Origin of the sequence: Rossellomorea aquimaris (assembly GCF_020172085.1) — a bacterium.
GTDB lineage: Bacteria > Bacillota > Bacilli > Bacillales > Bacillaceae_B > Rossellomorea > Rossellomorea aquimaris_E.
Genome location: NZ_JAIVAT010000003.1, coordinates 977,322 through 1,033,700, shown reverse-complemented (window position 1 = coordinate 1,033,700; position 56,379 = coordinate 977,322). Strand labels below are relative to the sequence as shown.

Here is a 56,379-nt window from a genome sequence, read left to right as displayed (position 1 = left end):
AACACTTTACTTTCAACGATTGATTTAGCATGATTCTCTAAGAGCTCATATGCTCCTTCTTCCGTGAATTCCTGTCTGGACATCTCATGAAAATCCTCAGGATGTGAAATAGACAATTCAATTTGAGATTGATAAAGATACGTAGCATTCCCAATCAATTCCATATTATACTTCCCTTCGGCCAATTCGTTTACGATGACACGGACCTTCCCTCCGTTGTTATACACATCGATTTCCTTGCCGAACTCATTCTCTCCAAGTAGGCAGGTAACAAGACTTGAAGCCGACATCGCTGTACCGCATGCATTTGTGAAGCCAACACCTCTTTCAAACGTACGGACATAAATGGATCCTTGCTCTAATGGATATACAAAACTCACATTGACTCCATCAGGAAATAAATTATTTGGGCCATTCACCGTTTCCGCAATGGTCTTTTGCTCATTCGAGAGAATATGCTCTGTGCTTACGACACTGATCAAATGAGGGTTTGGTACTGCGAGGGCTGAAAAAGTCAAACGATCCGAAATCTCAGGAATGCTTTCATTCAACAATGTTTCCCGATCCAAGTTCATTGGTAAAGTATCCAAACCAAAAAGGACAGGGGAGATTTCAACATTATACGTCGGGATGTTTTCAAAAATGGTATCCTGAGTTGACACACGGAGATTTGCTTTCATCGTTTGAATGATGATGGACTCTTTGTCCAGCAGCTCACATACATAACGCCCTACACATCTCAGCCCGTTTCCGCACATCGATGCTTCAGAACCATCTGCATTAAAAACCCTCATTCTCGCATCACAATCATCGCTGGCTAGTACAAACAGAATGCCATCGGCTCCAAGAGCAGACTGACGATCACATAATGCAAGGGCTAGATTTTGTCTTGCTTCATCTGAGAAATCATATCCATTGGTCATTTCATCAATAAGTAAAAAGTCATTTCCAGAACCATGACATTTAATTAGATTCAAGTTCATCGTGAATCCCTCCACGGTAATTTACTAGTAAACTATTCATAATAGTCTTAGCTTGCCACAAACAGGCTCTTTTCGCAATCATCTTCCTTGTAATTTAACAAAAGAAATAATCCGGCTGGATGGCGAAAGCATTTAACAGTTGAATTATCCCCCTCTTTTCGAGACAATGAATGTGGTGATGTTTATGAAAGAAGAATACCATTTTCGTTTTCAAGTCCGGAATGTAGAAGAATCCTCTGATGAATACCAATCAAGGGTTGTGACCACTTTTGCCCGCATCTATAATGACAAAAAAGACCTTGTGCATGAAGGTCTTTTTCGGGTACGTTTTAACAGCATCGGAATCTACCCATTCCCTGCCGATGTAGCCAGGCAAATTTCATCAAAGAATCTGCAACGGCTTCTTCTGATGGAGTTGAAGCGATATATCAAGCCCCAGAGGAAATATTTGACTCCCGGTGAATACAAACCTGTATGGTAAGCTATTTCAACTCCGATACTTCTTGGGTCAGGAGCTCCTCCGTCCATTTACAGGAATGATGATAGCTTTCCATCACTTCCCTCTTATTAAACTTCAAATTTTCCATTATTATTTCTGTCATGGCCCAGTCCGCTTTCTCGACGGAGACGACGAGTTCGAGTATCTGCTTTAAATCGTTCCTTGAACCTGTTAATGCATTACAAATATCATCATTCAATGGCAAGTCCTTCAGGATACGATCAATCGGCATGGATAAAATGGTTTCCATCAATGAAAACATTCCTGTCAGGAAATAACTTGATTTCATTGATGAGCGTTCATGTTTATCTGCCAGGAGTTCGCACATTTTCGCTCTCGTCAAACATAATGTAACCACTTCATTTTCCAGTTGCCTTCTCTTACCGACTTGTTCCCTCACAGCCAGCACATAAATCCACCGCTTGATTTCAAGAAGTCCTAAAAGAACGATCGCCTGTCGTATGGAATGAATCTTATGTTTCGGTCGGTATGCGGGGGAATTGATCAATTTCAACAGTTTATAGGATAAGGAAAGATCCTGCTCAATCAACTGACTGATCTTATCAATGCTCGGTTCCGTCATTTCGAGACTTTGGATAATCGAGTAATAGGAGTGAAAATACGTCGGTACATCATGAGTGGCAATGATCTTCGGTTTACTGAAGAAATAGCCCTGAAAGAAATGATACCCTTTCTCCATCGCTTCTTCATAATGGCTCATGGTTTCCACTTTTTCAGCAAGAAGCCTGTACCCCAATACATTAGAGAGAACTTCAATACTACCGCGTTCAGCTTCGGTTGTATTCAAGAAATCAACCTTTACGTAATCCGCCAATTTCATTAATTCCCTATCATATGGATTCGATTCATTGAATATGAAATCGTCTAATGCAATCTTATATCCCAAGGCTTTTAACTCATGACAAACCTGTACTACCTCGGAATTCGGGGTGACACTTTCGAGGATCTCCACGACGATCTCCCTTGGATTAAAGTATGTCGGGACTCTCAGCTTAAGGAGATTTTCTGTAAAATTAATAAAGCATGGCTTCCCAGCTGATAGGCTTTCAAGCCCGATATTCAAATAACTGTTAATGATGACGTCTGCAGTCGCCTGATCTCCGTCAATATTAGGAAATATATTAATCTCATTATTTCTGTAGAGAAGTTCATACGCCACCGTTTCTTGATGACGGTCAAAAATAGGCTGCCTGGCTACAAATACTTCCATCAAAACCACCTCTGCTTTACTCCTGAACGATCTATAAATAAATAGTAAAAAAGATACATATATCCCTTTTATAGTAACAATAAACACGTAGAAAGTCCAAGTAATTTGACAGTTGTTGTAAAGAATACGAGATGCCCATAGCATCTTGCCTGATTTCCATTGGTTACAGTGATTTTCGAAAAAATTCACAAATAAAATGCCCATCACCATGATTTTCATCATGATGATGGGCAACTCTACTTATAATTTTCATCGCTTTAATGAATCGAATGAACAAAGAAATTCATAAGAAACAGTGCAGCAATAATATATAGAGGAACGGATACTTCACGAGCCTTCCCGGTAGCCAGCTTCAACACTGGATATAGAATAAAGCCGATGGCAATTCCGTCTGCGATGCTGTACGTAAACGGAATCATCGCAATGATAAAAATGGCAGGGAATGCCTCAGTCAGATCACGAAGATCCATATGTCGAATATTCTGGATCATCAAGCCGCCGATGATAATCAGGATCGGGGCGACGGCATGGTCCGGAATCCACTTCAAATAAGGGATGAACAACACCGATCCCAAAAATAAGACTCCTGTCGTCAAGCTCGTCAACCCAGTACGCCCACCTGCCGTCATCGCTGCAGCACTTTCCACCGTTGAGACTGTTGGACTCGTCCCGAAGAATCCGGACGTAAAAGCTGAAAATGCGTTGGCTTGAAACGCTTTGGAATATTTATGCGGTTGATCGATCATATCCGTATGTCCGTGAACGAGACCGATGTTTTCAAATACCAGAACCATCGTTACTGAAAAAACCGCAATCCAAAATGGGATTTCCATAATGGCACTGAACGATATTTGACCAAAAACCTGACTGTATTCACTTAAATGAAATGAGCCTGATTGAATGGAAGGCTCGATCCCAAATATGAATCCAAGCAGTGTCCCAAAGGCGATACTCCATAAAAATTGCCCTTTTACATTGCGTATGAAAAGAAAAATCGTCACCAGGAATGTCAACACCGTGGCCAACACCTTTAGTTCCCCAAAATCACCGATCGTGATAATGGCACTGTCCCCTCTTTGAATGAGACCGCCTTTTTCTAGACCTATGAACATCAAAAACATCCCTAACCCTACGGTAATGGCTTCTTTTAATGTTTTGGGAATGGCTTCCGATAATACTTTTGAAAGCTTTGTAAATGCAATAATCATGAAGAGTATCCCTGAAATCACTACGACAGCTAAAGCTTCCTGCCACGAAAGACCTGATGATTTTACAAGTGTGAACGTAAACATTGCATTAATCCCCATACCTGGAACCAGTAGGATGGGTGCATTTGCCCAAAAGGCCATCACCAAACATCCGACGAAGGAGGCAAGAATGGTTGCCATGACCGCTCCTTCAAATGGAATTCCAGCTTCAGAAAGAATTAAAGCATTCACAGCGATAATGTAGACAATCGTAAAATAACCGATCGCACCTGCCATCATCTCCTGTTTCATCGTGGTACCGTGATCCTTTAACTGAAAAATACTTCCACGTGCTTTCATATTATAATCTTCCTATAAAACTGCCCTCTCCCTACCCGCTCCTCCCCAAATAGGGGGAGCCACAAAATACTATTTTAGCAAAAGGTCTGACGTTTGCCAATATGTATTTTTGTGGAGGATTTTGGTTGCTTTTTTTTTTGAATCGATGGTGGATGTTGGTGTGTGTTGATGATTGCCGCTTTACGGGGAAATCGATTGTGAATGATGGATTAGTTGCTGATCTCTAACGCAAAACCAGCTGAAATGAAAAAGAATCAAGCGGCTTTCATTGATAATCCAGCCGTTATCGTGAATAATCGGAGCTATTTAACCAGTAATCTTGCCGTTTTTGGAAAAATACGCCGTTTTACAAATAATCCCACAAACTCTTCCATGACACGAGCATTTCTCTTCCAAAGCTCCATTAACATGTCCGTCCCTCTCAAAAAAAAAGCCTCCCACAGAGGAGGCTCCTTCAATCCTATCTTATTTGTCTATTTCACGAATCAGGTTCGCCATTTCAATAGCTGATACTGCAGCTTCCCATCCCTTGTTTCCTGCTTTCGTGCCTGCTCTTTCGATGGCCTGTTCGATGGTGTCTGTAGTGAGTACACCGAATATGACTGGAACTTCTTCCTGAAGGCTTAGATTCGCCACTCCTTTTGCCACTTCTCCGCTTACGTATTCAAAATGAGCAGTCGCTCCGCGAATGACTGTCCCAAGTGTAATAACTGCATCGTACTTTCCTGATCGCGCAAGCTTTTTGGCGATCATAGGAATTTCGAATGCACCCGGTACCCAAGTGACGGAAACATTATCTTCGTCAACTCCGTGGCGCTTTAACGCATCTTCCGCCCCACCTAGAAGCTTTGATGTAATAAACTCATTAAAACGGGACACGACAATGGCCACTCTTAATCCTGAACCTACTAAATTACCTTCATAAATTGTCTTCATTGTTTATTCCTCCTGTTTATTATTAAAATTTAAGTAAATGCCCAAGCTTCGCATGCTTTGTTTTTAAATACTTTTCGTTTTCGAATTTAGCCGGAAGTTGAATCGGCACACGGTCTACTATTTCTAATCCGTATCCGTTGATGCCGGCAATTTTCCGTGGATTATTGGTCAGTAACCGAATCTTTTGTATACCTAGATCTCTAAGGATCTGGGCTCCGATTCCATATTCCCTCAGATCAGCTCCAAACCCCAATTTATGATTGGCTTCAACAGTATCATAGCCCTGTTCTTGAAGTTTATAAGCTTTTAATTTGTTAATCAGACCAATGCCACGGCCTTCCTGTCTCATATAGAGAAGTACGCCTTTACCTTCTTCTTCAATTTGAGTCAGTGCTGTAGCAAGCTGCGGTCCACAGTCACAGCGATTGGAACCGAAAACGTCACCTGTCAGGCATTCGGAGTGAACACGGACGAGTACATCTTCATCCTCGGACCATTCCCCTTTTACAAGTGCGATATGTTCTTTCCCTGTAAGGTTTTCTGTGTAAGCAACTGCCTTGAAGTTTCCGAATTCCGTTGGAAGTTCAATTTCCACTTCTCTCGTCACGAGCTTTTCTTTTTTGCGTCTGTACCTGATCAAATCTTCAATCGAAATGATCTTTAGATCCCACTTCGATGCCAGTTTCACTAACTCAGGCACCCTTGCCATCGTGCCGTCTTCATTCATGATTTCACAAATGACGCCGGATGGCTTTGCTCCTGATAGAGCAGCCAAATCGATGGCGGCTTCTGTATGTCCTGCCCGTTTTAGTACACCACCTTTTTTGGCGACGAGGGGAAATACGTGACCTGGACGTTTAAAGTCCTCGGGCATCGATTCAGGGTTCAGCAATTCCTGGATGGTTGCGGATCTCTCGAACGCACTGATCCCGGTTGTTGATGATTTATGATCCACTGATATCGTAAAAGCTGTACCATGAGGATCTGTATTTGAAAGTGTCATCGGCGCCAGCTTGAGTTTCTGTGCGATCTCCTCAGTGATCGGGGCGCAAATCAGTCCTCTTCCCTCTTTCGCCATAAAATTTATGACATCAGGAGTAGCCTTATCCGCAAGGGCAATGAAGTCACCTTCGTTTTCCCGATTTTCATCATCGACCACAATGATGACTTTCCCTGCCTTCAGGTCTTCTATCGCTTCTTCAATCTTATTAAACATGGGGCAACCCCTCCTATTAGTCAGCGAAACCATTTTGTGATAAAAAATCATAACTGATGCTGCTTGAATTACTCTTGGATTGTTCTTTTGCTTCATAGAAACGATGAAAATACTTGGCCATTACGTCACACTCAATATTGACAGAATCGCCCACTTTCTTTTCACCGAGGACTGTGTCTCCTCTCGTTTGAGGGATCAACGAAATCGTAATGGTATGATCGTTCACACCGAAAACGGTAAGGGACGTACCGTCAATTGCGACTGACCCTTTCATGATAAACAAATGACTCTGATGGTCCGGAATGGAAATGTCCATATACCATGCATTTTCGACGACTTCCACTCTCGTAATCGTTCCTACTCCGTCGACATGTCCGTTAACGAAATGCCCTCCGAAACGACCGTTTGCAGCCATCGCACGCTCGAGGTTCACTTTAGAACCACGGGATAAGTTTCGAAGCGTGGTGCCATCGAAGGTTTCAGGCATCACATCTACTTGAAATTGCCGTGTGCTGAATGAGGTGACGGTTAAACAGACACCATTTACACTGATGCTGTCACCAACCTTTACGTCTTCCAGTACACGCTCAGCTCTAATGGTCAATTCCATCGAAGAAGAAGATCGCTTCAACCGTTCAATGGAGCCGATTTCTTCAATAATTCCAGTAAACATCCTTTCCCCTCCTATCCATTAAGAATGCGTATTGGGAAGAGCAACAATCTTAATGTCCTTTCCTATACGTTCAAAGCTTTGAATCTCCATTTCCAGACCTTCTGCCATCGTAGGAAATCCTTCCCCTCCAAAACTCGTAAAGGCAGTGCTTCCACCTATAAGCTTTGGGGACATGTACATGATTAATTCCTGGAAGGCACTTTCCTTTAAAAAAGCAGAATGGATCGTTGAACCGCCTTCTACGTATAGGGAACCGATATTTCTGGCTCCCAGTTCGTTCAGAACGGAATGGATGTTAATTCTCTTCTCTGAAAGGGTGACGATTTCACACCCGGATTGTAAAAAGGGCTGCTTTTGTTCTTCACTGACGGAACTTCCTGTGAAGATTAGTGTTGCACTTTCGTCGTCTTTCACTACATGTGAGTGTAGTGGTGTTCGGAGATAAGTATCTAATATGATTCGAATGGGGTTTTTTCCACCTTGGGGCAAACGGGTGGTAAGGAGTGGGTTATCTTGAATAACGGTATTGACTCCTACTAGTATCGCGTCATGCCGGTGACGATCATAGTGGACATCAGTTCTTGATTCTTCGGAGGTGATCCATTTGCTGTCACCTGAAGCAGTAGCGGTTTTCCCGTCCAATGTTACGGCTGTTTTAAGTGTTACATACGGGGTACCGTGTTGAATAAAGTGGAAGAAATGTTTATTTAGTTCGCGGGCTTCCTCCTCACATTCTCCCACCAACACATCGATGCCTGCATCCCTCAACTGTTGGATTCCCCGCCCTGCCACGAGGGGATTAGGATCACGTGTTGCAATATGAACGCTCTTTACACCACTTGAAATGAGCAGTTGGGAACATGGAGGAGTTTTCCCATAATGGGAACATGGTTCAAGGGTGACATAAACGTCGCTTCCTTTTGCTTTGTCCCCTGCATTCCTCAACGCATTCACTTCCGCATGACCTTCTCCTGCTTTCAGGTGGGCTCCCATCCCGACAATTTCTCCATTGTTGACGACCACTGCCCCTACCATGGGGTTTGGTGACGTCTGGCCCTGGGTGGACGCTGCCATTGAAAGGGCAAGCTTCATATAATGAGAATGGTCCAATTGAATGACCTCCATTCTATTTGTGAATTAATATCCTAAAATAAATAAACCCCAAGTAACGTTTCTACTTGGGGGAAGTTGGCATGACTGAATAAAGCATCCACTCGATGAAATTAAAAGGAAAAATCATCCATGATAAATACATGGATTTACTCACTTCATCAATTGAATACTGCCGTTCCTTCTCCCATCCAGACTTTCACTGTCGGCTTTGGAATTTCACCAAATCCACCGTCTAATAACCATTAGCCGGGTCACGGACTGAGAGCAATTGCTCATCACCGCCGGTAGGGAATTTCACCCTGCCCCGAAGGAAACCTATTCGATTATCATTATTCTATCATAGTTTCAGTGATGAAATCATGTATGAAGATCAAATATTTTAATTTTGTAAAAAATCACCCTGACGGTACTAGGGTTTTTATTAGAATCCATACTAAATGGAGGAAGCCTCTACCTGAATATGAGGCATCCTCCGTTCTTTATGTTAATAACAATCTGCATTCCTCCGCACATGTAAAACACGCTTTGGCACAATCTTTACAATGCTGCTGGTCATGTGCATGGCATTCTGTTCCACACATCTCACAAATGTGCACACAAAGGGTGAGGATTTGATGAACAAACTTACTGCTTCGCTCCATGGCATTAATGGCATAGGAGCAGATTTCTGCACACTCCCTATCGAGTTCTATACACATCATCATCGGTTTTTCTTCCTTTAGGCATGCATGATAGCACACATTGCATGCTTCCTTGCACCGCTCTAAAGCCGATAAGCATGATTTGTAGTCAGCATTCACCTTACCACCTCCATAACTTCCCTTTTAGGATGCCCAAAATCCATCTTATGAATGAGTCAGGAAGTGAGAAAGTAGTCACTATCTACGTACCATAGAAATATCAAGAGCCAATCGAATTCCTCATTGTACGTTTCATAAAATGAAACGTAACTGTGATGGGAGTCGAACAACCGTTGAACACTTTGAGGAAGGTACCCCTTTTGTAGAGACAGGTAATTCTTCTCCTTATAATTTAAGATCCACCTCTTATTACCTTTGTAGATGAGGATGGTGTCTCCCTCCTCACTCTGCCATTCGATAGCGGTCGAACTCTGGTATTTCAAATGAAACATCATCATTGATTTGGGATGCTCCACTTTTAAGATCCTGCTCCATTTTGAGAAAGGTAGCGGCCGTTTATCCCTTCTGTGAAACAGGTATTGCTTAGGATTATTGATCATCGATGTGCGTTGAATGAAATAGTCGGACCATCCGTTGGTTTTCAAGTAATAAGACCCTTCTTTTGTATGGACGCCTACATATGCATGTTCTGAAACGGGCAGCTTTTCATAAAATAGTCGTTTTGCCTTTTTTAATTCCTTCTTCAGACTGTAGCTGAGGTAAAGATTAGAGAACGCAGGGATGAAGATCAGCAGAGGAAAATAATACAATTGTTGAATCACAATCAGCATCCCTACCCCAATGAGGAAATACATGACACTTCGGAAAAGGAACGTATATTGTTCATTTTTGTATATATGATAGAGGTTCATGAAATGCTCGTCCTTTCAAGGAATCTCTATCATATGTATGTACTAAATCCGGAAAAGAGACCATAATCAAGGAAAAGGCGAAGGAATAACGGGACACTCATACTGGATGAGTCGTTCCGTCAACCCTTCGCCTTCTCTTTACGTGGGAATAAGTTCACCTGACCGGTTCCAACCGACTATCTGTTTCAATTTTGATTCTGCATCATGATAGCCCTGCCAGTACAACTCGTCCAGCTTCTGTGGATTTTTTTCAATCCTGCTTACTTTAAGGGGGTGCTGAGGCTGGATGACTAATACTTCTCCCCTTTTTTCTTTTATTTCTATATCTTTTATTGTTTGATTATATCGCATATACCGGTTCATTAACGTTTTGTGCAATTCGGGATATTGAGGGTACTTCCTTCTGATCAAGAACGAAAATCTTGAAGGCTTTTTGTAATATCCTCTATTTCTGGTCAAAATAACGACATTCTTCTTGAACCCGTCTTCCTCTGCTTTTCCAATGGGGACAGGGTCGCTTATCCCTCCATCTAAGAGATGATGAGATGCGAATTCAACGACCGGAGCAACAAAGGGGAGGGAACTTGATGCGCGAATAATGGTAAGAAGCTCTTCTCCATATTCTTTTCTTGAAAAGTAGGTTGGTTTTCCTGTTTGGCAGTCCGTTGTACCGATTACGAATTCTGCTCCATTTGAGTGGAAGGCGTTGTAATCGAAGGGAACAAGTTTATTTGGAATCTCATCAAAGACATAGTCCATTCCAAATAATTCGCCCGTCTTCCAGTAATTCCTCCATGATAAATATTTAGGATCGCGGATGAAATCGACATTCACTTTTTTGTTGCGGCCATTTTGCTTTGATAAATAGGAGGCAGCATTACATGCTCCTGCAGAGACACCGATGACATAGGGGAATTCTATCCCATTTTCCAAGAAAAATTCCAACGCACCAGCCGTATAGATCCCCCTCATTCCACCGCCTTCAAGAACAAGTCCAGTTTCGTTTATCATCATTTCTTATTCACCCGCCTTTGGCTGTAATAAATACTGCTTTACTTCTTGAGGATAAAGGTTGATTCCAGAGAGTTCATCTAGGGATACCCAGCAGGGAAAATAACTTCCTCTTCCCCTTCCAGCATCGTATTCTTCCCCTTTTCCTGAACCGAATAAACCACTATATTCTCCCACAAAATAATACGATTGTGTATGATTATGCTTGAAGGACAACGCGTGTTTCAGCCCAGAAACGATGATTCCCAATTCTTCCTCAGCTTCCCGGATTGCCGTTTCGATTTCGGTTTCACCCATCCCCATACCTCCTCCGGGAATCACGTAATAAACTTCATCATCCCTATTTCTTTTGATGACTGCCAAGTGGTCATCTTCGATCAGTATGATCCCTACACGATGTCTCATTTACCTTCCTCCATAGGAATCAACTTAGCGTTGCACGTCTTTTCATAGAATTCAATGGGGCCAGCTTCTATTAACATTGCATACATATATCCCTTTTCTTTCATGCTTTCTAACGCAGCATAAAGGAGACGCCTTCCCACTCCATCATGTCGGAAATCCGGCAGTACCCCCATCGGACCGAATACTCCCTTTTTGTCCATGAATACATCATAAGCAGCAAAACCAATGAGTCTCCCTTCTACCTCTGCCTTATAGATAGGAATGAGAGGATTATTGGATTGAAAGGCATTCCGTAGAGTATCAGACCAAACCTCTCCGAAATGACTTCCCGACCAGGATAGGAAGTGCTCTTTCTCATATGCTTGAACAGAACTTATTTTAACCTGGTCAGCTTTTCTCAAGGACCAATCTCGAGTCAATAGATGAACGGACAAATTCCTGGCTACGGTAACAGATTGGATAATGCTTTCCTGAGGGACAATCTGAAGCCCCTGCTCCAACTGCGGCTGTTCTGATAGAAGTGAGAAAAATGCCTTTATTATATGCCCTTCATTTAGATAAGTTTGGTTGTATCTCTTCATGATGTTAACCGAAACATTCCATATATTGAGAGTATTTAATGAGACGGGCATAGAATGTGAGTCAATCACAATGCCGGAGGATGGTTCAGGGGAGAGTGTTTTCAATAATCTTTCTAACTGCTCCGAATACGGTTCTAGAAGATCATGCATTTCCCTTAAAGTCCCTTCTTTTACGAGAGCAGCTCCCAAGAATAGGTCAATACTTTGGATGTACGTGTGTTGATTTCTTTCAGCAAGCTCGTGTGCTTGTTTGATTAATTTGTGAACCTTATGTGTTAAACAGGGGACAATCATTGGTCTTCCTCCTTCCTCTATCACCATTCGACATAAAACAATGAATTCCTTTTCCGATTATGCATGAGGTCCGTCCCTCTAAAAAATACGAGCTGACGGCATCGCGTCAGCTCAGTTCTTTTTTCTTAAAGAGGGTCGGGGTGATGAGTAGGATGATCAAGGATAATATCATGGTCAGGATGATGGTTTCTGTAAGAGCTTCATCCCATTGAGATTGCAGGATCAGTTCATGAATATAATGGACCAGCTGTCCAGGCGACCATTTTAACGTTTTGGTCATATACCCTGATAGGAAGGTAATCAACATGGTCGATCCGATTGTATAAAATGCCGTAAGACCCGGCGATTGTGATAAGCTGCTGAAAAAAATCACCAATGTCAAGATAAAAGTCAGCCATAATCCGTAAACGATAAACCCCTTGAAGAATAGACCGACGTTGATTCCATCAAATAATAGATGGATGTAATAGTAACCGGATAGCATCCCAAGGCTGTAGGAAAACCACACCAGAACAAGTGCGGCTGCCCACTTGGAATAAATATAGGATGTGTATGACACGGGTTTCACAAGAACCAATACCGCATTACCACTTTTTCTTTCTCCAGCCACCGTCCCCATGAACCCTAACACGATGACCAGAACACCAAATGTGCTGAATTGACTTATGATCGATAAGAATACTTCACCTGATGACGGTGTAGGGATGGATATGACTGTACCTTCTGGAAGATCCCCCACCGATTGTAAAATCTCCGGCATGTAATAGGCTGTTAACGGTTCCGTCAACCCGAATAAGATGAACACGGCCGGTATCCAGATCACCTTGTAATTACGTATCAGTTCCAATATTTCTTTCCTGAATAAAACCAAGCCGATTTTCATCTATTCATTACCTCCATGAAGACTTCTTCAAGACTTTGTTCACTGGTCTCAAATTTGGTCACTCCCCATCCATTTTCAGAGATCATGGAAAAGATCCTGGACCGGTCCCGTTCCAGATCCGTTACATTAAAGGAAATCTGATTTCCATCCGAAACGATGTTGTGCATCCAGTCTTTCACCTTTAGAAAATGAACAAACTTCTTGCTGTCTTCATTGAAATGCAATTTCATCTTCAGCCTGTGGTGTCTTGCCTTCACTTCCTCGATCGGGCCGTCTTCTATCAGTTCACCTTTATGCAAGAATAGCACTTCATCACATATTTGTTCAGCGTCGTTTAATATATGGGTTGAAAACAAGATCGTCGTTTCTTTTTTTAACGTTTTTAATAATTCCAATACTTCCCTTCTGCCGAAAGGATCCAATGCCGAAACAGGCTCATCAAGGATGAGGAGCTTAGGCTTATGAATAAGGGCTTGAGCAATACCGAGACGCTGCTTCATCCCACCTGAATAGTGACCTACCCTCCGATCCTTCCCTTCCTGTAAGCCTACCATTGAAATAAGTTCATCTGCTCGCTGCCGTGAGTCACCTTTTGACAATCCTGAAATTTCACCGGAGAATACCAGGAATTCGTTTCCCGTCATCCACTCAAAAAACGCTGGATATTGGGGAAGATACCCGATTATTTCACGTATATCGTCAGAAGATGAAGTTGTTCGAATGCTACCGCCTGTTGGTCTTAACAATCCAGCAAGCATATTTAAGGTCGTCGTTTTCCCTGCTCCATTTGGACCTAACAGAGCTGTACAAGCCCCTTCTTTCAACCCGAAGGAAATGTTTTTAACCGCATAATTCCTGTATCTCTTCTCGAGATAAGCCACTTCCAGGACGATCATCGATTTTGCCCTCTTCCAAATACAAAATAGATGACCGGACCGATAATATTGATGAACAGGATGATTAATAACCAAAGCCATTTTGGTCCTTTGGTTGACTTGATGCGGATCAGATCCACCACTGCCACCACTATAAGAATGAATTGTATGATGATGACGGGAGCTAATAGTCCCCAATTGACAGATTGCAATGCTTGTTGTAATTCGCTCATGTTTCTCTTCCTCCTTTTGATTATCATTGATTAGACGCAGGAAGAAGAGAATCGTTCATTTATTTTATTGCTTTTTTAAAAAAACTGATCCCCAACCATTCGGGGACCAGTCCTTAATTTTTTCCATTGTATAAGGAATGGAGTTTATTCACTTCCGTTTTGACGGTCTGTACGAGTGAGGACGGAGATACCACTTTCGCCTGACTGCCAAACGAGAGGATCCAGTTTACGAGACCAATGCTTACCCGGGCTTTGGTTGATAATATAAAATGACCCTCTCCTTCCCTTTGAATACGAACGTCCTTCCCAAATTTATCAATGATCACGTTGATGAGGGAGTTGTGAAACTTGATCCTGATCCACTCCTCGTCCCCTGCAAACATGTGAAAAGTGGACTGAACATACCTCGATACATCAAAGGCTTCATATGAAAAGGTTTCAGAGAGTGCTTCAACATTCCGGAGCCGATCCACCCGGTAGTGACGGATTTCCTCTGCTTCAAAATAATAAGCTATAAGGTAATAAAAATCATTTGCCCAAGCAAGTGCGTATGGTTTCACTTTATAAAGGCTGCCCTCGTGACTGAGGTTGAACTGTTTGTTCACATCGAAGCGACCGTATTGGAAGGTGATCATCCTGCGTTCTGCGATGGCCTCATGGATATCATGAATGGTGCGGCGAATATAGGGGCTTTCACTCTTAATGGAAGAGTCGATTTGGATTTCATTATGTAACATCTTACCTAACCGATGACTCGTCAACTGTTTGATTTTTCCCGTCAACTGAATCGTTTCCTTTTTAGAGATGAATTTGGCAGAGACGACTGCATCGATGAGCATTCTGAGTTCATATAACTCGAACAGCCGATACTGATGACTATAAAATTTGGGCAGTCCTTCCTTTTCTTGATTAATCGTAACATCGAACCCTTGCCGGATAAGGTGATCTAGGTCATCTTTTAACGAATTCTTGTTCAATTTCAGTTCAGATCCATACGTCTGCTTAAAGCGGAGAATGATATCATCCAAGCTTAACTCGTGAACTTCGTCCGTTTCTTCTCTTAAAATACTCATCAGCTTCAAAATTCTTTCTTTATTATCGATTCTCATCTTGGGAGTCGGTTCTCCTTTCAGCATTGATAGTTTTATAAAATTATAAAGTGTAAGAATTTTTTGTCAACTCCCACACTTATTTAATATCCAAATGCTCATTATTATTTCTGATTTTTATAATCATTCCTTTGGCACAAACTCAATGGCAGATCACAATCTGTGGAAGAAACAACACTCTTTACGTAAAGAGTTAAACGAAAAGAACCCATGTAGCGACATGGGTTCTTCAGCCTGTTCATTTTAATAAGCGAAAGACTGTGGGGATATAGTAGTGTTCTCCTTCGTAGGCTTTTACTGCACCCAGGATGGTAAAGACAAGGGCCAGGACCCCAACGAGCGGCGCCAATATAAATCCGATCAGGACAACCATCAGAATGGAGCTTACCAATCCGTAAACAGCATATGAAATCAGGAAGTTAAAATATTCCTTTCCGTGGAAGTCCACAAATTCTGATTCGTCCTTCTTAATGAGCCAGATGACCAAAGGCCCGATGAAAACTGTGAAGAAGCTTAAGATATAAATTAGAGCTGCCATCATTCTTTCGTCTTTTGTCGGCATGCCAATTCCTCCCTGTTCAAACTCTTTAGCAGATACGTCAATTGTATCCTCCTCTATATTTACGTACTTACCCGAATAAAGTTTCATTCAATATCCTCATTTCTCTTGAATCTTTTGGATACTTCTGGACATCCCTCATGAATCACTAACAATCGGAATATATGTATAAGAAAGGAGTTTGTCCCTTTACGTACAGAAAGGTTGTGATAAACATGAGTAAATTGGAAGCTTTCGTTCTGGGAATCATTCAAGGCTTAACAGAGTTTCTTCCAATCTCAAGTACAGGACATCTTTATCTGGGAAGGTTGATGTTCGGACTGGAGGAAGCAGGGCTTTTCCTCGATACAATGCTCCATATCGGAACGCTGGTAGCTGTTCTAGTAGTGTATCAAAAGGAACTCCTTTTCATGATAAGACACCCTTTCAGCAAATTATCATGGATTCTCATCATTGGCACCATTCCCGCTGTGATTGTCGGCTTTTTGTTCGAGGACTTCTTTGACGCCATTTCTAAGACCGGTTCCACGATCGGATGGGAATTCCTTGCTACAGGGTGCATCATGTACTGGGCTGATGGGGTGAAAAACGGCTATAAAAAACTGGAAGACCTTTCATACACAGACGCACTGGTGATCGGAAGCTTTCAAGCTGCGGCCATCTTCCCAGCACTATCTAGATCCGGTTTAACCATAGCTGCAGGATTGTTCCGGAAACTTGACAGGGAAACGGCTGCCTATTTCTCGTTTCTCCTGTCAACACCAGCCATACTTGGGGGAATCGTGCTGCAGGGAAAAGAGATGGTCGGTGGACATATGGAAGCAATCTCTCTTTCAAGTCTGGCCATTGGAACGGTGAGTGCAGCGATATTCGGCTACTTCGCTATTGTCACCATGGTCAATTTTCTGAAAAAGCATTCACTTAAAATATTTTCATATTATGTTTGGGCTTTAGGAATGTTGATTCTTATTCTTCAGTACTCAGGGATCATGTAGGAGGATTCGAGATGAACCATGATTGGATACTAGACGTCCTGACTTTCCTGACCGATTTGGGTTACGCGGGGATTTCCCTCGCTCTCATGATCGAAGTCATCCCAAGTGAGTTGGTGCTCAGCTATGCCGGCTTTATGGTTAGTGCAGGTAAAATCACCTTTATTGGAGCTTTCTTAAGCGGAGTCATCGGGGGCACGGCCGCTCAATTATTTTTATATTGGCTAGGATATTTCGGCGGGAGGCCGTTTTTTGATAAATACGGGAAATACATGCTCATTCATTCTAAACATTTGATTGCTTCCGAGAAATGGTTTGAGAAGCATGGTACCATTGTCATTTTCACAGCACGCTTTATTCCCATCGTCCGACATGCCATCAGTATTCCCGCAGGTATCAGCCGCATGCCCCTCTCTACATTCAGTCTGTATACCTTTGCTGCCATGCTTCCGTGGACATTATTGTTTATGATCATCGGAATGGAACTTGGTACACATTGGGAGCTTATCGAAGTCATAGGAGTACGCTACATTAAACCACTTAGCGTAATCGCCCTATTCACAACGGCTATGTATCTGTTTTTTTCCATGAGAAGAAATAAAAGGGTGGATTAACTTCTTTTTTTATGGGAAATTGTTTAAAATAAGAAGCAAACAAGCCTTACGAAAGGATACAATATGACTTCGATACTATTAAAGAACGTGACCATCTATCCCATTACATCAAAGCCCATTCAAAATGGATCTTTACTGATAAAAGACGGAATAATCAAACAGATCTCACCCCATGACATAGATGGATATCAGCATTCTACCGTTTATGATTGTCAGGGAAAATTTTTATTCCCCGGCTTCATTGACTGTCATACCCATTTAGGCCTTTATGACGAAGGGACCGGGTGGGCAGGGAATGACGCCAACGAGACCATAGAACCTATGACTCCGCATATCCGCGCCTTTGATGGTGTATATCCGTTGGATCCTGGTTTTAAAGATGCCCTTAAATATGGGGTCACCACCGTGAATGTCATGCCGGGAAGCGCCAACGTGATCGGTGGCACTACCTCCGTCATTAAAACACTTGGCTCCAATATACAATCCATGATCATTAAGGAGACATCCGGATTGAAGATCGCATTGGGAGAGAACCCGAAACGGATCCATAGTAATGGTAATAATGATTCGATTACGAGAATGGGGATTATGGGAATGCTCAGGGAAGCATTCTTTTCGGCAAAATATTGTGACCAACCGGAGGAACTGAGAGTGGCACCGCTGGTATCTGCATTAAAGCGGGAAATCCCGGTTCGAATCCACGCACACCGGGCAGACGATATTTTATCCGCCGTTCGATTTGCAGAAGAATTCAACCTGGACCTTAGGATCGAACATTGCACGGAGGGTCATCTCATATCAGATGAATTAAAAGGGAAAAACCTAAAAGTTTCCGTTGGGCCTACCTTTACCAGAAGATCGAAAGTAGAGCTTAAAAACAAGAGCTGGCTCACTTATCAGAAATTGACGGAAGCAGGTGTAGAAGTATCGGTTACGACTGATCACCCCTATACACCGATTCAGTATTTAAATATGTGTGCAGCGATTGCTGTTCGTGAAGGATTAGATGAACAGAAGGCATTGGAAGGGATTACTATAGCCCCTGCCAGAAACCTTGGTGTGGCTGACAGAATCGGTAGTATCGAAGTGGATAAAGATGCTGATTTAGTCCTTTGGAGCCATCACCCCTTCCACTTTATGTCCAAGCCCCTGGTGACATTCGTGAACGGTGAAATCGCATATCAAAACGTGTAGAAATTTGGTAAAAAATTTTATCAAAAATTAGCTTTTTACCTATTTCCTTTTTGAGATATTTCGTATATGATACAGATGGATAATATATTTCCGATTACATTGTTCTTAAAGACTGTCTATTCATATATTGAACGACTGTAATGAAGGGAAGGCAAAAGGTGCGCCACCAGTTTCTTGACTGGTCTTAGTGGGTTCGATTCCCACCCCGAAATTTTTTAGTTACCATTTAAAAATTTCGAGGGTGGGATCGTACGCACGTAGACTGCCCTCTAGGAGGGTCTACTATGATCAAGAAACGTGAATTACATGAGTGTCATGAACTTTATGACCTGATGGTGCACCCGGATGTCTTTCCTTTTGTGCGTCAAAAGGCACATTCTTATGACGAGCTTCTATTCTTAACGAAGCAAACAATTGAAGCAGAAGATCGTGGAGAGTTGATTTCCCGTACAATTGTGGACGAGTGGGGCAACCCCATCGGCACTATCAATCTTTTTGACATTCAGGAAAATGCAGGATTCCTGGGCACATGGCTAGGTAAACCATTCCACGGTAAAGGATATAACCAGCCGGCCAAGGACGCATTCTTTTCCGAGCTATTTTTTGAGCTGGGTATGGAAACCATTTTCATGAGAATCCGTAAAGTGAATACCCGTTCACAAAAGGCCGCTGAAAAGCTCCCTTATGTCGTAAAGGCAAATGATACAAGGAAATCCCTTTATGATCAATTAAACGCTCAAGAAGAGGTTTATGATCTATACGAAATTCCAAAAGATTTATATACATTGTATCTATATCAGCTGCAACAGTCTCCAGAAGAGGATCAGGCTCTAGAAGCTTAATATCCAGTAAAAAAAGTTATCAACAAAAGTCAGTACTTTTGTGTGATAACTTTTTTATTTTGACTGATTAGAATGATGCATGAATCATAAATAATATGGTGAAAATGAATGCCAGCTTTAAATGCCATGCACCATCCTTTCTCTTGAACCGTTTAAATCCCATGTATACTAGAAAACACAGAACAATACTCGAAAGGATGCCTGTGACATTGGTAAAGTCCCAATGAAAGTCTCTAATCACTGCAAGGGTGCCATGTACGATTACAATTGCTGTTCCCAATAGAGCAAGAGGGACATGAAATTTTCTCAATAACCTGCCTACATATTGTACAGGTCGCTTCAATTCAAGATTTCGCCATTTCACCTCTCTCAAACCCTTCCATTTCATCAAAAGGAAGACCGGAAAAATACTCAGAACGGCAAAATAAACCACCCTGGCTATTGACCCGAACTGCTTAAAAAACTCTTTATAATGGTCTTCCTCTATTAACATAAGGTGATCGTAATAAAAGGAAATGAGGGATATTGCCGCTCCTGCTATACAAAAGGTGAAAATGAAATAAACGATGATGCTTCTACGCTCTTTTGGATTGGGAATTGTACTTGATAAAAATGTGGGATGCTGAGTGTTTTTGGTTTTCATTCGTTAACCCCTAGTATCATAATAGTTTGTACTGTTAGTATAAGCCTCAAAAATGAAAATTACATGAAAATCAAATGAAATAGATGGCTTTGTGTCTAAAAAAAAGAGCCGAACGTACAGGACCCGTGATCAGGACCATTACGCCAGCTCTTCTTTCTTACTTCTTCTTATCCACCTTTTCGAAATACAGGTTCCGGATGACGAAGGTTCTATAATTCTCCAGTTTCCTTTTGTCAACGGGATGATGACTGATTCCCATTTTTTTAAGCTCCTGAAGATACCATCCTTTTGAATACTGATAAGCCATTTCACTTCTCCCCTTCAACCATTTATATACTATATGCTAGAAGGGGATCCCCATGACTTCTTATCTGGACATTGTTGACAGTTCTTCATACATATCTTGAATGGTGAACGCCTTTTCACTCTTATCCATATGATTGACCATGGTGTCTCTGTTTGATTTAAGCTTGTTGACGCTCTGTAAAAAGCTTTCTTCATTCAGCTCTTCTTCTTCCAATTTCATCGCGTATCCATGCTTCACGAAGCTATTGGCATTCAGGATTTGATCGCCACGACTCGCTTCCCTCGATAGTGGAATCAATAGCATCGGCTTCTTTAAGGCAAGGAATTCAAAGATCGAATTCGAACCCGCACGGGATATCACGAAATCCGTCATCGCCAGGTAGTGGGGAAGCTCACTCTTTATGAATTCATATTGGCGATAGCCCTTCTGTTTAAGGTCTTCATCGATATTCCCTTTTCCGCAAATATGGATGATTTGAAACTCAGAAAGCAGCTCTTCAAGATTCCCTCTGACTGCTTCATTAATTTTCCTTGCTCCAAGGCTGCCTCCCATGATCATCAGTACAGGCTTATCTTCATAATACCCCGTTAACCTTTTTCCTTCTCGGGCATCACCGGTAAATAATTCCTCCCTGATAATGGCTCCTGCACATATTGATTTATCACTTGGAAGAGATTGAACCGTTTCCGGAAAAGTGGTGAATATCTTTGTTGCAAATGGGACCGCAAGTTTATTTGCAAGTCCGGGTGTTACATCCGATTCATGAATTGCCACTGGAATCCTTGCTATTTTAGCAGCCATTACGACAGGTACAGAAACAAACCCACCTTTTGAAAAAATGATATCAGGCTTTATCTTCCGGATGACAACCAGGGCATCCATTACCCCTTTCATCACACGGAAAGGATCTGAGAAATTTTTCCACGAAAAATATCTCCGAAGCTTCCCGCTTGAAATGCTCTTGTAGGGAATATGGGGAAACTGCTCTGTTATGATTTCTTTCTCGATTCCATCTTCAGAACCTATATACGTTATATCCCAGCCTTCTTTTTCAAAGTGTGGAATCAATGCTGTATTAACCGTGACGTGGCCCGCGGACCCTCCACCCGTGAATAAAATGCGTTTCTTCATATGTAATAAACTCCTAACTCCATAATCTAAAATCCTTCTCTCTAACCATTATACACTTTACCAAAAATACAAGCGGGATAGAACCACGAAAAATTGACAAACAGAAGAGAAATTCCTTCCCATCCCCGTTTAGAATCTTTCTCTGGGCATGATAAGAAATGTTCAGTTCTTATCCCTATTCAAGATATAATTCGCTACATTTCTTCCGCTGATGGTCACCATCGGTGATCCTCCCCCTGGGTGAGTCGTTCCCCCGACGTAGAACAGGTGATCAATGTCTTTGCTGACGTTTGAAGGGCGAAGGAAGGCTTCGGTCATCCGGTGGGAGGCCAGACCATATAGAGAACCTTTATAAGCCGAAAATTTACGTTTAATCGTGTTCGGTGTATAGATTCTTTCTACTTCCAGGGAGTCACGGATGGTTAGACCCTTTTTTTCTAAAGCATCATAAATCTTTTCTTTATATGAATGGACCTCTTCATTGCTCAATTCAATGGCCGGAGCATTGACAAGAATAAACAGGTTACTACCCTTGGTGATGTTTGGATCAGTAGCTGCCGAATGGCTGATATAGATCGTTGGATCGCTCGGAAGCGTTTTGTCTTTAAAAATTTCCTTGAATTCTTTTTGATAATCGCCACCGAAATACACTTGGTGATGATGAATGGAGTCTTGGAAGGTCCTGAGCCCCGCAAGGATCACAAAGGCGGAAATGGAGGGTTCATACGAATCAAGTTTGCTGTCAGGATGACTCGGTCGATTTTCTTCCTGAATGAGGTGCTTTGTCGCGGTAATGAAGTCACCATTTACAATCACGTCATGTGCAGAAATCGTATCATCATCCGTGGTTTTTACACCCACTGCCTTTTTTCCCTTTACAACGATTTCTTTGACTCCCATTCCCAATAGAACTTGTCCACCTAACTCTTTAAAGTAACGGTGAAACCCTTCGGCAATCCGCGGATTCCCTCCTTTGGTATAATACACTCCTTCTTTCATCTCCAGATGACCGATCAATGAAAAGGTGGCTGGGCACTCATACGGTGATGAACCTATGTAAGTAGCATACCGGTTGAAGACCTTCAGCACCTCCTCATCCCGAAAAAACCTTCTATGGAAATGATCCATTTTCTCTAATGGACGGACCTTCATAAAGCGATAAGAAAGAGACGGGGAAAGATAATCTTTCCATGAGCTGAAAACTCGATAAAAGAAGCCTTTCTCAGCTTGTTTATAAAGAACTTCCACTTCTTTTAAATACTTTCTGTAATGAGATGCCCCATATGGATCGATATTTTCAAGTTCTTTCATCATCTCCATGGGATCCGCAGTTTGATAAAGGATCTTCCCATTTGGAAAGATGTTTTTAGTATGTTTTATCAGCCTTTCAAACTCAAAATATCGGGACGAGTCCCCTCCTGCATCATTGATCACAGATTGAAAGACATGAGGCATCGTAATGGTATTCGGTCCAAAATCAAAAGAGTACCCTTCCATTTCAACCGGCATCATTTTCCCCCCGGGGTGAAGATTCTCTTCTATTACCGTAACGTTATACCCTTTACTCTGAAGGGATATTGCAGCAGATAATCCTCCTAAACCCCCTCCTATGATGATGATATTCTTCATGTATAGGTCCTTCCTTTCCATGTATATCCTTGTTTTTTCAACCCTTTCAGCATGGATGCCCACATGATGCTGATGAAGCAGAGGGAGGCGAAAGGAATCAAAAGAAAATGCCACCTCGATTGATTGGATGCCACATCAATGATCAAGGTTTGCATCCAGATTGCCAGTAAAGGTAGAATGCAGGTCCATTCCCCCGCTACGACACCATATAGAGCCAAGGGAAGAGGTAATATAAAAAAGATAAAATAGAATAGAGAAATAAGGACAACGGATAGTGGACTTCTTCCAGTCCCTGTGTATATATTCTTCAGAAACCCTTCCCATACTTCTTTATTCGTATCGTACATATGACAAGACACATCATGACTAATATTGACAAGTGTCACCTTCCATCCCTTTTCTTTCACTTTCCGCGTGATATGAACATCTTCCAAAAGGGAGGATTTAACGGCTTCATGACCACCGCATTCGTCATATGCTTCCTTTTTGAAAAACATAAATGCTCCATGTGCAGCTGTAAATGCTCTTTTGGTTGTATGATTGGACACGGCAATCGGCAGATGGAAATAAACGAGAAAGTGCTGAAAAGGTACCAACATTTTACTGAGTATGCTCGGTATGGGGAATTGTGGGAATCCCGTAACAAGTCCGGAACCATACCGATTCATTTGAAATAACACTTTCTCAACGATCGATGGAGACACCCTTACATCAGCATCAAGATAGAGATAATACGCCCCCTGTGCATGACTGCTCAGCTCTTTACAAGCGTGTACCTTTCCTACCCAACCCTCCGGAAGCGGTTTTCCATCTATGATCCTGAAACGCGAATCACCTATAGTCAAAGTTGTTAGAAGTTCTCTTGTATGATCCGTCGATCCATCATCTAATAGGATAAACTCCACAGGTGAATGAGTGATCTTCTTGATACTTTCAATGAGTCCTTCAACATTCCTTTCCTCGTTCCTCATTGGAACCAGGACGGAAACCAATTCATCTGTAGTCGTGACTCGGGAAAGTTTGGGTAAGAAAAGCAGGTTGATGAACGTAGCGAGTACGAATAGAAATGGTATTACGATAAATAAATTCATTCAATCACCCCTTACTTTTTTCTCCTCCAGAAGTCCAACCACTCACTAACAGTCGGGAATCCTTTTAGAACTAAACTAAATTTCGATAAGTCTTCTTGTATGATGTCTTCTTTCATCTCATCAACTTTTCTTTCTAAAAGGTGCCTCAGAAGTTCTGTCCGTTCTGCCCTTGATGAAGGATCATCAACATTTTCTTCAACGTCGCTGATTCGGATGAACAATTCCGGTCTTTGGTCGTGACGAAACGTATAATAAAACGTGACCATTGTGATGGTTATATCCGGGTTTCGTTCATACAGATATCCCGGCCCACTCATAAAGGAAATGGGTCTCTTTTCGAGATGTTCTTCCTTTCCTTGAGGAAATATCCACACCGTTTTATTCTCTTGTAAGCATCTTTCTGCAAACTTCAGGGATACGACCAAGTCTTTTGGAGAATACGGATTGACTGAAAATGCTCCGAGTTTTTTAAAGAAAGGGTAATCTTCCATCCCTTTCTGACTCATCATGGCATAGCTGTCTTCGTTTATGATCGTTTGATTTAAGTAAAAAACCATCAAACCGTCCCACCAGCTGGAATGGTTTGCAAGCATCAAATGTCCAGAAGGAGGATGCATAGAACTTCGACAGTCGTCTATCCATACCCGATAAAAATGTCTCTTAAGCTGATGTGTAACGTACCAGGCTAACAATTGTTGAAATCTTTTACTTTTCTGGGGCTGAATCATGTTACCTTCTCCAATCGTTTACGAAGCATGAGAGATACTGAATAACATATGGCAGTGACTATAACAGCAACCCAAAGCCCTTCCGTAATCGCCGTCACCATAAACATAAGAATCACAAGCATGTATAGAAGTCTCATTCGACCACTCCACTTTGGAGATGAAATTTCTTGACGGATAATAAAATAGAGGATGACTTGAATGAAAAATGATACAAAAAACCACCCTGCGAAATTTTGCATTGGAATATCATAGTAGGGTCCCCCTTCATCCCAAATCCAATATTGTCTGCCTCTAAAAGCAACGGGATCGATGATCAAATCCATCGTGACAGCTAACAGTGAAGTGACCGTACTATATAGAAATGCGCCAGACACAGTCTTTGGTCTCATCAGAAGAAATTCAAAATGCGCCATACTGGAAAATATAACCATTACCCAAGCGAAGCCGATTGTGACGGGTACACCGAATAATTGAAACCCGAAGTCCTTTTCATAATGATACGATCCGAAAATCAATCCATAATGAACTCCTAACGACTCGGCTAAAATCGTTAGCAGCATGATGAATGAAGAAATGATGATTCCAAGACCCACCCTGAACTTCTTCATCACATAAAGAATAGCCACAAAACCAGCTAAATATAAAAAAACGGCATTGGCCCACTGTAATGAAGGAGGAACCCGATCAAGCGAAACAAGGATGATTCCCACTCCGTACCATATTAAAAATACGCTCCAAGCCCAATCACCCCATTCCTTTTTCATGACTTTCTCCCACCAGTTTCTATGCATTGTGCCTTAAGAGTATTATCGTTCATAAGTAAATTCACCCACTCTTTCCTCTTGAAAATATGGTACAGTATGATAGTGAAAAGTTGATTCGCTACCCGAAGGAATCCAGGAGGAATTCATATTATGAGAGAGACCCATACATTCAAAGATAAAATCAAACAACTATCCATCATATTGTTTCCCATCCTGGTCACCCAGCTTGGGATGTTTGCCATGAATTTCTTCGACACAATCATGTCAGGCAAGTATTCACCCGCCGATCTTGCAGGAGTTGCCATCGGGTCTTCCCTATGGGTCCCAATATTTACAGGACTAAGCGGCATTCTTCTGGCGGTGACCCCCATTGTCGCTCAACTGATTGGTGGTGGAAACAAGAAAAATGTGCCTGACACCGTCCTTCAAGGTGTATATGCTGCGATTGCATTATCCATTATCGTTATGGTGGCCGGAGGAATTGTCCTTAAACCGATCCTCAATGAAATGAATCTTGAGGAAGGAGTAAGAATCGTCGCCAGGGATTATTTAATAGCCCTTTCATTCGGAATGATCCCTCTCTTTATCTATAACGTCTTGCGATCATTTATCGATGCGCTCGGGATGACGAGGGTCACCATGTTCATCACTCTTCTTTCTCTTCCGATAAACGTAATATTCAATTATCTCCTCATCTTCGGTGAAATGGGGTTTCCTGCACTTGGAGGAGTGGGAGCAGGGGTTGCTTCTGCCATCACTTATTGGATCATAGCTTTAATTGCTTTTTGGGTGATCCACACGAAAAGACCATTCAGTCAATATTTTATCTTCCGGACCATTCATAAGCCCGACCTTTCAAAATGGAAAGAGCTATTTGTCATCGGTGTCCCTATCGGTTTATCCATTTTCTTTGAAGTAAGTATTTTTTCAGCCGTTACCTTATTAATGAGCCATTATGATACTGTCGTGATCGCTGCTCACCAGGCTGCCATCAATTTTGCCTCTTTCCTTTATATGATCCCCCTGAGCATTTCTATGGCTTTGACCATCGTGGTTGGATTTGAAGTTGGAGGTAAGAGACTCGGGGATGCAAAGACCTATAGTTGGATGGGTGTAGGCTTCGCACTGCTCCTTGCCGTCTTTTATGGGGTGATTTTACTCGTTTTCCGATCAGATATTGCAAACATTTATTCAGATGATGCCTATGTATTGAAGTTAACGGCACATTTCTTATTATATGCAGTATTTTTCCAACTTTCGGATGCGATCCAGGCACCTGTCCAAGGGGCCCTTAGAGGGTATAAAGATGTCAATATCACCTTTGTGATGGCACTCATATCTTACTGGGTGATCGGCTTACCTTTAGGGTACATCCTTGCAAATTATACGGATTTCGGTCCTTATGGCTATTGGCTTGGACTGACGTCTGGCTTAACGGCAGGCGCCATCACCTTATCAGGGAGGCTACTCTTTATACAGAAAAAATACAAAAAAATTATGCATTCATAGGGTATTGACTGAAAGAGCCACGGCGGTGCCGTGGCTCTTTATTGATGGAACACCTTGCCCAGGACATCCTTGCCACCTGTTACCGGTATGATAGATCCTGTAATGAAATCTGAGTCTTCCTGACAAAGAAACGAAATGATCCTTGCGAGGTCCTCCCCAGAACCCGGTCGGCCAACCGGGGTTTTGGGGTCATGGTGTTCTTTCGCCAAGCTGATCCCCTTTTCCTTCCACTCACCTACGATATCCCCTGGACAGACCATATTTGCCGTTATCCCGTTGTGTGCTTCCTCGATTGAAATGGTTTTAGTGAAGGAAGCAAGTCCAGCTTTAGCCGCTGCGAAAGCAGAACGATAAATCCAACCCGGAGCTGATTCTACCCGATCATATCCAAACGTGATGATCCTGCCCCACTTTTTTTCCCGCATCTTTGGTATCAATAACCTTGATAAGTAAAATACACTATTCAAGTTCCCATTCACGATATAATTCCACTCTTCAGGTGAATAATCGGCAAAGGATTTTCTTTCTTTGACATACGGCCCTGCGTTGTGAATTAATATGTCAACGCTTTCCACCTTATTCCAGATTTCCACTGCCATCCGTTCACATTCTTCCGGAACGGAAACATCCCCCTTTATCGGGATGATGGTGTTGGTATATCGTTTGGCTAAGTCAGATACCAATTCTTCTACGAATTCATCATTACTTCTATAGTTAAGGATAATTGTGTACCCTTGTTTGGAAAACTCTTCGACAGTCTGCCGTCCAATCCCCTTGGATCCCCCTGTTATTAAAACAACTTTATCATTCATCATGTTCACTCCACGTACTCGTTATATTTCAATAGTAAGAAGGATTTTCCCGAATTGCAAATGTAAGCTCTTAAATGATTGGATAAATAGTTGCAAATTGACAGATTCAGGATGACATTTTTTAATTTGGGGAAAATAAAAAAACAGCCTCTCCAAGAGAGACTGTTTCTTTAAACAAATGAGATTATTTACCGATGAATTGTTGAGTCCAGTAGTTACCATTTTCTACATATCCCACACCGATGTGAGTGTAGTTTGAGCTCATGATATTTTTACGGTGACCTTCACTGTTCATCCAAGCTTGTACTACCTCTTCCGGAGTCTTTTGACCCATGGCGATGTTTTCACCTGCAGAGCTGTATTCAATACCAAACTGCTTCATCATGTCGAATGGTGAACCGTACGTAGGGCTTGTGTGAGAGAAGTAGTTGTTCGCTTGCATATCACGAGACTTCTCACGTGCCACTTTGCTTAGTTCTGCATCTACTTTAAGCGCAGGAAGTCCTTGTTTTGCACGCTCTTGGTTTGTTAACTCTACTACTTGCTGTTCGAACTGGCTTAATTGACCAGACTGTTCAGTTGCTTGTTCTGATTGTTGTTGTTGCTCATTTGCAGCTGGAGCAGGTGCTTGTGCTTCTGCCTTTGGAGCTTCTGCTTCTGGAGCAGGAGCTTCTGCTTTTGGTGCTTCTTGCTTAGGTGCATCTGCTTTTGGCGCTTCATTTGCTGGTGCAGGAGCTTCTGCTTTAGCTTCTGGTGCCTGCCCCTTCAATAATTCTTGAACATTGATATTCTTACCATCGATTTGATATTTTGATAGAACATCTTGTACAAATTTATTAAGATCTTCTTGATTTCCATTATATTTAAATGCGTTCGCTTGTTGAACGACCTTATCTTGAGATGGACATGGTGCTGCAGCGTCAGCTTTACCTGCTGCGAATGGAGTTGCTAATAATGTTAATGCTGTTGCTGTTGAAACCATCATTTTCTTATTCATAAAAATGAATTCCTCCTTAGTGAATGTGTTTTTCTGTGCTGCACATTCATCATACCACCCTGTTTTTGTTACATTTACGGGAGAACTTGGAAACTAGAAATCAATTGTTCTATTTTGAAAGACAATTTTTCTATAGTACTATAGTAACCACTGATTCTAGTAGGGAGAAAAGCCATTTTATTTGATTTACTTACATTTCCAATAGGAGAACGAATTGGGTTCAGCGACTAATTATTACCGGTATATGATTCTTGACAGGTTTTAAACAGCTTAGATAATGTAACTAATGTTACAGTCACGTTTCAAAGAATGAAGGATTTCACCCTAAAGAAAGGTATTCATTACATTTTTTGTCAGAAACAATGATCAAGTATCCCTCTACATTGAATCCAAGTCGTTTTAATTGCCTCACGCCTACATTACATTCTATAAGGTTGCTCCCCATCACGAGCAAAGGTCCTTCAGGAATATCACTGAAATATCTTCTAATATACCCACAAGGTAAGGCAACTACATCATCGCAATCTCCTTTGGAAGAGTCTTGATAATCCCTGACGTCGACTACAATATGTTCCGACGTCACTTCTCGAGAGAACCACTGTCTTGTTCTTACCGGAAAATATCGATAGTACATCATATATGAAAACACACTGACTAGTAATAAAATTAGTACTGGCATACTGACATCACCCTTTTAATATGAATACCTACATTATATACCTATATAGGTATACAGAAAAGAAAATTGCTCGAAATCCATTTCAATCTGTCCCTTTTCAACCCCGTACTTTAATTAATTGCTCGGCAACCTCTATATGTATTTCAATTAATCCGACTTTATCATCATTCGATAAGCTTGAGTCAGCAATCCTCTTTGTGGCTGTAAAATATTTATCATTCATGGACTTACGCACCCTTGGATGACTATTCGCATCTTCGAGTTCACGTTTAATGGCTTCTTTCAAAATTTGTTCTGGTGAAGCGTCTCCTTCAGGTAAAATCCGATTTTTCCATATTTGTCTATAGGATTTCAGCAGATTACCGAATACTTCCGACATATTCAAACATCCTTTACATAAAAAGTTTAGTATTTAAGCATACTAGAAAAAAACGAAGAAAGGTGATATCAATGACTACACCCTATCGCTGCCCTAGCTGTAAAACGAATCGCACTCGATTCAATATTATACAACAAGTACCACAGAGTGTGAAACTTGATCCTGCTTCCGGAGAGGTCGTTCAAAGTTATGAGCAAGGTCAACTCGATCCATTTCACCTCGCTTACAACGGACCTGAATTAAAAGTTCAATGTGCAGCCTGCGGACTTGTTGAAGATGAAATGACATTCAAAAAATTTGGAGAAAGCACCATGTAATAAAGTAAAGGGTAAACCTCTGTACATCGAGGTTTACCCTTTTATTATAGTTGGATATTAATGATTGGAAGCTTCTTTAAGTTTCGCTTCTTTTTCTTCTTCTGTGACATCTTTGTTTGACATTCTTAATGGAATCTCCTTCATAAAGAAGGTCAGTACGAATCCAACCAGGAGAATGATGGCTCCGATGAAGAACACATTGGTTAAAGCATAACTTAAAGATTCCCTTACACCATCTAAGATCGATGCATATACTCCTTGGAATTCTTTTGGTAATGTTGATTGAAGTTCTTTTAATTTTCCACCATTCATAATATTCTGAGGATCTTGGAGCTGTTTCATCACTCCACTGGTCTTAGGATCTGTAAGTAAAGGTGAGTCCTTCACTGAAGACATTTTCTCCGTCATCTTGGACGTCATAGAAGAGTTCATCACCGTTCCCATGATGGCTACTCCAATTGTTCCACCAATTTGTCTGAACAATTGTGTAGCAGCTGTGGCCACTCCGAGAAACTTATGCTGTACGGCATTTTGAACCGTGAGTGTGAACACAGGGAAACTGAGTCCAAGACCTGTTCCAACTATTATAATATTGAGTAAGGCTCTCGCATTGGTAGTGTCCGTATCCATGAAAGATAATAGAAGCATCCCTGTACTCATGACGAACAATCCGATAAGGGCAAGAAATTTATATTTCCCCGTCTTTGTTATGATTTGTCCACCGATTGTACTTGCAAACACCATGCTTAATGTCATCGGCATCATGACAAGTCCTGATTTAGTGGCAGATGTACCCATTACACCTTGAATGAAGAACGGCATATACATGATGGCCCCAAACATTCCTGCTCCGAGTATGAAACCAATGATATTTGAAAGGGTAAAGATCTTGTTCTTAAACAATTGAAGCGGAAGCACAGGATTACTTGCTCTTCTTTCCGTAATGATGAATAGTACTAGTGCTACAACCGATAATGTCAGTAATCCAATGATCTGAATAGAAATCCATTCATAATCACTTCCCCCCCAGGTAAAGGCGAGCAATAATGGAATGATCGTTAAGGTTAACATGACGGAACCTAAATAATCCACTTTAAGTCCTTTGTTCGGCTCTTGGGAAGGAAACATTTTATAAATCATTCCGAATGCGATGAACCCAACGGGAAGGAATACCCAGAATACCCAGTGCCAATCGGCGTTATCCACGATCCATCCCCCTAGAGTTGGACCGAATACACTTGCAAGACCAAACACACTGCTCATTAACCCCTGCCATTTCCCTCTCTCACGCGGGGAGAATAAGTCTCCTACAGCGGTAAATGCTGTAGACATGATCATTCCGGCTCCGAATCCTTGGATTCCCCTGAAAATGATTAACTGAATAATAGAAGATGAAAGTCCGTTTAAGAACGAACCAATCATGAAGACACCAATCCCAAGCAGGATAAAAGGCTTCCTTCCATACATATCTGATAATTTCCCCACTAATATAGCGGTAACTGAGCTAGTCAGCATAAAAATGGTAAAGACCCAGCTATAATAATCCATTCCGCCAATTTCAGAAATGATTTTAGGCAATGCCGTTCCAACAATGGTTTGATTCAATGCTGCGAATAACATGGCTGACATAATGGCAATCATGATCAATACTTTTTTTCGATGTTCTAAATGTTCCATAATTCTCTGTCTCCCTTAATATTTATAGTATGAATAATTAACTAACTTAAGTAAATGAGCATAATAGAAGGGATGACCGCTTTTAAGGTCAACCCTTATTATTCGTTCCTGTTCAACACTTCTCTTTAGAAGATCAGGACCTAATCTCATTCGATTACTTGCGTACCGATGAATTCAGCAACTTCTCAAACAATTCAATCAGATGGTTGATCTCGTCTTTGTCAAAGGTTTGAAATAACTGCTGAAAATAGTGTGATTTCTTCTCTTCACACTGTGCTAGCACTTCTACCCCTAGAGATGTGAGAGTCAACTCTACGACTCTGCGATCTTCATTCGACCGCTGTCTAGTAATATAGCCTTTTTCAACTAATGTATCTGTAATGGAGGTGATGTGACTCGCTGAAACTTCCATACGCTTAGAAATTTCAGAGGATTTCAATGCACCATTTTCCCTGATGAGTTGAAGAACGCGAAATTCTCCATTTGAAATGAATTCTCCAAAGATGGTTCGAATATCTGATTTCATCATTCTAAAAACGGATCTAAATAATCCTTCTAGATCGAACAATTCTTTTCCCACTAAAAATCGACCTTTCTTACACTCAATAAATACTTCACTAAGTTAACTATTAAATAATATACATTTTTTTAGAGATTGTCAATGATTTAACTTGTTACTAATATGATGAGGCTGACTCCCCATTTAGACAATATGACGATCGCCAGCGATAAGCCCATTCCACAAAGCAGTCCTGTTAGCAACCGAAGGAAATTCGTACTCCGTCTCCATCCCCACTTTTGAGTGAATCCATCCACTAAGAGTGGGATGATGAAAAGAACGGCCATCAATAGATGAACAAAGGTCAACGCTTGAAAGAACAACAATGTAAAAGAAACTCCCAGGATCATCCCAAAAAGGATCCCCATACACCTGAAACAGAGCGGGAATTGTTTACCTTTCACATTCAGTGACCTCTCCGGCATTCTGTGACAAGGCATAAAGGAAAGTGTGATCCATTCATTCATTTCTTTCCCTCCTACGGACTGCAGTCTGGGGTACAGTCACAGTCAGGTGAATCACAATCGAATTTATTCCCTCGCGGAGCCGGCAAACAGTCAGGTGAATAAATAGCACAATCCCAACAGTCATTTGTTCTTTGTCCCTTCTGTTGTTTCTTCTGATAGGATACAACCGTCCAGATGAATAACACGATACTGAGGACGATCAATCCAGTAAATATAAATAACTGCAACCTGGATTCATATATACCTAAGCCATATATTCCAGTAATAAATAAAATGAGTTCTACACTAAACAGTAGAAACACCATTAGGATTCCCCACTCCTTGGACTACATCATTAGGTCAATCTTCTGTAAAGACTGTTTTATTTCTTCTTTATGTAATTTTTCCCCAATTATGACGAAATTGGTGGGATAATTCATTTCTCCCGGCATGAAGAGAGGCATGCCGTAAGAATACTGAAATAATGTTGGATATCTCCTTCCCTGTAGAGGCACATATCCCTTCATTCTGTAAATGGTATCAGGCTGATTTTTCACCCAATCTTCAAAGGCTTCTCCATTCACTTTTCCTTTGAACGTATATACAACCGCTTGTAAAGTTAAATGATCACCAATTGAGGCTTGGTTGTGGGATACCGATCTTTTATGTGCTTTTAAAGACAGGATATCCTCCATCGAAACTTGGGAGTAATTTGTTAGAAATACTTTGGCACTTGGATTGATTTGTTGTAATTCATATGAGAATGTTCCCTGCTCCATTTCACTAAGCAGGTCCATTTTATTTGCTACAATATACTGTGCATGACGGATTTGTTCTCTCATCAAATGTAAGACTGCCGGACTGAAGTCACCCCTGTTCCGCCATTGGAGTCCGTCCACCACAGTGACAATCCCTCTGAAATCGAATCGATCGGCAAACAGTGGGGACAAGATAGAATCCACCACCTCAACCGGATGGGCTGCCCCCGTCGTTTCAATGACCAGCACATCAAATTCTTCATTCATTAAGAGCTCCTGGAGCTGCGATTCCAACTTTTCTGATATGGTGCAGCAAATACATCCATCAAGAAGCTCCCTTAGTGCAGTATCATCATCAACTGCATCACTGTCAATCGATACACTTCCTAATTCATTCAACAATACTGCCGGTTTTTTATTATGATCCTTTAAGGATTGAAGTAATTCTTTCAGTAATGTCGTTTTCCCACTGCCAAGAAAACCTGATAATATGTATACATCCTTTTTCATGTAATCTTCCTCTCCATTAATTCCTATCCATATTCTATTAGAAAGCAGGCAGGAAAACAACGGAGATCCCACTTGAAAGAATGATCTATTCGAAGAATTATACGATCAGGAGCGTTATCCCACTCTGATCACGCATAGAATGTAGTATGTAACAGAGAGAATGATCGAATCAATGGCAAGATAAATTTGTGATGAATGTAAAAGGTGGGAGTATCATGTATTATGAGAAGATTGTTCCCCTTAAGTTAAGAGATTTCCTAAAGAATCCTTCTCATGAAACATTGAAGGATCTTCTGCTCCATAATACCGGTGAAACCGATTATGTGGACTTTAAATCTGATTGGATCGAGTTCACCAAAATGGCAAAACATATCCTTGCAATATCCAATACAGGAGGCGGATGCATTATCATCGGTGTTATGCAATTTGATGATGGGTCCATTGATTTGAAAGGCTTGACGGACGAGGAATTTTTGGATAAAGCAGATGTTGATAATAAACTGCAACATCTGCTTCCAAAATCTTTACGATATAGAACGGAAGACTTCATATTCCCTGAAGCCACTCACCCGATGATGAGTCATAAACGATTTCAGGTACTTATCATTGATTATGATCCGAGATATGTCCCTTATACTTCTATTGTCACAAGGGGAGAATTGCGATATGGGGCCATTTATGCCCGGCAAGGAACAAAAACCGTTGAAGCCACTCACGAAAAACTGGTTGATGTCATTCTCCGCAAAGTCCAATCAGGGGGATCCGACAGCGATGAGCGAACATTAAAAGAGCACCTTGAGCATATCAAGGTACTCCACCTGGAACATAATCTGGCTGAAGATCAAAAGTATAGGAACTATCTTCACGATTTAATCATAAGAAAAATGAAGAAGATTGAAACATATCTGGACCTTGATTCTTCAGATTTTTATTCATGGTAATGTGGATCTAAAAAAACCATTATGGCTTCACGATTCTTTTGTTCATCCATTTTAAGAACAAGACCAGCGTGCGTCGTAGAGAAATCAGTGAAGCTGCCTTCGACGGGTATGCGGAGGGTCTCCACTTTATCGATGGGATTTAATAAAACAGACATACCATATTTCATGATTTCGCTTATAGGTGTGGAAGTTTCAACGTTATTTAATCCTTCCCTGATAAGAGAAGTGATCGTTGTCATGCCTTCACCCGATTGGATCGTTTTCATGAGATTCTCTTCGGCTAACCGAATGATTTCCTGCTGTCTCTCTACTCGTCCAAAGTCGTTGTTGACATCTCCCCTGAACCTTACATATTGCAGGATTTCTTCCCCTTTCAACACTACTTCCCCGGGTTCTTTCAACCACTTCCAGTGATTGATCATCGGCTGGGTTATGCCAACCTTTACCCCTTCAGGGAACACAAGATCCATCATGCTGATGAAATCATTGAAGTCAATCTTCACGGTATGTTGAATCTTCAAATCGAAATTTTGTTGTATCGTTTCAACCAGCAGTTCTTCTCCACCCCAAGAAAAGGCATGATTGATTTTACTCTTATCATGTCCGGGGATTTCTACGAATGTGTCCCTCATGATGGAAACGAGTTTAACCGTAGATGCTTGAGGAATGTATTGTACCACCATCATGACATCAGCACGTGCAGCTTCGTCCTGTCGCTGATCAGAACCAATCAGAAGGAAGTTGACCGGTTCCATTTTTTCGAGTGGAAAGAAAGATTCGCCCTTTACGCTTAGTAAGTTATCACCCGCCGTGCCTCCCTCTGCAGCAGGAAGACCCTCATCTCTCCAAAACGGTGAACCGCTTATGAAAACAATGGCAGAAAGCACGATTGCAAAGGTCAGTACGATTTTTTTCATTGAATCACCTCATATATACTTTCATTGTTGGTATCGGATGCTTATTCTATACGAGGGATCAAAGACCAAATGAGCTATTAGAAAGGAAATAAAAAAATCCCAGGTGAATTCACCTGGGACCACTTTTCATTGTTATTTATTCAAAATCTCAATGGCTTTTTTCAATTGAGGGTCGTTATCTTTCAACTTCTCCCGAAGATCGGTCATAAGCTTCAAGATGGTTTCCCCGTTTAATGTACCCGTCACTTCTAGATCATTTTTTCCTTGGAACTTTTTAACGGCTGTTGTTGTATCTTCATCATAATAGCCATCTACTTTTCCAGGGTTGATGTCTAATGCCTTCAGCATTTGCTCTGCTGTCTTAACCCCTTCAGATAAATCTTCTTCCTTCATCTCCTTGTCAGGATTGATGTATGGAAGCTGGGCATAATCAGGCATCTTCACTTCTACATCCGGTTTGATGCCCTTCTCATGAATCCAATTACCGTCAGGTGTCAGCCATTTAGCTGTCGTAAACTTCATATTTGATCCATCTTTGAAGGTCTCAGCCGTTTGAACGGTCCCCTTCCCGAATGTCTTTGTTCCGATCAAAGGAATATCATTGGATTCGCTCACCGCTGCCGAAAGGATCTCGGCTGCACTTGCACTTCCTTCATCAACCAGGACGGCTGTCGGAACGTCTACCTTTTGACCTGATTCTGAGACATATTTCTGCACTTTCCCTTTACTATCTTCCACCTGGAATAATGTTTTCCCTTCAGGAACAAATAGATTTGAGATTTTGACTGCCTGATCCAATAAACCACCAGGATTTTGTCTAAGGTCTAAGACAAGCTTCTTCATGCCTTTATCGTTCATTTCATTAAGAGCTTCTGTCAGTTCTTTGTACGTATTTTCGGAGAAACTGGTGATCTGGATTTCAGCCACACCGTTATCCTTCATTTCTGCATAAACCGTTTCAATCGGAATCTCGTCTCTTGTGATGGTGACTTCCATAGGCTTATCCTGACCCGGACGCTGTATGGTCAAGGTTACCTTCGTGCCTTTTTCACCGCGTATTAAAAGGACCGCATCCGTTACAGACATTCCCTGTATGCTTTTGTCATCTACCTTTGTGACGATATCATTCGGTTGCAACCCGGCTTTTTCTGCAGGAGAACCTTTTATCGGAGAAACAATGGATATATAGCCTTCCTTCTCCTGGATTTCTGCACCGATCCCTTCAAATGAAGATGAGATGCTTTCCTCGAATTTCTTCGCTTCTTCTTCATTCATGTAATCAGAAAATGGATCTCCTACACTGTCGATCATACCGTTGATCGCACCGTTGACGAGAGTATCCTCATCAAGATCCTTGTAATAATTTTCGTTTAATTTGTCATAGGCTTCATACAGTTTCTGAAACTCCGAACGCTCCGTAACCCCAACGTTGACCGCTTTTTCGTCACCGAACGCAAGTGCAAACGTTGTGATTCCCGCTGTAAGGAAAACAAGGAAAAAGAGGAGCATGACAAACTTGAATTTTTTCATTTTTATGAAACTTGAATGCGTTTCCTGTTGCGACTGTTCTGTCTTATCTTGTTCCAAAGCTTCCACCACTTTCGTTGCTATGTAACTCCTGTGAATTTCCGTTTAGACTATCATAAATCTTGCCACTGAGCAATCAAATGCTCATAACTACTTTATTTTATCAGCTTTTCCTTGTTAGTGAAAGGAAAATCCACCGTCTTCATTATGATGCGTCAAAATCGTCGTAAAAAACCCTACCGTGCTGACAGCCAATAGAGAATATAGAAATGCCTCGGTCCCGATGATCGGAAAGCCCACCATAAGCACAATGCTATCAAAAGCAAAGATCAACTTGCCCACATTAAAGCCAAAACTTTTCCCGATCAACTGTGCCAATAAGTCTGATCCTCCTGTGGCTGAATTCCCCCTCAGCATTAATCCAATCCCGATCCCAACGAAAGCACCTCCGAAAATGGCACTCATAAGTGGAGGGATATTAATCATCATATGCCATTGATAAAAAAAATCGATCATCAAGGAAGAAAGCCACAGGCCATGGATACTATTATAAAAGAGGGCCCTGTCTTTCATGAAAGCAAGAAAATAGAGGGGCACACTAAGAAGGATAATGGTCAGTCCCGGTTTCAAACCAAACCAGTAATGTGCTATTAAACCGATCCCGATCATGCCGCCATCCAGAAAATGATGGGGGACAAAAAATAGATTGATGCCTATCCCAACGAAAACACTTCCTAAAACGATAATGCCAAACACCCTCATCATACAATCCACCCACCCATTTGAAATTGGACAGCCCTATTACTGTTTTATGTGGGAATCCTCTAAAACAGAACAATTGGAGGAAGGGGCTTCTTTCAACAACAAACCAAAAAAGGTCAGGTAAATAGGCCCTGACCCTTTATTAAGATTAGATTTTCTTTACATTTTTAAAGTATTCTTCAAGAGTCCAATCGTTTTCGTGGATTACTTTTGCCGCATCCATTCCGACATATCTATAATGCCATGGTTCATATTGATATTGGGTAACGGAAACCTTATCCTCCGGGTATCGGAGAATGAAGCCGTATTTATAAGCATTTTCAGCCAGCCACTTTCCTTCTTTCGTTTCGGCAAATTCAATATTCACTTGAAATTGATTGCTTTCACTGGAAATATCCATGGCTAATCCTGATTGATGCTCACTTTGTCCCGGTGGTGCCACGGCCATGACCGCTTTTTCTTCACCGAATTGGGCAATTTCCCTTTCAAGGAGCATTTTTTGGTATTCGTACGATCGGTAACCAGAAATGGCTGTCAGGAAGACCCCTTTTGCCTTTGCATCTGCGAACATTTTCTCCAGCTGCTCTGCTGCTTCTTTACGAAGATGCGCCTTTTCCAGCTCCTGATTTCCGAATACAAATGGCACGTTTGGGCGAACTAAGTCAGCAGGCTTATATTCATCTAAAGCGTATTCCTTGTTTACAAGGGCTAATAGATTGGCTGGATTCTGAATGACCTGCTTACCGTCCACCTCTTTTACGTCATTAAAGTATCGGGATTCTAATTGCAGTTCTTCAGGGACCGTTTCTTCAGGCTGTTCCGGCACTGCTTGTTCATCCTGCCCGTTATCCGGTGCTTGAACGTTTGGTTCCTTTTCCTGTGACTCTTGTTGTTTTTGGCCAAATAAATCTTCTGACCACTCTTGTACTTGCGAGCACCCTGATAACATTACCAAGGAGGCAGCAGTTACGAAGATGATCTTTTTCATACTTTCACCTAGTTTCTCTAAAATGGTTCCATCCCCCATCTTACCACGTCAGAAGGATATTGTAAGCAGGAGAAACTTCACAAAAAAGAAAAACTGCCTAAAAACCCATTTTAGGGTTTTAGGCAGTTTCCTTTCCATTAAGCCGCTTTATTCTTGAATCGCTGCTTCCAAAGCTACTTCGATCATTTCATTGAAAGTGGTTTGACGCTCTTCAGAAGACGTTTCTTCACCTGTCAGGATATGGTCGCTTACAGTCAAAACGGATAGTGCGTTTCGGCCATACTTGGCAGCTAATGTGTAAAGGGCAGATGTTTCCATTTCGATGGCAAGAATTCCATACTGAGCCCATTTTTCATGCTCTGCATTATCATTGTAAAACATATCGGCAGTGAACACGTTTCCAACCTTTAAGTTAAGACCTTTCTGTACTCCCGCATCATATGCCCGTTTAAGCAAATCAAAATTCGCTGTTGGTGCATAGTCGATTCCGTTGAACGTTAATTTGTTCATTTGAGAATCTGTTGAAGACGTCATTGCCAGGATTACGTCACGTACTTTTACATCCTTTTGAATGGCGCCGCATGTACCAACGCGGATTAAATTCTGAACATTATAACTTTGCATTAATTCATTGATATAGATTGAAATGGATGGAACACCCATACCAGTACCTTGTACCGAAATTCTCTTCCCTTTATACGTTCCCGTGTATCCAAACATATTACGGACTTCGTTATAACATGTAACATCTTCTAAGAAGGTTTCTGCAATGTATTTTGCTCTAAGTGGATCTCCAGGTAATAAAACCGTTTCTGCAATTTCATTCTCTTTGGCATTAATATGTATACTCACTGATTTATTCCTCCTAACAATACTGTTGAAACACCATTGTAATCCTTTTTCAATCCATATGCAACGCTAGTAAATGGAAGGATAGAATGGCAAGCGGGTGGCAAAATAATAAGCAGAAGGAGTGATTCACATGGCTAATGAAAAAATGAGTAAGAAACTGAAGCAAGCAGTTCAACACGCAAATGAAACCAACCCTTCTACTCGCTCGGGAACCCAGCCGAACTCTTCAAGAACTGAAAAACGCAAGTCTTAGCAGGGGAGGATACACTGATGGGAAAAAAACACCGAAACAGAATCAATGCCCCAAAGAAAAATAATCATATTCAAAAAGAAGCATTAGATGCTGAGCATAATGCCCATGGAAAAGAGCAAACCGGTGCCAATAGAAAAAATGGTCCCGGACATAATATGTAAGTGAAAATGAAATAGGAAAGAGCTTTGCTTCAGGCAAAACTCTTTCCTATTTAAAATGCCTCTCTTCATTCTTTAATGGATGACGATCCTGTTCACTCTTTTCCAGCCATTTGGCTGAAGACGGTAGTAGAAATGGCCTCTCCGTCCTTCATCTATGAATACAATGTCACGTGTAGCTATATATCTGCCCTCATAATCCTTCGGCATTAAGTCTGGTACGTTAAAGGTTCTGAACGTCTGATACAGGGCTTCTTCATGATTATTTGCTTCTAAGGAGATTCTGTATACCTCTTCGTAACCTTTATCCTCACCATAATTGGGCGTTTGGAAAATGGTCATGTCATAGGTGGACCTCAAGAGCTTTGGACGAATGATTTTTTCAAGTATAGGCATGAGTACCCCTCCATCAATAAGTTGTACTCATACAATTACACAAACAGCTTGTCGAATCCTTCAAAGAATCTTGGGAACCTTTGTCGAATCGGATGATTACGCAAATTTGTCTATGGCATCTTGGAGCAGTGACGGTAATTGAGGGACATCTGATGAACGAATGGACATTCTGATCATGGATTCATCCATCTCGAGAGCTTCCGCCAGAAAACCACCCAAGCCCCTCGCCCTTCTGTCCACTTCCAGAAGCAACTCGACCTGATCTTCGGTTTGATTTAGGAACATGACTTCAAGTTCATCCAACTTACGTTGGTATCGACCCTTCACCGGTACAAATTCAAATTCTTGTATGAAAGGATACCTCCCCCTGTAGCGACGAGGTGCCTCTTCACATTCCACTTTCCGAATCCTGAAGCCGAGTTCCTGTACAGAAGTCAGGATAGCATTCGTCAATTGGTTCGGTACAATCTCAATATAGTCTTTGTCTTTTGGATCGACTGCATTTTTGATATCCACTCCCGTTGCTACCCATACTCTTGTGTTTCCGTATGTTATCGGTGTTTCAAATGGTAATGTAAAAGAAAAGGGAATTTCCTTTTTTTCATTCTCAAGAACAGTGAACGGATTGGATATTTGCACCTTTTGAATAGGGGCATAATCGGTAAATTTCTTGTCATCCGATTCGCGAATATATGTAGTGAAGAGAGTTAAAAAGATGGCGTCGATACTTTGTTCCGTACTGCCTCCCGTAATTTCCACCACCCCGTTCACTATTTCTCCTGCTTCATAGCTTGATTTTTCCAATTTTGTATCAACTGTCGCGGCTCCTATACCTATTGAAGCAAATACTTTATTAAAAAATGACATTTGACCTTCCTCCTTGTTTATTCTGTTTGTAAAGTTTGAATGATCTTCTTCAAATCCTCCATCAGGTGAGAACCGTCCTGATATTCTTCGTCAATCTGCAGAAGTCTCCTTAAAATCGCTTTTGTATCCTGATGGATGGAGAGCTCAACTTCCCAGCTTTCTTCCCTTTTACCCAATGGATCATAAGAAGAATACAGTAAAAATAATAAAAAATGACCAATTGCATAAAAGTCACTTTTCTTCGATTTCCCCCTCATGAAATCTTTATGTACTTCGGGAAAATCTTCTTCAGTACGGATTTCACACGCAAGACCAAAATCGATGACTTGAAGCTCCCCTTTATCCAAAAGGATATTCGGAATTCTCAAATCGCGGTGTACATACCCTTTTTGATGAATGAAATCCACTATTTCCACTAACCTCAAACCTATTCGTAAGGATTCTTCCTCTGAATACCTTTTTCCTTCCTGAAATATCAATTCTTCAAAGGTTTTACCCCGCATTTTTTCCATCAGAAGATAGGGGATCCCCTTATATTCTCCTGCTAAAAGGAAACCAGGGATAGAGGGGTTCGATAATGTTTCAAGCGCATTTCTTTCATTCTGGACATATTGGACGTGATTGGAAAATACCTTTTTGTAAGGGCGTATCCGCTTCAAAATCGCCTCTTCTCCATTTCGGAGTTTGACTGAGTAGGTTGTTCCATAGCTTCCTTTCCCAACCATATGAGTGACTTCGAAGCCATCAACGTTATCACCTGATTTCCACGTGTGTTCGAAAGCATTGATCAGACTACGAAAGAGTGTATGAATCATTTTGGCGTCCTCTCCAGGTCAACTGCTAAAGAAACTGGAAAAAAAGCTTTTGCTCTTATGCTTTTTATAATGGTGATGACCAAAATGTTTATGTTTCGATGATTTATGCTTTTTCCACGCATCACTGGAGCTGTAATAATGAGGTTTTGACGAACCAAGTAATCTTTTAATGATTTTCTTCAACATAAACTACCCTCCCAAGAATCTTTCATCTTTCTTTGTATTCATATATACGAATTATTTTTGATTTAGTTTCAAATCAAAAGAACAATTTTTTTCATTCCAACAGAGAGGCGGGATCATTTGGGTTATTCTCTCTTTCGAAAGATTTTAAACCTGTTCAAACCAGGTAAAAATGTCCATACATCACCGCTTCTCGATCTACAGGCGATCGATCGGCTTTACGGGCAAATGAATGGTGTTCCTGTACCTGATATCTACTTCCCTGATGATATCAGGCTCTATAATGAGATCTGCAACAAGGTGCAAAAATATAATGTCAACAATTTGACCAGAACATCTTCCTATCTTGCACTATTTAAGAAACACCCTGAACTTGAGTGGTCTTTTCTTGCTCACATGGTGTCGAGGAATGCTGGTTATCATATGACAGATATCAGAAGCCATATTCTTTCGCACGTATTGGATAGTCATGAACAACGCTCTCTCTTCACGTTTCTGGAGCGATGCAATTCAGCCATCTTCGAAGACGCTTTTCCCCAGTTATTACTTTATGAACAGTGGAAATTAACCGGTCACTCATCTTTTCACCTCTTAAAAAAATTCAATGTCTCCTTATTCATGCGTACCATGTGGGATGAATATCTTCAATCGGGGGACCAACACATATTGACGATTGCACTCATTATGAATGAGCAGCACATGATTCAAAAGAGAATACTATCTGATCCACACTTGAATATCGGGGTGGAAAAGTGGAAGTTTTTTTTACAAGATCGTTTGGAATTAACTTCTATCCTCTTTCCTTATGGAAGAAATCACCCACGTTCTCTCGCAGGACTATCCGTTTCACAATTTGAGAAAGTGAATAGCAGAATTTTGTTAGGAAAGAAGTTGTATAGTGTACTATTTCATCCAATCGTCTTTCCTACCGCATTTTCCTTCTCGATCCACCATCCACATACCGGCTCAAGAAAAGATTACTGGCCGCATATTTATTCGAAGGAAGGGGGAGAAAAGCGCCTCTACAGTCCCGAGTTAAGGTCAGTATGGGAAAACCTGCCGTCTGAGCGTCTTTCCTCTTCTGACTGGTTTATGGACCAGCGGGTTGAGGTGCTGTCGCCTCTTCTGACAATGACCATGCCCCATCATTTCTCCATGACCAGGAGATGGAAGGCACGGACTTCTATTCTCATAAACCTAAAGAGGGATTAACTCAAAATAATGTGCCTCCATGCTTCAGGAAAGAAGACATGAGAGGCACATAAGAGTTAATCCTTGTTATATGAATGGTCAATCCAGACTATTTGAATATCCAAATCAAATGGTTGAACAGATTCTATACATCATCTTCCCATTCTTCATCAATGATGCATTTGGCAATCAGATACTCGAAAGTGATATCCGCTATTTCTTCAAGCTCATCTTCGGTCGGTACATATCCTCTTTGAATAAGTTCTTTCATGAAGAACTCAGCAATTTCCTCGGTGTCGATAAATACTTCTATCTCCCGCATGTGATCGCCCCCTTTGATTCTCAATTTATGACCATACTCTCCCGGTTATGCCAGAAGAAAAAAAGTTTTCATAACACTTTAAAGACAAGCATAGACTTTATCATCAAAGGCAGAGGAGCGATAATATGTTACATACACTTACTCAGAAAACCAAATCAATGTTAAAGGGGCTTGAAAATGGGGAAGGGATGATTGTTTCAGGTATGCAATGGATCCTTCGTGTCATCCTTGTGTCATTCTTACTGATAAGCGTCCCCGTATTTCTATATATTATGTGGCTCATTCCTTCTCTTTAACTATAGATTGCGAGTTTGTATGATTTTTCAACTGTTCTAACACATAATCCATTTTATTCTTGTATTTATTATCCTGGAATAGGAGATACAATGTTTTGTAGTCATTATAATGATCCAGGAGCTGATCAATCCAGCTTGGCTTAGGATGCGCAGGTGAATGAAGTGATTTCGATTTCCCTTCTTTTTTTTGCGGAAAAACGAACCCATATTTTTTTATAAATGCTTCTGCCTGCTCTTCATCTGCAACTAAGGTAATTTCATCTTCATCTGCCTCCAGCCATTCACCATCCGTGATCCTCATTAATTCATAGATCACATCTTCCCAGGCATCGTCTTTATACCTCCATATTTCTGTTCTGAAGCCAACCACTTTAAAGAGGTCCTCTTCATACCCCTTCACAATGACAAGGTCTCCAAACAAAAATTTATACTCAATATCAATTTGTTCCTGTTCAAAAATATATCCATCATAAGAATCAAGCAGTTCTAGTGCTTTCTCCTTGAATAGCCCTTCACTTTCATTCACTTCATATAGAAACTCTCCGTCAAGCTTTTTGATATCGGTAATCTTCCCGACAGTACCATAGATTGTAACGACTACCGTTTCCCCAACTCTGAATCTAGGCTCTTTTCGTTTCTTCATTCTCCCCTCACCCTTAATCGCCTTTTTTATATGATATGCAATTACAATCGTATCGGTATACACGAAATCCCTGACTACCTAATCTTTAGGGTAAGAAATGTTTTTAAAATGAGGTTTCTAGATGAACAAAATGGGTTTTGAAAAAAAGGACCGACGTTTGTTCCTAACAAATGTCAGTCCTTTAGCTTAAGGTATTAACTTCATTCCTTTTCATCTAACTGATAATGATCCCAGGCTCTATCAAAAATGGACATACTCTCAAGGTAATGCCCATTCATTTCCAGGTACGAACTGATTTCATCGTATTGCCGCGATTGTTTCGGGAAGCCGTGATCATCATAAGCTGAATTGGCAAATCTCGTCATATCATCTTTGGCAGTAGGTTGCCTAAATTTCATTAAATAGTGATAAAAGGATTTTCTCATTTCTTCCACCTGCCCTGTTCCTTTTTTAAAAGGATAGCGGAAGTATACAGATTCGTAAAGTGTTTGAACTAAAAGCGGGCATCCCTACTAAAATCGAAAGTAATTCCTTTTTAGTAACCTTGGTAGGTTCATCAACTCTTCATAAGGAATCACTTTATCAATCAATCTGGTATCTATCAGCATGAGCTGATCTTCAATCTCATTGATGACTGATTCTTCCTGATACTCCATATCACAATGACTACAGCATACGCTCGGGACATTCACAATCTGAATCGCTCTTGAGCCGTCGGGCAGCTCCCAATACACATTTGATAGATGGGCCTGGGTCTTATTTTCTTCACACCATTCGCACGTTTTAAATTTATCCATTTGACGATTCTTCCTTATCATCATTTTGATTCTGATTCATTTTGGAAAGCATCGCTTTATGCTTCTTTTCTTTGAGTTGATCCCTTTTCCCTCTGAAATCTTTAAGGGAGTTGTGATCCGGATTCTCCTGATATTCCTTGCGACGCTCAAGGCGTTTGAGTCCGGCTGGTGTGAGTGATGAATGGGTCTGGTTCATCAACCCTGCGATTCCTATCGTCGGTTCTTTGATTTCTTCATCATGATACACTTCTTTAAAATAGTCGTCTGCCCTTCCAGCAACGTAATCCTCGGGTTCGGGATAAGTGGATATGACTCCTTCGAAATTACGGACAACTACCTTTGAAGCACTTTGGGAAATTAAATAGTTGGGCTGTAAGGAAATTTTCCCGCCTCCACCCGGGGCATCCAGGACGAAGGTAGGTACCGCGTAACCCGATGTGTGGCCCCTCAACCCTTCGATGATTTCCAGCCCCTTGCTGACAGGCGCACGGAAATGCCCGATTCCTTCAGATAAATCACATTGATAAATATAGTATGGACGAACGCGAATCTTAACCAGGTCATGCATAAGCTTTTTCATGATTGGGACACTGTCGTTTATCCCTGCAAGGATCACTGCTTGATTCCCTACAGGTACCCCTGCATTTACAAGCATTTCACAAGCCTTTTTCGATTCCTCGGTAATTTCGATGGATGTATTGAAGTGGGTATTTAACCATACTGGATGATACTTCTTTAGAATATTACATAGGTTCTCGGTGATCCTTTGTGGAAAGACGACGGGCGCTCTCGTTCCAATGCGAATGATTTCGACATGGGGAATGTCCCTTAGGTTCTTTAGAATATACTCAAGAATCTGATCATTGATCAGGAGACCATCACCACCAGAGAGCAAAACATCCCTTACACTTGAAGTTTCCCTGATATATTCTATTGCTGCATCCAATTGCTTTTTGGGGACCCCCATACCAATCTGGCCGGAGAACCTCCTTCTCGTACAATAACGGCAATACATCGAGCATTGATTGGTGACAAGAAACAACACCCTGTCCGGGTACCGGTGTGTCAATCCGGGAACGGGTGAATCTTCATCTTCATGTAATGGATCCTCTAAATCATACTTCGTTTTATGGATTTCTTCTCCAATCGGGACGGATTGCATCCGTATCGGACAACGGGGATCATCCTCATTCATCAGCCATGCATAATAAGGGGTGATATTCAACGGGATGGTCTTGGTTGAGATTCTAACTCCTTCTTCTTCCTCAGGAGTCAAGTTCACCACTTTCTTCAAGTCATCAAGTGTTCTGATCGTATTTGTTAACTGCCATAACCAGTTATTCCATTGTTCTTCTGTGACATCCTTCCAAAGTTCAATATCCTTCCAATCCCTTTTGGGTTTATAGAGATTCATTTTCATCTACTCCACCAACTTTCCAAGAGTTTCTATCCAACGGATTCATATCACGCTTTAGAACAACCGATGCAAGACAATTGGATTCTCGGTCAACTCTACTACGTTTGACTTAAATCCCTTTCCCAAAGGTTCATATCTTCCATTTTGTCAAAGATGATGCAGTTATTCGCAAGCCTCCCCCCGTATGTGTATCCAAGTTGATGGAATGCCGCATTCATGCCAAATGATAGCGCCCTGGCAATGGTATAGGCGCAAAAAATATTCTGATTGATCAATTCATCTTCCAATCTCCTTAACAAATGCTTCATATATCCTCCCTTGCGATGGGAAGGCCTGGTTGCACAGTCTGTTAGTTCAGCATTTTTATAGGTTGATGATATTTCTGCAGAAGCAGCACTGACAATCCTCCCATCCTGCTCGATGTACACAAAGATTGTCCCATTTTTCATGGATTCCTTTACATAGTCAGGATCATGTAATGGCACAGGATAAAGCATAAATACTTCCCTATACAAATCCGCTAATTTCTCTGCGTACTCTTCGGTGGCGACAGAGATGGTCCTGTCTCCAACTAGTTCTTGTCTATCAAGTTGTTGAACCGCTAGGAGAATCTCATCCTCTTTTCTCCAATAGGAGCTATTCCTCCTGTCATCCGTCAGAAAACGACTCAAAAAAAATGCCCTGTCTCCATTAAAGTAACCGTTTACGCCCCCTTCCAGAATAAACCCTCTTTCCATAAACCAGGAAACCTGTTTCGCCTTGGCCTTAACAATAACCTTATCTAACCGATAAGACTCAGCCTCATGCATGACATATTCCAGCAATCCCTCTGGGTTCCCTCTGAACTCATCCACCCGAATCCTTCGATTGTAGTCATCTTTATAAATGGTCGCTTCAAGTTTAGGTTGTTTTATATATTCGTATGTTTGCATCCTTATAAGCCCCTTTTTAACCAACATATGAATGTAAGAGATAAGTTATGAAACAAACAGCCATAAAAAGGGAACAACCCTTATCTATAAGCGAGTTGTTCCTTCTGAAGGTGATATGAATATAGATGGAGTGCTGGATATCTGGCATGGGGCCGAACCATAATGAATTCATGATATTACTCTTTACCCCATTATGATCTGAAATAAGCTATCTATTACACCAATCAATCATAAAGAGAGAAAGAATTTCGGCCGTCTGATAAATCCGCTCAAGTTCAATGTATTCGTTCGCGTCATGTGCTACTTGTGTTGTTCCCGGACCAAATACAACCACTGGGATATCGCCACCTTGAGATAGGATTCCACCGTCCGTTCCCCATGGTGACGCTTCAATGATCGGATTCGCTCCCATTACCACTTTTGCTTGTGCTGACAAGGACTTTACTAATTCATGGTCACTAGGAAGGTTCCCAGGCTGCCAACGACCGCCAAACCATTCCACTTCAACAGGGTGTTCTTTAAACCATGCATCAACCATTTCCATTCTTGACATTTCTGTCAGAAATTCCTGTTCGACATCTTGAAGTGTTTCCCAAGGGCCAACGCCTATCCTTCCTTCTATTACTGCCGTATCAGGGACAGAAGACGGCCATTTTCCACTCTCGATTCTCCCGACGTTCACAGGTAATGGAATCGGGATCGTGCTATATAATGGATCATCCACCTTATCATTACGTTTTTTTTCTAATGTGTGAAGTACCTGGACGACCTTATATGCCTTATCAATTGCATTCACCCCTTCATATCTAGTACCTCCATGAGCAGATTTCCCTTTCACCTTTAGACGAAACCACATGGACCCTTGCTGTTTCGGGAAAATCTTCATATTGGTCGGTTCCGGGATGATGGCTGCATCCGCTTTATACCCTCTTACTAAAGCGGCTAACGTTCCCGTCCCTCCACTCTCCTCCTCAATGACACTCTGAAAGATGACATCCCCTTTCAAGGGAATTCCAAGCTCCTTGATTACATCGATAGCCAGAAGCAAAGCAACGGATCCTCCCTTCATATCCGTTGCCCCACGTCCGTAAAGCTTTCCGTCCTCAATGACTCCGCTATAGGGATCATGGAGCCAATCCTTCCTGTCCCCCTCAGGTACAACGTCAATATGCCCATTTAACAGCAGGCTCTTCCCGCCCCCTGTCCCTTTGAGGACTCCGACTACATTCGGATTTCCTTTAAAATTCTTTCGATCACATCGATAAAACGGGTGATGTTTAACATCATTTTCATTGATTTCCCAAATATCCAGCTCCAGTCCAAGCTTTCTGCACTTTTCAATAATGATAGCCTGTGCCTTCGATTCGTTTTCCCTGACACTATCCTCCTGCACAAGCCTTTGCAGAAGCTTGATCGTTCTCTTCTTTTTTCCCTCTATTATTTCTCTAATGAGACAATGAGTTTCCATTGAATTTCCTCCCCCTACCCCAAATATTTGATCTGAGGGCTTAAAACATAACGTGCATCCGTTGTCTCTTCTATATCCTTCACCGTGTATGGATGGAAGATCTCACTCAGAATCAATTGATTATTTGCAATGGTGAAGACAGCCCGATCGGTGATGATCATCGAGACACAGCGATTCGCTGTTAGTGGAAGGGTACATTCCCTCACGATTTTGCTACCTCCATGTTTGTCCAAATGGGTCATGAGTACAATGACCTTCTTGGCTTTAGAAGCAAGTTCAGTTGCTCCCCCCATCCCCGGAACTTTTTTCCCCGGTATGATCCAATTCGCAAGATCCCCTTTTTCACTTACCTGAAGTGATCCAAGAATCGTCAAATCAATCTTGCCCCGCCGGATCATGGCAAAGGCTATGGAGCTATCTGTATAGCATCCCCCGTTCATCAATGAAACCGGGTATCCTCCTGCATTGCACAAATTCTCATCTTCACATCCTCCAACTGGTGCAGGACCGATTCCGATAATTCCATTTTCAGATTGAAATACGACAGGAAACCCCTGGGGAAGGTGATCTGGGACAAGGGATGGTATACCAATACCCAAATTGACAATCATATTTTCTTTCACTTCCAGCGCAGCCCGCATGGCCATCTTTTTCTTCAGTTCGTTTCCCAGGCCCATTTCCAATCGACTCCTTTAGACAATACAATATGATCAACAAATACACCTGACGTCACAATTTCTTCAGGATCCAGTTCTCCATAAGTCACGATTTCCTCAGCCTCAACAATGGTAATATCAGAAGCCATTGCGATGAGTGGATTCGTATTCCTTGCGCTCTTATCATAGATGAGATTTCCAAATGTATCAGCCTTTTTCGCAAAGACAATGCCCACTTCGGCAACCAGGGCGCTTTCAAATACAAAACGTTCCCCTTCTATTTCAAAGAAAGTCTTACCTTTATTCAAATAGGGGTCATCCACCCCTATATCACTTACGATTCCCTTTAAGCCCACGCCCCCTGCCCTGATTCTCTCTGCCAATATTCCTTGTGGTGAGAATTCAACCTCTAGCTTCCCCTCACTCATCAACCTTCCTGCGATCGGGTTGGATCCAATATGAGAGGCGATCACTTTCTTCACTCTATTTTGTGCCACCAATTGACCGATTCCTATATGGGGGAATCCTGTGTCGTTTCCGATGATCGTCAACTCATTCACCCCCCAATTCAGCAGGTGATTTATAATAGTAGGTGGAGATCCGACGCCTCCAAACCCACCAAACATCAGTGTCATTTCATTTTGGAAAAAATTTCGTATATCTTCAAATTGACTCACTTTATTATGATGGCCGGACATCTACTTCACCTTCCATTTCTCTGCTGCGATTTGAAAGGTGCTTCTCAGCCTTTTCGCCATTTCATCAAGCTCCCTTTTTGTACTGTTCAAAGGAGGTGCTACCATAATGGCAGAACCCTTTCTACCATCAATTCCGGCTGCAGCAGGATATAATAAGATTCCATTGTCCACGCCTGTTTGAACGATAAATGACGTAAATTCTCCACCACGCTCAGTAAATTCAATGCCCAGCATGAGGCCTCTGCCCCTAATATCCTGGATATAAGAAAATTCATTTTGACATTTTTTTAAAAGGTTCTTTAAATACGTCCCTTTCTGTTCGACATCTTCAATGATTTTTTCTGAGTCGATCAGCTTTAAGACGGCCAATGCAGCAGTTGCCGACATGGGATTGCCACTAAAAGTGTGACCACTCATGATCACTTTACTACCATGTAATATCGGTTCCATGATCTTCTCTGATATGAGGGTCGCTGCAATGGGTGCATATCCAGCGCTAAGGCCTTTACCAATCGCCACAATATCAGCATCTACTCCCCATTGTGAAAGGGCAAGGAAAGTCCCTGTCCGGCCACACCCTGTCATCACCTCGTCTGAAATGAACAAAATGTCATGCGCATCACAGATTTCCCTTATCCGTTCATAATATCCCTTCGGTGGCGTGATTGCCCCGCCTGCCGCTCCAATGATCGGTTCTGCGATAAACGCTGCAATATTTTCAGCACCTATTCTTCTAACCATCGTATCCAGCTGGGAAGCACAAGCCAGACCACAGGAGGGATGGGTTTTCCCAAATGGACAGTGCGCACAATATGGCGGCTCGATTGTGGGCCAATCTCCCAGAAATGAATCGAATCGTTCCCTTCTTGTGGGATGTCCAGAAGCAGATAAAGCCCCAAAGGTGATTCCATGATAACTGAGCCACCTAGATAAAATCTTCCTTTTCATCGGCTTTCCTTGCTCCTGCCAATGTTGAATCGCGATTTTGATGGCCGTTTCCACAGCTTCAGACCCGCTATTCACAAAGAAGGTCCATGGATACCCGGTTTTGTCATTCAAAAAGGCCGCTAAATCCTCTGCAGGCTGATTACTGAACTGAGATCGATACACAAAAGCCACTTTGTTCCCTTGATTCACAATCGATTGAAGAATATCTTCCATACCATGTCCCAAATTTGCCGTCACCGCTCCGGAACAGGCATCTACATATTCATGACCTTCGGTGTCATATAAATAAACACCCTTTCCATAATCAATCGTCGGATAATGTTCCCCAATCAACGGTTTTATTAAATGCGAATGAGGCATTGTTCTCCCTCCTGAAAGAATCAGATTCGTACTCTCTTTCGATTCGCTCATCTGGATGCTCATCAAGATTTCCCTTACATTATTCATATGTATGAAAAGCCGAATCTTTCTTTCTTTATCAAAAAACACCTTTGTATCTTTCACTTTTTCTTTGAAGAAACATAGCTGTACGATAATTCATGAAAGAAAAAATATGAACCGAACTCTATTACAAGATTGAAATATACTAAAATTCTCAAAAATTCGACATAATTTCTCTAAATTGACTAGAAATATTAGGTCGATATGTATAAAATAATGGTAAGTTCATCCTATGATGCTACTTTTTGCTTATCTTCAGGAGGGGGAAACGGTGAAAAAGACTAGAAAAAAACTGCTAAAAGTACCAAAAAGAAAGAAAGAGAAAAAAGAAGGATCTAAAAATATCTTTGGTATCTTATCGTATTTTCGTACCATACGTGGAAAAGTCGTCCTGTCTTTCGGGTTATTAACGATTGTACTTTTAGTTCTCTCGGCTACTTCTTATTTCAATATGATGAAGCTGGAAAAAGAGATCGACACGTTGATTACTTATGATATGAAGGTCGATACCAAGTTGAAAGATCTTTCAAAAGTATTAAATGATATTGAAATCGGGGAACAAGGCTATGTGATCACTGGTGCGACAGGATTTCTAGCACCCTACCAAAATGGTAAGAGAGAGGTAGAAGGTCATATCGAAGACTTGAATTCTCTCTTGAAAGATAACCCCGACCAGCTTGATAAAATGGGTAAAATTCAAGCACAATACGGATTCTGGATGCAATTTGTAGACCGTGTGATCGATACAAGAAAAGAGGATGGTCTCGAAAAGGCTGCAAAACTGGTTGAAACAGGCGTAGGCAAAAAATATTTGGACGGGATTCGTTCGTATGTAGACATGATTGTCGTCGATCAGCAAAAAGATTTAAATGACCGAATCGACTCCCTGAACCAACAGGTGTACATGTCTAAAATTGCCACCATCGGCTTATCTGCATTCGCCGTTCTTTTAGCGGTATTCTTTGGAATCATTTTATCTCATAACATTAAAACCAATACAAAGAAAATCAGTACATCCATTTTAGAAATTGCCAACGCGGGTGGGGATTTGACGAAACGAATCCATGTCAAATCCAAGGATGAACTGGCCGGCCTCGCATCTGATACAAATCAGCTTATCGCCGGAATCGCAATCCTTGTCAAACAGGTTTCCGAAATGGCCGAAAACGTATCAGCAAGCAGTCAGGAACTTCTCGCATCTGCTGAGGAAACGTCACGCACAATCACTTCCATTGCAGAAACATCCAGTGAAATTGCCGCGGGTAGTGAACAGACCACTCATCGCATGTCTTCTTCATTAGAAAAGATGAATAGCCTTGAGGAAGCAGCACGCTTTTTATTCAATCAGGCGGATCTCGTAAGACAAACCGCACGAGATATGAGAGCCGTTGCGGAGAAGGGCGGAAATACCGTCCAAGCTTCTTCATCAAAAATGATGAGCATTGAAGAAACCATGTCCAATACAAGTGAAACGGTAGAAGCATTAGGTCAGCGTTCATCACAAATCACCACCATCATAGGCACTATCACAGACATTGCCGAACAAACCAACCTTCTCGCTTTGAATGCAGCCATAGAAGCAGCACGTGCTGGGGAGCATGGCAGAGGTTTTGCTGTTGTTGCGGATGAAGTAAGAAAACTTGCTGAACAGTCGCGACAAGCTGCCAAAGGTGTAACGGAAATCGTTCACAGCATACAGGAAGAAGTCAATATTATCATCAAGCAGAACTCTGATGGAGTGAAAGAAGTCATAGCAGGTGTTGAAATTACCAATGAAACCAATGCATCCCTTGAAGATATATTGAATCAAACAACGAAAACAACGGTTGTAGTGGATGAAATGGTGGATCATATTCAAGAAACCCTATCACTCAGTCAAGAAGTAGCCACTTCATTTGCCCATGTAAATGAAATAGCTGAATCCACTGCTTCTAACACAGAAACAACAGCTGCCGCTTCTGAAGAAGGATCTGCTGCCATGGAACAAGTCACCGCTAGTGCATCTGAGCTTTCACAGCAAGCGGAAAAACTGAAAGAGTTAATTTCAAGCTTTAAAATATAATCCAAAAAGAGCTGTCGTGTCGACAGCTCTTTTTTTCATCATTATTTGATAATCAAAACCACAGATTAATGCCCGCAGTAACAAACGGCTCCAATAATAATCAACAGGATGAATAATACAACGATCAACGCAAACCCATTACCGCATCCAGCAACCGGATAAGCATACCCACCTTGATAACATGGATCACAACAACCATATCCATAGTTCATACCTATCACTCCTCAAAAATTTATTTATTTACCTTATACTCTATGTCATACACCCAGAAAGTGTTTGTGCATTCGCCTAATTAATTCAGTGGAACTCCTTTTCTGTATGAACATCTTTCTATATAATAAGGGGAGTTTATAGAAAAGGCAGGAGAAATAGCTGTATGAAATGGTTTTTCAAATCGTTTATCAATGGAGTGCTCACGATTGTTCCGATCGCTCTTGTTTGTTACGTTGTATATAAAATGTTCTTATTTTTTGATGGCTTATTAGGAAATATCTTAAAACCATACCTGAATGAAAACTATATCCCAGGTATTGGACTTCTGGCCACCATCGTCCTGTTAACGGTTCTCGGATGGCTGTCCACTAAATTTTTCACAGGGACTATCATTCGATTAGTGGATATCCTCCTACAGAAAATTCCTTTTATCAAGACGATTTACTCGGTCATAAAGGATACGATTCATTCATTCCTGGGAGAAAAGAAGTCATTTTCTAAGGTAGCTCTCGTCACAATGCCTGGCACGTCAATGAAATGTTTGGGATTCATTACGACAGAAAGCCTGGAGGATTTACATGATGATCTGCAGAATCACGCAGCTGTTTATATTCCCCAAACGTTTCAGGTCGCGGGCGTGACGTTTTTGATTCCGAAAACGGATATTGAAATTCTGGATATTAAATCCGAGGAAGCAATGAAATTCATTTTATCAGGCGGGATGACAACGAAGCGCGAGAAATAACATGTGTTTGGGTCATCTACGATGAAGTTTAGTACGTTTGTTTCAATCTTTTTAGTAGGATGAGTGTTAACGAGGGATTTCATTACTGATTCCTGGTCTCTCGCAAACTTTTTTAAATGGTCAGCTTGCGTATTTGCGTCATTTCAGTGGGGTATTGCGTCGTTTTTAATTTTATTGCGTCATTATTTTATTATTTGCGTCATTTCCAAAGCATTTTGCGTCTAATTCCATAAATTGAAAATAACCCTTCGTGAGGATGTACTTTCCACCAAAATAAAAAGACCGGCAACCAAGCCGGTCTTTCCTTTTTTATTATTTTGAAGAAATCTCCAGAACTTCTTCTTTTCCAGCTGTAACACTTGCTACATCTTTTTTCACCAGATCTCCCATGTCATCCCCATTTGTAATGATAATAGGCGTGATGGTACTCTTTGCTTTTTCTTTCACTAATTCCAGGTCATACGTAATCAACGGATCTCCGATGCTTACTTTTGAACCTTCCGAAATATGCGCCTCGAAACCTTCACCATTCATTGAAACGGTTTCAAGTCCGATGTGTATCAGTATTTCTGCGCCGTTTTTCGCTTTGATTCCTACGGCATGTTTGGTGGGA

The 56,379-nt window shown here is 41.5% G+C and carries 66 protein-coding genes and 1 riboswitch (2 of these 67 running past the window's edge); of the genes, 14 read left to right on the top strand and 52 right to left on the bottom strand.

Features of this window, described 5'->3' with window-relative positions; genetic code table 11:
- Positions 1-983: the 5' portion of a diaminopimelate epimerase gene (dapF, locus tag LCL96_RS06115; RefSeq protein WP_224940535.1), read on the bottom strand. It extends 13 nt beyond the left edge of the window; only the first 983 of its 996 coding nucleotides appear in the window; it begins with the start codon at positions 981-983; its stop codon lies off the left edge, out of view.
- Between the two features lie 184 nt (positions 984-1,167).
- Between dapF and LCL96_RS06110 the strand changes: the two genes are divergently transcribed.
- Positions 1,168-1,464 carry a hypothetical protein gene (locus LCL96_RS06110; RefSeq protein WP_224940534.1) on the top strand — a complete coding sequence of 99 codons (297 nt, stop codon included), beginning with the start codon at positions 1,168-1,170 and terminating at the stop codon, positions 1,462-1,464.
- Between the two features lies 1 nt (position 1,465).
- Here LCL96_RS06110 and LCL96_RS06105 read toward each other — a convergent pair whose 3' ends face one another.
- The 16 genes from LCL96_RS06105 to LCL96_RS06030 form a co-directional block, all read right to left on the bottom strand.
- On the bottom strand, positions 1,466-2,713 hold the full coding sequence (locus tag LCL96_RS06105; RefSeq protein ID WP_224940533.1) for an EAL and HDOD domain-containing protein: 1,248 nt from the start codon (positions 2,711-2,713) through the stop codon (positions 1,466-1,468).
- A 257-nt stretch (positions 2,714-2,970) separates the two neighbouring features.
- Positions 2,971-4,260: an NCS2 family permease gene (locus LCL96_RS06100; protein ID WP_224940532.1), complete on the bottom strand. Its 1,290-nt coding sequence runs from the start codon at positions 4,258-4,260 to the stop codon at positions 2,971-2,973.
- Positions 4,261-4,725: 465 nt separating this feature from the next.
- Positions 4,726-5,196 carry a 6,7-dimethyl-8-ribityllumazine synthase gene (gene ribE / locus LCL96_RS06095; RefSeq protein ID WP_224940531.1) on the bottom strand — a complete coding sequence of 157 codons (471 nt, stop codon included), beginning with the start codon at positions 5,194-5,196 and terminating at the stop codon, positions 4,726-4,728.
- Between the two features lie 22 nt (positions 5,197-5,218).
- On the bottom strand, positions 5,219-6,412 hold the full coding sequence (locus LCL96_RS06090; protein WP_224940530.1) for a bifunctional 3,4-dihydroxy-2-butanone-4-phosphate synthase/GTP cyclohydrolase II: 1,194 nt from the start codon (positions 6,410-6,412) through the stop codon (positions 5,219-5,221).
- Between the two features lie 16 nt (positions 6,413-6,428).
- Entirely contained in the window at positions 6,429-7,085 is a 657-nt protein-coding gene (ribE, locus tag LCL96_RS06085) for a riboflavin synthase (protein WP_224940529.1), read from the bottom strand.
- 18 nt (positions 7,086-7,103) lie between these two features.
- Positions 7,104-8,177 carry a bifunctional diaminohydroxyphosphoribosylaminopyrimidine deaminase/5-amino-6-(5-phosphoribosylamino)uracil reductase RibD gene (ribD, locus tag LCL96_RS06080; RefSeq protein ID WP_397550371.1) on the bottom strand — a complete coding sequence of 358 codons (1,074 nt, stop codon included), beginning with the start codon at positions 8,175-8,177 and terminating at the stop codon, positions 7,104-7,106.
- A 193-nt stretch (positions 8,178-8,370) separates the two neighbouring features.
- A riboswitch (FMN riboswitch) is annotated at positions 8,371-8,514 on the bottom strand.
- A 163-nt stretch (positions 8,515-8,677) separates the two neighbouring features.
- Complete coding sequence (locus tag LCL96_RS06075) at positions 8,678-8,998, bottom strand: four-helix bundle copper-binding protein (RefSeq protein WP_224940527.1); 321 nt, start codon at positions 8,996-8,998, stop codon at positions 8,678-8,680.
- A gap of 56 nt (positions 8,999-9,054) precedes the next feature.
- A complete protein-coding gene (locus LCL96_RS06070) occupies positions 9,055-9,750 on the bottom strand; it encodes a hypothetical protein (protein WP_224940526.1) in 696 nt (231 codons plus the stop codon).
- A gap of 138 nt (positions 9,751-9,888) precedes the next feature.
- Positions 9,889-10,761, bottom strand: coding sequence for a patatin family protein (locus LCL96_RS06065; RefSeq protein ID WP_224941310.1), 873 nt, complete (start codon positions 10,759-10,761; stop codon positions 9,889-9,891).
- A 6-nt stretch (positions 10,762-10,767) separates the two neighbouring features.
- Positions 10,768-11,166, bottom strand: coding sequence for an NUDIX domain-containing protein (locus LCL96_RS06060; RefSeq protein WP_224940525.1), 399 nt, complete (start codon positions 11,164-11,166; stop codon positions 10,768-10,770).
- Positions 11,163-12,041 carry a GNAT family N-acetyltransferase gene (locus LCL96_RS06055; RefSeq protein ID WP_224940524.1) on the bottom strand — a complete coding sequence of 293 codons (879 nt, stop codon included), beginning with the start codon at positions 12,039-12,041 and terminating at the stop codon, positions 11,163-11,165. Before LCL96_RS06055 ends, LCL96_RS06060 begins: the two co-directional genes overlap by 4 nt.
- A gap of 106 nt (positions 12,042-12,147) precedes the next feature.
- Positions 12,148-12,924, bottom strand: a complete 777-nt coding sequence (locus tag LCL96_RS06050) for an ABC transporter permease (RefSeq protein WP_224940523.1) — start codon at positions 12,922-12,924, stop codon at positions 12,148-12,150.
- Positions 12,921-13,820 carry an ATP-binding cassette domain-containing protein gene (locus LCL96_RS06045; RefSeq protein ID WP_224940522.1) on the bottom strand — a complete coding sequence of 300 codons (900 nt, stop codon included), beginning with the start codon at positions 13,818-13,820 and terminating at the stop codon, positions 12,921-12,923. Before LCL96_RS06045 ends, LCL96_RS06050 begins: the two co-directional genes overlap by 4 nt.
- Positions 13,817-14,032: a PLDc N-terminal domain-containing protein gene (locus LCL96_RS06040; protein WP_224940521.1), complete on the bottom strand. Its 216-nt coding sequence runs from the start codon at positions 14,030-14,032 to the stop codon at positions 13,817-13,819. Before LCL96_RS06040 ends, LCL96_RS06045 begins: the two co-directional genes overlap by 4 nt.
- A 113-nt stretch (positions 14,033-14,145) precedes the next feature.
- The gene (locus LCL96_RS06035) at positions 14,146-15,141 is read right to left on the bottom strand and encodes a helix-turn-helix transcriptional regulator (RefSeq protein WP_224940520.1); all 996 of its coding nucleotides are present in this window, start codon (positions 15,139-15,141) and stop codon (positions 14,146-14,148) included.
- Between the two features lie 238 nt (positions 15,142-15,379).
- Positions 15,380-15,703 (bottom strand): DUF4870 domain-containing protein, encoded by a 324-nt coding sequence (locus LCL96_RS06030; RefSeq protein ID WP_224941309.1) that lies wholly within the window; start codon positions 15,701-15,703, stop codon positions 15,380-15,382.
- Between the two features lie 212 nt (positions 15,704-15,915).
- On the opposite strand from LCL96_RS06030, the gene LCL96_RS06025 reads away from it, so the two are divergent.
- The 4 genes from LCL96_RS06025 to LCL96_RS06010 all read left to right on the top strand — a co-directional run bounded on the left by LCL96_RS06025 (position 15,916) and on the right by LCL96_RS06010 (position 19,342).
- A complete protein-coding gene (locus LCL96_RS06025) occupies positions 15,916-16,695 on the top strand; it encodes an undecaprenyl-diphosphate phosphatase (RefSeq protein WP_224940519.1) in 780 nt (259 codons plus the stop codon).
- An 11-nt stretch (positions 16,696-16,706) separates the two neighbouring features.
- Positions 16,707-17,306, top strand: coding sequence for a DedA family protein (locus LCL96_RS06020; protein WP_224940518.1), 600 nt, complete (start codon positions 16,707-16,709; stop codon positions 17,304-17,306).
- 63 nt (positions 17,307-17,369) lie between these two features.
- Positions 17,370-18,500 carry an amidohydrolase gene (locus LCL96_RS06015; protein WP_224940517.1) on the top strand — a complete coding sequence of 377 codons (1,131 nt, stop codon included), beginning with the start codon at positions 17,370-17,372 and terminating at the stop codon, positions 18,498-18,500.
- Positions 18,501-18,784: 284 nt separating this feature from the next.
- A complete protein-coding gene (locus LCL96_RS06010; protein WP_224940516.1) occupies positions 18,785-19,342 on the top strand; it encodes a GNAT family N-acetyltransferase in 558 nt (185 codons plus the stop codon).
- Positions 19,343-19,409: 67 nt separating this feature from the next.
- On the opposite strand, the gene LCL96_RS06005 is transcribed toward LCL96_RS06010, so the two are convergent.
- The 7 genes from LCL96_RS06005 to LCL96_RS05975 all read right to left on the bottom strand — a co-directional run bounded on the left by LCL96_RS06005 (position 19,410) and on the right by LCL96_RS05975 (position 25,635).
- Positions 19,410-19,985 (bottom strand): hypothetical protein, encoded by a 576-nt coding sequence (locus LCL96_RS06005; RefSeq protein WP_224940515.1) that lies wholly within the window; start codon positions 19,983-19,985, stop codon positions 19,410-19,412.
- A 157-nt stretch (positions 19,986-20,142) separates the two neighbouring features.
- The gene (locus LCL96_RS06000) at positions 20,143-20,292 is read right to left on the bottom strand and encodes a YflJ family protein (protein ID WP_224940514.1); all 150 of its coding nucleotides are present in this window, start codon (positions 20,290-20,292) and stop codon (positions 20,143-20,145) included.
- Between the two features lie 60 nt (positions 20,293-20,352).
- Positions 20,353-21,423: an undecaprenyldiphospho-muramoylpentapeptide beta-N-acetylglucosaminyltransferase gene (locus LCL96_RS05995; protein WP_224940513.1), complete on the bottom strand. Its 1,071-nt coding sequence runs from the start codon at positions 21,421-21,423 to the stop codon at positions 20,353-20,355.
- A gap of 162 nt (positions 21,424-21,585) precedes the next feature.
- Positions 21,586-23,052 carry a phytoene desaturase family protein gene (locus tag LCL96_RS05990; RefSeq protein ID WP_224940512.1) on the bottom strand — a complete coding sequence of 489 codons (1,467 nt, stop codon included), beginning with the start codon at positions 23,050-23,052 and terminating at the stop codon, positions 21,586-21,588.
- Positions 23,049-24,143 carry a glycosyltransferase gene (locus LCL96_RS05985; protein ID WP_224940511.1) on the bottom strand — a complete coding sequence of 365 codons (1,095 nt, stop codon included), beginning with the start codon at positions 24,141-24,143 and terminating at the stop codon, positions 23,049-23,051. The genes LCL96_RS05990 and LCL96_RS05985 overlap by 4 nt, the downstream gene beginning before the upstream one ends.
- An 11-nt stretch (positions 24,144-24,154) precedes the next feature.
- Positions 24,155-24,736, bottom strand: coding sequence for a lysophospholipid acyltransferase family protein (locus LCL96_RS05980; RefSeq protein WP_224941308.1), 582 nt, complete (start codon positions 24,734-24,736; stop codon positions 24,155-24,157).
- A 131-nt stretch (positions 24,737-24,867) separates the two neighbouring features.
- Positions 24,868-25,635: a carotenoid biosynthesis protein gene (locus LCL96_RS05975; RefSeq protein WP_224940510.1), complete on the bottom strand. Its 768-nt coding sequence runs from the start codon at positions 25,633-25,635 to the stop codon at positions 24,868-24,870.
- A 150-nt stretch (positions 25,636-25,785) separates the two neighbouring features.
- Here LCL96_RS05975 and LCL96_RS05970 point away from each other — a divergent pair, with 150 nt between their 5' ends.
- Entirely contained in the window at positions 25,786-27,144 is a 1,359-nt protein-coding gene (locus LCL96_RS05970; protein WP_224940509.1) for an MATE family efflux transporter, read from the top strand.
- Positions 27,145-27,182: 38 nt separating this feature from the next.
- Here LCL96_RS05970 and LCL96_RS05965 read toward each other — a convergent pair whose 3' ends face one another.
- From LCL96_RS05965 to LCL96_RS05950, 4 genes are all read right to left on the bottom strand, one after another.
- Positions 27,183-27,956, bottom strand: coding sequence for an SDR family oxidoreductase (locus LCL96_RS05965; RefSeq protein ID WP_224941307.1), 774 nt, complete (start codon positions 27,954-27,956; stop codon positions 27,183-27,185).
- A 184-nt stretch (positions 27,957-28,140) separates the two neighbouring features.
- Positions 28,141-28,953, bottom strand: coding sequence for a CAP domain-containing protein (locus LCL96_RS05960; protein WP_224940508.1), 813 nt, complete (start codon positions 28,951-28,953; stop codon positions 28,141-28,143).
- A 319-nt stretch (positions 28,954-29,272) separates the two neighbouring features.
- Positions 29,273-29,632 (bottom strand): hypothetical protein, encoded by a 360-nt coding sequence (locus LCL96_RS05955; protein WP_224940507.1) that lies wholly within the window; start codon positions 29,630-29,632, stop codon positions 29,273-29,275.
- Between the two features lie 97 nt (positions 29,633-29,729).
- Positions 29,730-30,011: a hypothetical protein gene (locus tag LCL96_RS05950; RefSeq protein WP_224940506.1), complete on the bottom strand. Its 282-nt coding sequence runs from the start codon at positions 30,009-30,011 to the stop codon at positions 29,730-29,732.
- Positions 30,012-30,082: 71 nt separating this feature from the next.
- On the opposite strand from LCL96_RS05950, the gene LCL96_RS05945 reads away from it, so the two are divergent.
- A complete protein-coding gene (locus tag LCL96_RS05945; protein WP_224940505.1) occupies positions 30,083-30,328 on the top strand; it encodes a DNA alkylation repair protein in 246 nt (81 codons plus the stop codon).
- A gap of 57 nt (positions 30,329-30,385) precedes the next feature.
- Here LCL96_RS05945 and LCL96_RS05940 read toward each other — a convergent pair whose 3' ends face one another.
- The 4 genes from LCL96_RS05940 to LCL96_RS05925 form a co-directional block, all read right to left on the bottom strand.
- Positions 30,386-32,005: an MDR family MFS transporter gene (locus tag LCL96_RS05940; RefSeq protein ID WP_224940504.1), complete on the bottom strand. Its 1,620-nt coding sequence runs from the start codon at positions 32,003-32,005 to the stop codon at positions 30,386-30,388.
- Between the two features lie 154 nt (positions 32,006-32,159).
- Complete coding sequence (locus LCL96_RS05935; RefSeq protein ID WP_224940503.1) at positions 32,160-32,585, bottom strand: MarR family winged helix-turn-helix transcriptional regulator; 426 nt, start codon at positions 32,583-32,585, stop codon at positions 32,160-32,162.
- Between the two features lie 86 nt (positions 32,586-32,671).
- A complete protein-coding gene (locus LCL96_RS05930; RefSeq protein WP_224940502.1) occupies positions 32,672-33,031 on the bottom strand; it encodes a DUF2085 domain-containing protein in 360 nt (119 codons plus the stop codon).
- A 326-nt stretch (positions 33,032-33,357) separates the two neighbouring features.
- A complete protein-coding gene (locus tag LCL96_RS05925) occupies positions 33,358-34,278 on the bottom strand; it encodes a CobW family GTP-binding protein (RefSeq protein WP_224940501.1) in 921 nt (306 codons plus the stop codon).
- A gap of 215 nt (positions 34,279-34,493) precedes the next feature.
- Between LCL96_RS05925 and LCL96_RS05920 the strand changes: the two genes are divergently transcribed.
- A complete protein-coding gene (locus LCL96_RS05920; protein ID WP_224940500.1) occupies positions 34,494-35,219 on the top strand; it encodes a helix-turn-helix domain-containing protein in 726 nt (241 codons plus the stop codon).
- Here the strand turns inward: LCL96_RS05920 and LCL96_RS05915 are convergent.
- The 5 genes from LCL96_RS05915 to deoD form a co-directional block, all read right to left on the bottom strand.
- Positions 35,207-36,136 carry an LCP family protein gene (locus tag LCL96_RS05915; RefSeq protein ID WP_224940499.1) on the bottom strand — a complete coding sequence of 310 codons (930 nt, stop codon included), beginning with the start codon at positions 36,134-36,136 and terminating at the stop codon, positions 35,207-35,209. The two genes, LCL96_RS05920 and LCL96_RS05915, sit on opposite strands and share 13 nt — an antisense overlap.
- A 132-nt stretch (positions 36,137-36,268) precedes the next feature.
- Positions 36,269-37,723: a S41 family peptidase gene (locus tag LCL96_RS05910; protein ID WP_224940498.1), complete on the bottom strand. Its 1,455-nt coding sequence runs from the start codon at positions 37,721-37,723 to the stop codon at positions 36,269-36,271.
- Between the two features lie 117 nt (positions 37,724-37,840).
- Complete coding sequence (locus LCL96_RS05905) at positions 37,841-38,428, bottom strand: YitT family protein (RefSeq protein WP_224940497.1); 588 nt, start codon at positions 38,426-38,428, stop codon at positions 37,841-37,843.
- Between the two features lie 145 nt (positions 38,429-38,573).
- Positions 38,574-39,413, bottom strand: a complete 840-nt coding sequence (locus LCL96_RS05900) for a D-alanyl-D-alanine carboxypeptidase family protein (protein WP_224940496.1) — start codon at positions 39,411-39,413, stop codon at positions 38,574-38,576.
- Between the two features lie 147 nt (positions 39,414-39,560).
- Positions 39,561-40,265: a purine-nucleoside phosphorylase gene (gene deoD / locus LCL96_RS05895; RefSeq protein ID WP_224940495.1), complete on the bottom strand. Its 705-nt coding sequence runs from the start codon at positions 40,263-40,265 to the stop codon at positions 39,561-39,563.
- 130 nt (positions 40,266-40,395) lie between these two features.
- Here deoD and LCL96_RS23395 point away from each other — a divergent pair, with 130 nt between their 5' ends.
- Both LCL96_RS23395 and LCL96_RS05890 read left to right on the top strand, forming a co-directional pair.
- Positions 40,396-40,518, top strand: a complete 123-nt coding sequence (locus LCL96_RS23395; RefSeq protein ID WP_263628063.1) for a hypothetical protein — start codon at positions 40,396-40,398, stop codon at positions 40,516-40,518.
- 17 nt (positions 40,519-40,535) lie between these two features.
- Positions 40,536-40,679 carry a hypothetical protein gene (locus LCL96_RS05890; protein WP_224940494.1) on the top strand — a complete coding sequence of 48 codons (144 nt, stop codon included), beginning with the start codon at positions 40,536-40,538 and terminating at the stop codon, positions 40,677-40,679.
- A gap of 72 nt (positions 40,680-40,751) precedes the next feature.
- On the opposite strand, the gene LCL96_RS05885 is transcribed toward LCL96_RS05890, so the two are convergent.
- From LCL96_RS05885 to LCL96_RS05875, 3 genes are all read right to left on the bottom strand, one after another.
- The gene (locus tag LCL96_RS05885) at positions 40,752-41,072 is read right to left on the bottom strand and encodes a YodL domain-containing protein (protein WP_224940493.1); all 321 of its coding nucleotides are present in this window, start codon (positions 41,070-41,072) and stop codon (positions 40,752-40,754) included.
- 96 nt (positions 41,073-41,168) lie between these two features.
- Positions 41,169-41,939: a sporulation protein gene (locus LCL96_RS05880; protein ID WP_224940492.1), complete on the bottom strand. Its 771-nt coding sequence runs from the start codon at positions 41,937-41,939 to the stop codon at positions 41,169-41,171.
- A 17-nt stretch (positions 41,940-41,956) separates the two neighbouring features.
- Positions 41,957-42,754, bottom strand: coding sequence for a serine/threonine protein kinase (locus tag LCL96_RS05875; RefSeq protein ID WP_224940491.1), 798 nt, complete (start codon positions 42,752-42,754; stop codon positions 41,957-41,959).
- A 303-nt stretch (positions 42,755-43,057) separates the two neighbouring features.
- On the opposite strand from LCL96_RS05875, the gene LCL96_RS05870 reads away from it, so the two are divergent.
- Positions 43,058-44,149: a DUF2515 family protein gene (locus LCL96_RS05870; RefSeq protein WP_224940490.1), complete on the top strand. Its 1,092-nt coding sequence runs from the start codon at positions 43,058-43,060 to the stop codon at positions 44,147-44,149.
- Positions 44,150-44,273: 124 nt separating this feature from the next.
- On the opposite strand, the gene LCL96_RS05865 is transcribed toward LCL96_RS05870, so the two are convergent.
- Positions 44,274-44,450: a YozD family protein gene (locus LCL96_RS05865; RefSeq protein ID WP_224940489.1), complete on the bottom strand. Its 177-nt coding sequence runs from the start codon at positions 44,448-44,450 to the stop codon at positions 44,274-44,276.
- A 125-nt stretch (positions 44,451-44,575) separates the two neighbouring features.
- Between LCL96_RS05865 and LCL96_RS05860 the strand changes: the two genes are divergently transcribed.
- Positions 44,576-44,746 (top strand): hypothetical protein, encoded by a 171-nt coding sequence (locus tag LCL96_RS05860; RefSeq protein WP_224940488.1) that lies wholly within the window; start codon positions 44,576-44,578, stop codon positions 44,744-44,746.
- Here LCL96_RS05860 and LCL96_RS05855 read toward each other — a convergent pair.
- The 9 genes from LCL96_RS05855 to LCL96_RS05815 form a co-directional block, all read right to left on the bottom strand.
- Positions 44,730-45,389, bottom strand: coding sequence for a hypothetical protein (locus tag LCL96_RS05855; protein ID WP_224940487.1), 660 nt, complete (start codon positions 45,387-45,389; stop codon positions 44,730-44,732). The genes LCL96_RS05860 and LCL96_RS05855 overlap by 17 nt on opposite strands.
- Positions 45,390-45,589: 200 nt before the next feature.
- Complete coding sequence (locus LCL96_RS05850; protein WP_224940486.1) at positions 45,590-45,814, bottom strand: YozE family protein; 225 nt, start codon at positions 45,812-45,814, stop codon at positions 45,590-45,592.
- Positions 45,815-45,901: 87 nt separating this feature from the next.
- Positions 45,902-46,186: a YokU family protein gene (locus LCL96_RS05845; RefSeq protein WP_224940485.1), complete on the bottom strand. Its 285-nt coding sequence runs from the start codon at positions 46,184-46,186 to the stop codon at positions 45,902-45,904.
- Entirely contained in the window at positions 46,179-47,606 is a 1,428-nt protein-coding gene (ablA, locus tag LCL96_RS05840) for a lysine 2,3-aminomutase (RefSeq protein WP_224940484.1), read from the bottom strand. Before ablA ends, LCL96_RS05845 begins: the two co-directional genes overlap by 8 nt.
- 95 nt (positions 47,607-47,701) lie before the next feature.
- On the bottom strand, positions 47,702-48,535 hold the full coding sequence (ablB, locus tag LCL96_RS05835) for a putative beta-lysine N-acetyltransferase (RefSeq protein WP_224940483.1): 834 nt from the start codon (positions 48,533-48,535) through the stop codon (positions 47,702-47,704).
- A gap of 208 nt (positions 48,536-48,743) precedes the next feature.
- Positions 48,744-50,003: a peptidase gene (locus tag LCL96_RS05830; RefSeq protein WP_224940482.1), complete on the bottom strand. Its 1,260-nt coding sequence runs from the start codon at positions 50,001-50,003 to the stop codon at positions 48,744-48,746.
- 14 nt (positions 50,004-50,017) lie between these two features.
- Positions 50,018-50,680: a 3-oxoacid CoA-transferase subunit B gene (locus tag LCL96_RS05825; protein ID WP_224940481.1), complete on the bottom strand. Its 663-nt coding sequence runs from the start codon at positions 50,678-50,680 to the stop codon at positions 50,018-50,020.
- Complete coding sequence (locus LCL96_RS05820; RefSeq protein ID WP_224940480.1) at positions 50,659-51,357, bottom strand: 3-oxoacid CoA-transferase subunit A; 699 nt, start codon at positions 51,355-51,357, stop codon at positions 50,659-50,661. Before LCL96_RS05820 ends, LCL96_RS05825 begins: the two co-directional genes overlap by 22 nt.
- Positions 51,358-52,665, bottom strand: coding sequence for an aspartate aminotransferase family protein (locus tag LCL96_RS05815; protein WP_224940479.1), 1,308 nt, complete (start codon positions 52,663-52,665; stop codon positions 51,358-51,360).
- 352 nt (positions 52,666-53,017) lie between these two features.
- Between LCL96_RS05815 and LCL96_RS05810 the strand changes: the two genes are divergently transcribed.
- A complete protein-coding gene (locus LCL96_RS05810; RefSeq protein ID WP_224940478.1) occupies positions 53,018-54,808 on the top strand; it encodes a methyl-accepting chemotaxis protein in 1,791 nt (596 codons plus the stop codon).
- 65 nt (positions 54,809-54,873) lie between these two features.
- Here LCL96_RS05810 and LCL96_RS05805 read toward each other — a convergent pair whose 3' ends face one another.
- Positions 54,874-55,020 (bottom strand): YjcZ family sporulation protein, encoded by a 147-nt coding sequence (locus LCL96_RS05805; protein WP_224940477.1) that lies wholly within the window; start codon positions 55,018-55,020, stop codon positions 54,874-54,876.
- Between the two features lie 164 nt (positions 55,021-55,184).
- On the opposite strand from LCL96_RS05805, the gene LCL96_RS05800 reads away from it, so the two are divergent.
- Entirely contained in the window at positions 55,185-55,766 is a 582-nt protein-coding gene (locus LCL96_RS05800) for a DUF502 domain-containing protein (RefSeq protein ID WP_224940476.1), read from the top strand.
- 312 nt (positions 55,767-56,078) lie between these two features.
- On the opposite strand, the gene LCL96_RS05795 is transcribed toward LCL96_RS05800, so the two are convergent.
- A protein-coding gene (locus tag LCL96_RS05795) for a PTS glucose transporter subunit IIA (protein ID WP_224940475.1) crosses the window boundary here: on the bottom strand, positions 56,079-56,379 show its 3' portion. 200 nt of this gene lie beyond the right edge of the window; 301 of the gene's 501 nt are visible here — the last part of the coding sequence; its start codon lies off the right edge, out of view; it ends in the stop codon at positions 56,079-56,081.

Excerpts from the sequence above, each read along its gene's own strand:
- LCL96_RS05845 (WP_224940485.1), bottom strand. The coding sequence starts at position 46,186 with ATGGATAAATTTAAAACGTGCGAATGGTGTGAAGAAAATAAGACCCAG.
- LCL96_RS05885 (WP_224940493.1), bottom strand. The coding sequence starts at position 41,072 with ATGCCTATACTTGAAAAAATCATTCGTCCAAAGCTCTTGAGGTCCACC.
- LCL96_RS05975 (WP_224940510.1), bottom strand. The coding sequence starts at position 25,635 with ATGAAAAAGGAATGGGGTGATTGGGCTTGGAGCGTATTTTTAATATGG.
- LCL96_RS06040 (WP_224940521.1), bottom strand. The coding sequence starts at position 14,032 with ATGAGCGAATTACAACAAGCATTGCAATCTGTCAATTGGGGACTATTA.
- LCL96_RS05815 (WP_224940479.1), bottom strand. The coding sequence starts at position 52,665 with ATGCCTCATTCGCATTTAATAAAACCGTTGATTGGGGAACATTATCCG.
- LCL96_RS06070 (WP_224940526.1), bottom strand. The coding sequence starts at position 9,750 with ATGAACCTCTATCATATATACAAAAATGAACAATATACGTTCCTTTTC.
- LCL96_RS05940 (WP_224940504.1), bottom strand. The coding sequence starts at position 32,005 with ATGGAACATTTAGAACATCGAAAAAAAGTATTGATCATGATTGCCATT.
- LCL96_RS06030 (WP_224941309.1), bottom strand. The coding sequence starts at position 15,703 with ATGCCGACAAAAGACGAAAGAATGATGGCAGCTCTAATTTATATCTTA.
- LCL96_RS05980 (WP_224941308.1), bottom strand. The coding sequence starts at position 24,736 with ATGCTTGCAAACCATTCCAGCTGGTGGGACGGTTTGATGGTTTTTTAC.
- LCL96_RS05890 (WP_224940494.1), top strand. The coding sequence starts at position 40,536 with ATGGGAAAAAAACACCGAAACAGAATCAATGCCCCAAAGAAAAATAAT.
- LCL96_RS05875 (WP_224940491.1), bottom strand. The coding sequence starts at position 42,754 with ATGATTCATACACTCTTTCGTAGTCTGATCAATGCTTTCGAACACACG.
- LCL96_RS05800 (WP_224940476.1), top strand. The coding sequence starts at position 55,185 with ATGAAATGGTTTTTCAAATCGTTTATCAATGGAGTGCTCACGATTGTT.
- LCL96_RS06025 (WP_224940519.1), top strand. The coding sequence starts at position 15,916 with ATGAGTAAATTGGAAGCTTTCGTTCTGGGAATCATTCAAGGCTTAACA.
- LCL96_RS06010 (WP_224940516.1), top strand. The coding sequence starts at position 18,785 with ATGATCAAGAAACGTGAATTACATGAGTGTCATGAACTTTATGACCTG.
- ablB (WP_224940483.1), bottom strand. The coding sequence starts at position 48,535 with ATGCAAACATACGAATATATAAAACAACCTAAACTTGAAGCGACCATT.
- LCL96_RS05880 (WP_224940492.1), bottom strand. The coding sequence starts at position 41,939 with ATGTCATTTTTTAATAAAGTATTTGCTTCAATAGGTATAGGAGCCGCG.
- LCL96_RS05825 (WP_224940481.1), bottom strand. The coding sequence starts at position 50,680 with ATGGGCCTGGGAAACGAACTGAAGAAAAAGATGGCCATGCGGGCTGCG.
- LCL96_RS05930 (WP_224940502.1), bottom strand. The coding sequence starts at position 33,031 with ATGAATGAATGGATCACACTTTCCTTTATGCCTTGTCACAGAATGCCG.
- LCL96_RS05820 (WP_224940480.1), bottom strand. The coding sequence starts at position 51,357 with ATGTCCGGCCATCATAATAAAGTGAGTCAATTTGAAGATATACGAAAT.
- LCL96_RS05865 (WP_224940489.1), bottom strand. The coding sequence starts at position 44,450 with ATGCGGGAGATAGAAGTATTTATCGACACCGAGGAAATTGCTGAGTTC.
- LCL96_RS05950 (WP_224940506.1), bottom strand. The coding sequence starts at position 30,011 with ATGTCGGAAGTATTCGGTAATCTGCTGAAATCCTATAGACAAATATGG.
- LCL96_RS06065 (WP_224941310.1), bottom strand. The coding sequence starts at position 10,761 with ATGATAAACGAAACTGGACTTGTTCTTGAAGGCGGTGGAATGAGGGGG.
- LCL96_RS06020 (WP_224940518.1), top strand. The coding sequence starts at position 16,707 with ATGAACCATGATTGGATACTAGACGTCCTGACTTTCCTGACCGATTTG.
- ribD (WP_397550371.1), bottom strand. The coding sequence starts at position 8,177 with ATGAAGCTTGCCCTTTCAATGGCAGCGTCCACCCAGGGCCAGACGTCA.
- LCL96_RS05855 (WP_224940487.1), bottom strand. The coding sequence starts at position 45,389 with ATGAAGAAACGAAAAGAGCCTAGATTCAGAGTTGGGGAAACGGTAGTC.
- LCL96_RS06090 (WP_224940530.1), bottom strand. The coding sequence starts at position 6,412 with ATGTTTAATAAGATTGAAGAAGCGATAGAAGACCTGAAGGCAGGGAAA.
- LCL96_RS06055 (WP_224940524.1), bottom strand. The coding sequence starts at position 12,041 with ATGATTGTCCCCTGTTTAACACATAAGGTTCACAAATTAATCAAACAA.
- LCL96_RS05965 (WP_224941307.1), bottom strand. The coding sequence starts at position 27,956 with ATGAATGATAAAGTTGTTTTAATAACAGGGGGATCCAAGGGGATTGGA.
- LCL96_RS05955 (WP_224940507.1), bottom strand. The coding sequence starts at position 29,632 with ATGCCAGTACTAATTTTATTACTAGTCAGTGTGTTTTCATATATGATG.
- LCL96_RS06035 (WP_224940520.1), bottom strand. The coding sequence starts at position 15,141 with ATGAGAATCGATAATAAAGAAAGAATTTTGAAGCTGATGAGTATTTTA.
- LCL96_RS05970 (WP_224940509.1), top strand. The coding sequence starts at position 25,786 with ATGAGAGAGACCCATACATTCAAAGATAAAATCAAACAACTATCCATC.
- LCL96_RS06110 (WP_224940534.1), top strand. The coding sequence starts at position 1,168 with ATGAAAGAAGAATACCATTTTCGTTTTCAAGTCCGGAATGTAGAAGAA.
- LCL96_RS06105 (WP_224940533.1), bottom strand. The coding sequence starts at position 2,713 with ATGGAAGTATTTGTAGCCAGGCAGCCTATTTTTGACCGTCATCAAGAA.
- LCL96_RS06050 (WP_224940523.1), bottom strand. The coding sequence starts at position 12,924 with ATGAAAATCGGCTTGGTTTTATTCAGGAAAGAAATATTGGAACTGATA.
- LCL96_RS05995 (WP_224940513.1), bottom strand. The coding sequence starts at position 21,423 with ATGAAGAAACGCATTTTATTCACGGGTGGAGGGTCCGCGGGCCACGTC.
- LCL96_RS05905 (WP_224940497.1), bottom strand. The coding sequence starts at position 38,428 with ATGATGAGGGTGTTTGGCATTATCGTTTTAGGAAGTGTTTTCGTTGGG.
- LCL96_RS06100 (WP_224940532.1), bottom strand. The coding sequence starts at position 4,260 with ATGAAAGCACGTGGAAGTATTTTTCAGTTAAAGGATCACGGTACCACG.
- LCL96_RS05805 (WP_224940477.1), bottom strand. The coding sequence starts at position 55,020 with ATGAACTATGGATATGGTTGTTGTGATCCATGTTATCAAGGTGGGTAT.
- LCL96_RS06015 (WP_224940517.1), top strand. The coding sequence starts at position 17,370 with ATGACTTCGATACTATTAAAGAACGTGACCATCTATCCCATTACATCA.
- ablA (WP_224940484.1), bottom strand. The coding sequence starts at position 47,606 with ATGAAAATGAATCTCTATAAACCCAAAAGGGATTGGAAGGATATTGAA.
- LCL96_RS06000 (WP_224940514.1), bottom strand. The coding sequence starts at position 20,292 with ATGGCTTATCAGTATTCAAAAGGATGGTATCTTCAGGAGCTTAAAAAA.
- ribE (WP_224940529.1), bottom strand. The coding sequence starts at position 7,085 with ATGTTTACTGGAATTATTGAAGAAATCGGCTCCATTGAACGGTTGAAG.
- LCL96_RS05830 (WP_224940482.1), bottom strand. The coding sequence starts at position 50,003 with ATGGAAACTCATTGTCTCATTAGAGAAATAATAGAGGGAAAAAAGAAG.
- LCL96_RS05960 (WP_224940508.1), bottom strand. The coding sequence starts at position 28,953 with ATGAATAAGAAAATGATGGTTTCAACAGCAACAGCATTAACATTATTA.
- LCL96_RS05920 (WP_224940500.1), top strand. The coding sequence starts at position 34,494 with ATGTATTATGAGAAGATTGTTCCCCTTAAGTTAAGAGATTTCCTAAAG.
- LCL96_RS06060 (WP_224940525.1), bottom strand. The coding sequence starts at position 11,166 with ATGAGACATCGTGTAGGGATCATACTGATCGAAGATGACCACTTGGCA.
- LCL96_RS05860 (WP_224940488.1), top strand. The coding sequence starts at position 44,576 with ATGTTACATACACTTACTCAGAAAACCAAATCAATGTTAAAGGGGCTT.
- LCL96_RS05850 (WP_224940486.1), bottom strand. The coding sequence starts at position 45,814 with ATGAGAAAATCCTTTTATCACTATTTAATGAAATTTAGGCAACCTACT.
- LCL96_RS05915 (WP_224940499.1), bottom strand. The coding sequence starts at position 36,136 with ATGAAAAAAATCGTACTGACCTTTGCAATCGTGCTTTCTGCCATTGTT.
- LCL96_RS23395 (WP_263628063.1), top strand. The coding sequence starts at position 40,396 with ATGGCTAATGAAAAAATGAGTAAGAAACTGAAGCAAGCAGTTCAACAC.
- LCL96_RS05945 (WP_224940505.1), top strand. The coding sequence starts at position 30,083 with ATGACTACACCCTATCGCTGCCCTAGCTGTAAAACGAATCGCACTCGA.
- LCL96_RS05900 (WP_224940496.1), bottom strand. The coding sequence starts at position 39,413 with ATGAAAAAGATCATCTTCGTAACTGCTGCCTCCTTGGTAATGTTATCA.
- LCL96_RS05985 (WP_224940511.1), bottom strand. The coding sequence starts at position 24,143 with ATGAATTTATTTATCGTAATACCATTTCTATTCGTACTCGCTACGTTC.
- LCL96_RS05925 (WP_224940501.1), bottom strand. The coding sequence starts at position 34,278 with ATGAAAAAGGATGTATACATATTATCAGGTTTTCTTGGCAGTGGGAAA.
- LCL96_RS06045 (WP_224940522.1), bottom strand. The coding sequence starts at position 13,820 with ATGATCGTCCTGGAAGTGGCTTATCTCGAGAAGAGATACAGGAATTAT.
- LCL96_RS06005 (WP_224940515.1), bottom strand. The coding sequence starts at position 19,985 with ATGAAAACCAAAAACACTCAGCATCCCACATTTTTATCAAGTACAATT.
- LCL96_RS05990 (WP_224940512.1), bottom strand. The coding sequence starts at position 23,052 with ATGAAGAATATCATCATCATAGGAGGGGGTTTAGGAGGATTATCTGCT.
- ribE (WP_224940531.1), bottom strand. The coding sequence starts at position 5,196 with ATGAAGACAATTTATGAAGGTAATTTAGTAGGTTCAGGATTAAGAGTG.